The 45,642-nt window shown below is 68.3% G+C and carries 42 protein-coding genes, 1 pseudogene and 1 riboswitch (1 of these 44 only partly in view); of the genes and pseudogenes, 31 read left to right on the forward strand and 12 right to left on the reverse strand.

Annotation, left to right across the window (positions count from 1 at the left end; genetic code table 11):
• A protein-coding gene (locus ACFXKA_RS25810; RefSeq protein ID WP_379429225.1) for an ABC transporter permease crosses the window boundary here: on the reverse strand, positions 1–633 show its 5' portion. Its footprint begins 183 nt before the window's first position; only the first 633 of its 816 coding nucleotides appear in the window; the start codon lies at positions 631–633; its stop codon lies beyond the left edge, outside the window.
• Positions 626–1,429 carry an ABC-2 family transporter protein gene (locus ACFXKA_RS25815; protein ID WP_354834465.1) on the reverse strand — a complete coding sequence of 268 codons (804 nt, stop codon included), beginning with the start codon at positions 1,427–1,429 and terminating at the stop codon, positions 626–628. Before ACFXKA_RS25815 ends, ACFXKA_RS25810 begins: the two co-directional genes overlap by 8 nt.
• Before the next feature lie 209 nt (positions 1,430–1,638).
• Here ACFXKA_RS25815 and ectB point away from each other — a divergent pair, with 209 nt between their 5' ends.
• The 9 genes and pseudogenes from ectB to ACFXKA_RS25860 all read left to right on the forward strand — a co-directional run bounded on the left by ectB (position 1,639) and on the right by ACFXKA_RS25860 (position 12,432).
• Positions 1,639–2,901, forward strand: coding sequence for a diaminobutyrate--2-oxoglutarate transaminase (ectB, locus tag ACFXKA_RS25820; protein ID WP_354834468.1), 1,263 nt, complete (start codon positions 1,639–1,641; stop codon positions 2,899–2,901).
• A 627-nt stretch (positions 2,902–3,528) separates the two neighbouring features.
• A complete protein-coding gene (locus tag ACFXKA_RS25825) occupies positions 3,529–4,332 on the forward strand; it encodes an ABC transporter permease (protein WP_379429255.1) in 804 nt (267 codons plus the stop codon).
• Complete coding sequence (locus tag ACFXKA_RS25830; RefSeq protein WP_354834476.1) at positions 4,305–5,108, forward strand: ABC transporter ATP-binding protein; 804 nt, start codon at positions 4,305–4,307, stop codon at positions 5,106–5,108. The genes ACFXKA_RS25825 and ACFXKA_RS25830 overlap by 28 nt, the downstream gene beginning before the upstream one ends.
• On the forward strand, positions 5,105–6,100 hold the full coding sequence (locus tag ACFXKA_RS25835) for an ABC transporter substrate-binding protein (protein WP_379429226.1): 996 nt from the start codon (positions 5,105–5,107) through the stop codon (positions 6,098–6,100). The genes ACFXKA_RS25830 and ACFXKA_RS25835 overlap by 4 nt, the downstream gene beginning before the upstream one ends.
• A gap of 10 nt (positions 6,101–6,110) precedes the next feature.
• Positions 6,111–7,256, forward strand: a complete 1,146-nt coding sequence (locus ACFXKA_RS25840) for an LLM class flavin-dependent oxidoreductase (protein ID WP_379429227.1) — start codon at positions 6,111–6,113, stop codon at positions 7,254–7,256.
• A 150-nt stretch (positions 7,257–7,406) separates the two neighbouring features.
• The gene (locus ACFXKA_RS25845) at positions 7,407–7,688 is read left to right on the forward strand and encodes a hypothetical protein (protein WP_354834485.1); all 282 of its coding nucleotides are present in this window, start codon (positions 7,407–7,409) and stop codon (positions 7,686–7,688) included.
• Positions 7,689–7,755: 67 nt separating this feature from the next.
• Positions 7,756–8,145, forward strand: a pseudogene (locus ACFXKA_RS25850) (ATP-binding protein); the annotation flags it as partial.
• Positions 8,146–8,657: 512 nt separating this feature from the next.
• Positions 8,658–10,676: a LuxR C-terminal-related transcriptional regulator gene (locus ACFXKA_RS25855; protein ID WP_379429228.1), complete on the forward strand. Its 2,019-nt coding sequence runs from the start codon at positions 8,658–8,660 to the stop codon at positions 10,674–10,676.
• Positions 10,677–10,749: 73 nt separating this feature from the next.
• The gene (locus ACFXKA_RS25860) at positions 10,750–12,432 is read left to right on the forward strand and encodes a bifunctional metallophosphatase/5'-nucleotidase (RefSeq protein ID WP_379429229.1); all 1,683 of its coding nucleotides are present in this window, start codon (positions 10,750–10,752) and stop codon (positions 12,430–12,432) included.
• Between the two features lie 33 nt (positions 12,433–12,465).
• Here the strand turns inward: ACFXKA_RS25860 and ACFXKA_RS25865 are convergent, their stop codons facing one another.
• Positions 12,466–13,233, reverse strand: coding sequence for a glucose 1-dehydrogenase (locus ACFXKA_RS25865; RefSeq protein ID WP_354834494.1), 768 nt, complete (start codon positions 13,231–13,233; stop codon positions 12,466–12,468).
• 184 nt (positions 13,234–13,417) lie between these two features.
• Between ACFXKA_RS25865 and ACFXKA_RS25870 the strand changes: the two genes are divergently transcribed.
• The 3 genes from ACFXKA_RS25870 (at position 13,418) to ACFXKA_RS25880 (ending at position 15,452) form a co-directional block, all read left to right on the forward strand.
• Positions 13,418–13,972: an HD domain-containing protein gene (locus tag ACFXKA_RS25870; protein ID WP_379429230.1), complete on the forward strand. Its 555-nt coding sequence runs from the start codon at positions 13,418–13,420 to the stop codon at positions 13,970–13,972.
• Positions 13,973–14,018: 46 nt separating this feature from the next.
• On the forward strand, positions 14,019–14,927 hold the full coding sequence (locus tag ACFXKA_RS25875) for a LysR family transcriptional regulator (RefSeq protein WP_354834500.1): 909 nt from the start codon (positions 14,019–14,021) through the stop codon (positions 14,925–14,927).
• 249 nt (positions 14,928–15,176) lie between these two features.
• Positions 15,177–15,452 carry a hypothetical protein gene (locus ACFXKA_RS25880; protein ID WP_354834502.1) on the forward strand — a complete coding sequence of 92 codons (276 nt, stop codon included), beginning with the start codon at positions 15,177–15,179 and terminating at the stop codon, positions 15,450–15,452.
• A gap of 174 nt (positions 15,453–15,626) precedes the next feature.
• Here ACFXKA_RS25880 and ACFXKA_RS25885 read toward each other — a convergent pair whose 3' ends face one another.
• Positions 15,627–17,399, reverse strand: a complete 1,773-nt coding sequence (locus ACFXKA_RS25885; RefSeq protein WP_379429256.1) for an NRAMP family divalent metal transporter — start codon at positions 17,397–17,399, stop codon at positions 15,627–15,629.
• 342 nt (positions 17,400–17,741) lie between these two features.
• Positions 17,742–17,921, reverse strand: a riboswitch (M-box (ykoK) riboswitch).
• A 296-nt stretch (positions 17,922–18,217) separates the two neighbouring features.
• Between ACFXKA_RS25885 and ACFXKA_RS25890 the strand changes: the two genes are divergently transcribed.
• Positions 18,218–18,466: a hypothetical protein gene (locus tag ACFXKA_RS25890; RefSeq protein WP_379429231.1), complete on the forward strand. Its 249-nt coding sequence runs from the start codon at positions 18,218–18,220 to the stop codon at positions 18,464–18,466.
• 60 nt (positions 18,467–18,526) lie between these two features.
• Here ACFXKA_RS25890 and ACFXKA_RS25895 read toward each other — a convergent pair whose 3' ends face one another.
• A complete protein-coding gene (locus ACFXKA_RS25895; protein ID WP_354834511.1) occupies positions 18,527–18,880 on the reverse strand; it encodes a hypothetical protein in 354 nt (117 codons plus the stop codon).
• A gap of 130 nt (positions 18,881–19,010) precedes the next feature.
• Positions 19,011–20,432, reverse strand: coding sequence for an amidase (locus tag ACFXKA_RS25900; protein WP_379429232.1), 1,422 nt, complete (start codon positions 20,430–20,432; stop codon positions 19,011–19,013).
• An 81-nt stretch (positions 20,433–20,513) separates the two neighbouring features.
• Here ACFXKA_RS25900 and ACFXKA_RS25905 point away from each other — a divergent pair, with 81 nt between their 5' ends.
• Together ACFXKA_RS25905 and ACFXKA_RS25910 are read left to right on the forward strand one after the other, a co-directional pair.
• On the forward strand, positions 20,514–21,152 hold the full coding sequence (locus ACFXKA_RS25905; RefSeq protein WP_354834514.1) for a TetR family transcriptional regulator: 639 nt from the start codon (positions 20,514–20,516) through the stop codon (positions 21,150–21,152).
• 4 nt (positions 21,153–21,156) lie between these two features.
• On the forward strand, positions 21,157–22,209 hold the full coding sequence (locus ACFXKA_RS25910; RefSeq protein WP_379429233.1) for an AraC family transcriptional regulator: 1,053 nt from the start codon (positions 21,157–21,159) through the stop codon (positions 22,207–22,209).
• A 21-nt stretch (positions 22,210–22,230) separates the two neighbouring features.
• On the opposite strand, the gene ACFXKA_RS25915 is transcribed toward ACFXKA_RS25910, so the two are convergent.
• Complete coding sequence (locus ACFXKA_RS25915; RefSeq protein ID WP_379429234.1) at positions 22,231–23,601, reverse strand: flavin-containing monooxygenase; 1,371 nt, start codon at positions 23,599–23,601, stop codon at positions 22,231–22,233.
• Between the two features lie 416 nt (positions 23,602–24,017).
• On the opposite strand from ACFXKA_RS25915, the gene ACFXKA_RS25920 reads away from it, so the two are divergent.
• The 4 genes from ACFXKA_RS25920 to ACFXKA_RS25935 all read left to right on the forward strand — a co-directional run bounded on the left by ACFXKA_RS25920 (position 24,018) and on the right by ACFXKA_RS25935 (position 28,228).
• On the forward strand, positions 24,018–24,437 hold the full coding sequence (locus tag ACFXKA_RS25920; protein ID WP_354834523.1) for a YciI family protein: 420 nt from the start codon (positions 24,018–24,020) through the stop codon (positions 24,435–24,437).
• A gap of 11 nt (positions 24,438–24,448) precedes the next feature.
• Entirely contained in the window at positions 24,449–25,729 is a 1,281-nt protein-coding gene (locus tag ACFXKA_RS25925) for an RNA polymerase sigma factor (protein WP_379429235.1), read from the forward strand.
• A 95-nt stretch (positions 25,730–25,824) separates the two neighbouring features.
• Positions 25,825–26,997 (forward strand): serine hydrolase domain-containing protein, encoded by a 1,173-nt coding sequence (locus ACFXKA_RS25930; protein WP_379429236.1) that lies wholly within the window; start codon positions 25,825–25,827, stop codon positions 26,995–26,997.
• A gap of 127 nt (positions 26,998–27,124) precedes the next feature.
• Positions 27,125–28,228: a family 43 glycosylhydrolase gene (locus ACFXKA_RS25935; RefSeq protein ID WP_379429237.1), complete on the forward strand. Its 1,104-nt coding sequence runs from the start codon at positions 27,125–27,127 to the stop codon at positions 28,226–28,228.
• Positions 28,229–28,230: 2 nt separating this feature from the next.
• Here the strand turns inward: ACFXKA_RS25935 and ACFXKA_RS25940 are convergent, their stop codons facing one another.
• Complete coding sequence (locus ACFXKA_RS25940) at positions 28,231–29,244, reverse strand: AraC family transcriptional regulator (protein ID WP_379429238.1); 1,014 nt, start codon at positions 29,242–29,244, stop codon at positions 28,231–28,233.
• A 163-nt stretch (positions 29,245–29,407) separates the two neighbouring features.
• Between ACFXKA_RS25940 and ACFXKA_RS25945 the strand changes: the two genes are divergently transcribed.
• From ACFXKA_RS25945 to ACFXKA_RS25980, 8 genes are all read left to right on the forward strand, one after another.
• The gene (locus ACFXKA_RS25945) at positions 29,408–29,929 is read left to right on the forward strand and encodes a hypothetical protein (protein WP_354835306.1); all 522 of its coding nucleotides are present in this window, start codon (positions 29,408–29,410) and stop codon (positions 29,927–29,929) included.
• An 11-nt stretch (positions 29,930–29,940) separates the two neighbouring features.
• Positions 29,941–31,275: a Dyp-type peroxidase gene (locus ACFXKA_RS25950; protein ID WP_379429239.1), complete on the forward strand. Its 1,335-nt coding sequence runs from the start codon at positions 29,941–29,943 to the stop codon at positions 31,273–31,275.
• Positions 31,272–32,288 (forward strand): hypothetical protein, encoded by a 1,017-nt coding sequence (locus ACFXKA_RS25955; protein WP_354834540.1) that lies wholly within the window; start codon positions 31,272–31,274, stop codon positions 32,286–32,288. Before ACFXKA_RS25950 ends, ACFXKA_RS25955 begins: the two co-directional genes overlap by 4 nt.
• Positions 32,289–32,331: 43 nt before the next feature.
• Positions 32,332–32,982 (forward strand): GAP family protein, encoded by a 651-nt coding sequence (locus ACFXKA_RS25960; RefSeq protein ID WP_379429240.1) that lies wholly within the window; start codon positions 32,332–32,334, stop codon positions 32,980–32,982.
• A 243-nt stretch (positions 32,983–33,225) separates the two neighbouring features.
• A complete protein-coding gene (locus tag ACFXKA_RS25965; RefSeq protein ID WP_354835308.1) occupies positions 33,226–34,551 on the forward strand; it encodes a saccharopine dehydrogenase NADP-binding domain-containing protein in 1,326 nt (441 codons plus the stop codon).
• Positions 34,552–34,557: 6 nt separating this feature from the next.
• Positions 34,558–35,850: an NAD(P)/FAD-dependent oxidoreductase gene (locus ACFXKA_RS25970; protein WP_379429241.1), complete on the forward strand. Its 1,293-nt coding sequence runs from the start codon at positions 34,558–34,560 to the stop codon at positions 35,848–35,850.
• An 86-nt stretch (positions 35,851–35,936) separates the two neighbouring features.
• A complete protein-coding gene (locus ACFXKA_RS25975; RefSeq protein ID WP_354834546.1) occupies positions 35,937–36,632 on the forward strand; it encodes a transporter in 696 nt (231 codons plus the stop codon).
• Positions 36,633–36,712: 80 nt separating this feature from the next.
• The gene (locus tag ACFXKA_RS25980) at positions 36,713–37,363 is read left to right on the forward strand and encodes a TetR/AcrR family transcriptional regulator (RefSeq protein WP_354834549.1); all 651 of its coding nucleotides are present in this window, start codon (positions 36,713–36,715) and stop codon (positions 37,361–37,363) included.
• On the opposite strand, the gene ACFXKA_RS25985 is transcribed toward ACFXKA_RS25980, so the two are convergent.
• Complete coding sequence (locus tag ACFXKA_RS25985; RefSeq protein ID WP_379429242.1) at positions 37,327–38,508, reverse strand: PucR family transcriptional regulator; 1,182 nt, start codon at positions 38,506–38,508, stop codon at positions 37,327–37,329. The two genes, ACFXKA_RS25980 and ACFXKA_RS25985, sit on opposite strands and share 37 nt — an antisense overlap.
• A gap of 151 nt (positions 38,509–38,659) precedes the next feature.
• Between ACFXKA_RS25985 and ACFXKA_RS25990 the strand changes: the two genes are divergently transcribed.
• Positions 38,660–39,409, forward strand: coding sequence for a GMC family oxidoreductase (locus tag ACFXKA_RS25990; protein ID WP_379429243.1), 750 nt, complete (start codon positions 38,660–38,662; stop codon positions 39,407–39,409).
• A 152-nt stretch (positions 39,410–39,561) separates the two neighbouring features.
• Here the strand turns inward: ACFXKA_RS25990 and ACFXKA_RS25995 are convergent, their stop codons facing one another.
• Together ACFXKA_RS25995 and ACFXKA_RS26000 are read right to left on the reverse strand one after the other, a co-directional pair.
• Positions 39,562–39,798: a hypothetical protein gene (locus ACFXKA_RS25995; RefSeq protein ID WP_354834558.1), complete on the reverse strand. Its 237-nt coding sequence runs from the start codon at positions 39,796–39,798 to the stop codon at positions 39,562–39,564.
• Between the two features lie 451 nt (positions 39,799–40,249).
• Entirely contained in the window at positions 40,250–41,503 is a 1,254-nt protein-coding gene (locus ACFXKA_RS26000) for a PucR family transcriptional regulator (RefSeq protein WP_379429244.1), read from the reverse strand.
• 38 nt (positions 41,504–41,541) lie between these two features.
• Between ACFXKA_RS26000 and ACFXKA_RS26005 the strand changes: the two genes are divergently transcribed.
• Together ACFXKA_RS26005 and ACFXKA_RS26010 are read left to right on the forward strand one after the other, a co-directional pair.
• Complete coding sequence (locus ACFXKA_RS26005) at positions 41,542–43,140, forward strand: flavin-containing monooxygenase (RefSeq protein ID WP_379429245.1); 1,599 nt, start codon at positions 41,542–41,544, stop codon at positions 43,138–43,140.
• 5 nt (positions 43,141–43,145) lie between these two features.
• A complete protein-coding gene (locus tag ACFXKA_RS26010) occupies positions 43,146–44,033 on the forward strand; it encodes an alpha/beta hydrolase (RefSeq protein WP_379429246.1) in 888 nt (295 codons plus the stop codon).
• 38 nt (positions 44,034–44,071) lie between these two features.
• Here ACFXKA_RS26010 and ACFXKA_RS26015 read toward each other — a convergent pair whose 3' ends face one another.
• Positions 44,072–44,995, reverse strand: a complete 924-nt coding sequence (locus tag ACFXKA_RS26015) for an esterase/lipase family protein (RefSeq protein ID WP_379429247.1) — start codon at positions 44,993–44,995, stop codon at positions 44,072–44,074.
• Between the two features lie 232 nt (positions 44,996–45,227).
• On the opposite strand from ACFXKA_RS26015, the gene ACFXKA_RS26020 reads away from it, so the two are divergent.
• Entirely contained in the window at positions 45,228–45,503 is a 276-nt protein-coding gene (locus tag ACFXKA_RS26020; RefSeq protein WP_379429248.1) for a hypothetical protein, read from the forward strand.
• Positions 45,504–45,642: the final 139 nt, after the last annotated feature.

The raw sequence follows: 45,642 nt of genomic DNA on the forward strand, positions 1-45,642 counted from the left end.
TCCGAACACGAGTTTCATCGGTGCCGGGAACACCGAGGTGGGTTGCATGGACGCGTACGACCCGCCGTAGGTGAAGGCATTGGTCAGCTCGGCGCCGTCGATGAGGAAGAACTGCGCCCCGGCCGCGCACACGAAGAGCCCGGCGAAGATGGCGATTCCGGACAGCACCGTGACGGTGAACAGCACCAGGTGTGCCGCGGTCCACTGGATGTCGTTGCGTGCCAGGCCGAATGACAGCACGGTGGCGGCCACCGCGATGCGCGCCACCCGGCGCAGCTGGATATCGCTGGTCATGAGCTGCAGCAGCAGGGGTTGTGGCCGCAGGTAGAAGGCGTCCAGCTTGCCCATCCGGACGTAGGTGGGGAGCGTGTCGGCGTGCCCGACGACCATGTCGGCGATGGCGAAACAGGTGTTGCTCATGCCGAACAGCAGCAGCATGGCGTTCAGGTCCAGCCCGCCCAGCCGGGGCACGTTGTGGAAGATCACCCACATTTCGGCGAACTCCACCAACCCGATCAGGAAGGCGCTCACCACATCCGCGGCGAAGGACAGCGGATAGGCGCGTTGCGCGCGCACCCGTGAGCCCAGCACCGCGCGGTAGGGCGTCAGCCGGGAGGGACGTGCCTCACCCACCCTGCACCTCCAGTTTGCGGCGCCCCGCCCGCAGTAGCAGCTGCCCGGCGCCCACCAGAACGACCAACCAGAAGCATTGCACGACAATGATTTCCACCGCATCCCTGCCCGCTGTGCGACCGGACAGCACATCGATGGGCCACTGCAGCATGGACGGGAAGGGCGTGGCGTAGGCAATGTCGCGCAACCAGTCGGGAAACAGGTGCACCGGCGCGAACAGCCCGGCCAGGAAGGTGCCCAGGATCATGTGCAGGGCGCGCAGCCCGCGGGTCTCGATGAGCCAGAACCCGGCCAGGCTGACCGCGAACATGGACAGGAACGACAGCGTCATCGCCAGCAGCAGGCTGAGGGCGCCCAGCGCGTACGGTCCCGGCGTGCCCGGGAACGCGAGCCCGAAGGTGAGCACGCCGACGAGAATGCTGGGTATGCCGCGCGGTAGCAGAGAGAACGCCGCCCGCCCCAGATATTCGGCCAGGTGCGCGAATTGGATGTCGATCGGCCGCAGGAAGTCGATGGCGACGTCCCCGGTGCGGATGCGCTCCACGATGTCGGGCAGCGTCCAGAAGGCGATGGCGCCCAGCAGTCCCTGCGACAGCCAGATGTAGGCGCCGATGGTCCCGCGGTCGTAGCCGCCGAATCCGCTGTTCACGCGCACGGCCGTCATGAGCACGGCCGCCCGCACGAAGCCGAACACGAGATTGGTGAGCAGGCCCGCCAGCATGGCGAGCCGGTAGTGCGATTGCCTGCGAAACCCTGCCTTGACCAGCTGCCAGTAGACCCCCACGTCGCTGCGCACAAGAGGTTGACACTACGGGTGCGGTCGTTGTCCTGCAATGGAGTTGCGTGGCCCCCTCGCGTGGGACCGAGTTATGCTCGATGCCGGTTTGTTGCGGTGTGCGTCACGCGCGGAGCATTCACGTCCGATTCGCCGGAAAGCGGGTGCACGGCTCGGTTCCTGTGATAGAAACATCAGCGTTTCACTTAGTTGCGACGCTAGGACCGACGATGACCATGGCCGACACGAACGTTTTCGAGGCGCTCGAATCCAATGTGCGTGGTTACTGCCGTTCCTGGCCGACGGTGTTCGACACCGCAAGCGGCGCCTGGCTCACCGACGAGAACGGCAAGGAGTACCTCGACTTCTTCGCCGGCGCGGGCGCGCTCAACTACGGCCACAACAACCCGCTGCTCAAGCAGGCGCTGATCGACTACCTGCTCGGCGACGGCATCACCCACGCCCTGGACATGTCCACCGTCGCCAAGCGCCGGCTGCTCGAGGCCATGCGCGATCTGGTGCTGGTCCCACGCGGGCTGGACTACAAGGTCCAGTTCCCCGGCCCGACCGGAGCCAATGCCGTCGAGGCCGCACTCAAGCTGGCGCGCAAGGTCACCGGCCGCACCACGGTCCTGAACTTCACCAACGCCTTCCACGGCATGACGCTGGGCGCGCTGTCGGTCACCGGCAATGCCGCCAAGCGCGCCGGCGCGGGCGTCCCGCTGGTGCACGCCGCCCCGATGCCCTACGACGGTTATCTGGATGAGCCCGAGGACTTCTCGTGGATGCGCCGCGCCCTCGACGACAGCTCGTCCGGCCTGGACAAGCCCGCCGCGGTCATCGTCGAGACCGTGCAGGGCGAGGGCGGGATCAATGTGGCCCGCGCCGAATGGCTGCGGCAGCTGTCCGAATTGTGCTCGGCCCGTGGCATTCTGCTCATCGTCGACGACGTGCAGATGGGCTGCGGCCGCACCGGCCCGTTCTTCTCCTTCGAGGTCGCGGGCATCACCCCCGATATCGTCGCGCTCTCGAAGTCGATCGGCGGCTACGGCCTGCCCATGGCGCTGGTGCTCATGCGCCGGGACCTGGACCAGTGGTCGCCCGGTGAGCACAACGGCACCTTCCGCGGCAACAACGCAGCCTTCGTCACCGCCGAGGTCGCGCTGCGTCACTACTGGTCCGACGACCGCCTGCAGCTCGCCACCCTGGCCAAGGGCGCGCGCGTGCACGAGCACCTGGCCGCGCTGGCCGAATCCTTCACCGGCATCTCCACCCGCGGCCGCGGCCTGGTGCACGGCCTGGTCTTCGAGGACGCCTCGCAGGCCGAGAAGGTCTGCCAGGTCGCCTTCGAGCACGGCCTGCTGGTCGAAACCTCCGGCGCCAATGACGAAGTCGTGAAGCTGCTCCCACCCCTGACCGTCAGCGATGACGAGATCACCCACGGCCTGGGCATTCTCACCCGCGCCGTGGAGATCGTCCGCGACGGCCACTAGACGTCGGCAACCGCCCACACCGGTGCCGACCCGGTGCCGGGTTCCCAGCTGCGGAGGGAACCCGGCACCACCTATCTCTCTGTCGTGAAATGCTGCTGGTACCAGGCGAGCAGGGCCGCGTCGTTCTTGGGTGGTTGCCGGGATATCGGCCGTCGATCCGGTGACCATCACGAACAGGTGCAGGTCCTCGTACACCGCGACCAGGACGTCGCGGGGCGGGTCCTCGGTCTTGTCGGTGTAGCAGAAGAACCGGCCGATGGGGATGCTCTGTTTTCGCCAGACATCATCGGCGCCACCGCCGCCGCAGGCATGGCCGGGAAACTGACCCAGGTCGGCCTGATACACGGTCTCGGCGGTACCGCTGTTCGGGAATCCGACGCAGGAGACCCCCGGGTCGTCGATCTTGGTATCGCCGTCGAGGATTGCGGTGGCCGGGCCGACGGGCGGGTTGCCGTGCCGGCACTCGGTGTGGATGTACGGGGCGTTGAGGGGGGCAAGCCCAGAATCACGCGGATTACAACCGGTGACCGGGCGCGGCCGGACCGGCAGGGTCGGGGTGTGGCGGACGAATGCCCGCGGCCGCCACCGTCCCCGTCCCCGTTCGCCCGAGGTGCTGTCGTGTCCGCAATTGCCGTGCAGGCCAGGCCCATTATCGGCCGGCCACGCCTGCCGAGCGTCTCCGTGCTGGCCCGCTTCGTCGCGCCGGTGCTGCTGGTGGTGGTCTGGCAGCTCGCCAGCTCGACCGGTGTGCTGCCCGAGCGGCTGCTCGCCTCCCCGGTGACCGTCGTGCGGACGGCCGTCGACCTGATCGAGGACGGCACGCTCACCAAGGCCGTGTCGGTGTCGCTGCAGCGCGCCGCGCTGGGCTTCGTCATCGGCGCGGTGGCCGGCATCGGGCTGGCCCTGGCGGCCGGGCTGAGCCGGGCCGGGGAGTACCTGGTCGACCCGCTGATGCAGATGCTGCGGACGCTGCCGTTCTACGGCCTGATCCCGCTGTTCATCCTGTGGTTCGGGATCGGGGAGCTGCCCAAGATCGTGCTGGTCGCCTTCGGGGTGGCGATTCCCTTGTACCTCAACACCTTCGCTGGTATCCGCGGCGTGGACGGCAAGCTGGCCGAGCTGGCCCGGGTGCAGCGGCTGAGCAGGGCGGGCCTGATCCGGCACATCGTGCTGCCGGGCGCGCTGCCGCAGACACTGGTCGGGCTGCGTCAGTCGCTGGGCGTGGCCTGGCTGGCGCTCATCGTCGCCGAGCAGGTCAATGCCGACGCGGGTCTGGGCTTCATGATCAACGACGCCCGCGAGTTCCTGCGCACCGACGTGATCGTGGTCGGCCTGCTCGTCTACAGCGTGCTCGGGCTGCTCACCGACGCGCTCGTTCGTTCCATCGAGAGGAGAGCGCTGTCATGGCGACGCGGCTTCCTGGCACCCTGACCGATTCGGTGATCGCGGCGACACTGGCCGAACTGGAGGAGACTGCGGCGGGCCCGGCCGCGGCCGATTCCCCGGTGGTGCGAATTCGGGGTCTGGTCAAGGACTTCGGCGCACGCCGGGTCCTGCACGGACTGGATCTCGACATCCGACCCGGTGAGTTCGTGGCCCTGCTCGGGCGCAGCGGCTCCGGCAAATCCACCCTGCTGCGGGCGCTGGCGGGCCTGGACGACGAGACCGGCGGCGAGCTCACCGTGTCCGGCGAGGTCGCGGTCGCCTTCCAGGAACCGCGTCTGGTGCCGTGGAAACGCGTGCGCGACAACGTGACTCTCGGCCTTCGCCACGAAAATCCCAGGGCCGCCGCCACAGCCGCGCTGGCCGAGGTGGGCCTGGCGGCGCGCGGCGCGGCCTGGCCGCTGACCCTCTCCGGCGGTGAGGCGCAGCGCGCCTCACTGGCCCGCGCCCTGGTCCGGGAGCCGGATCTGCTGCTGCTCGACGAACCCTTCAGCGCCCTGGATGCCCTGACCCGCATCACGATTCACGGCCTGGTGCTGGACCTGTGGGCGCGGCATCGGCCCGGCGTGCTGCTGGTCACCCACGACGTGGACGAGGCGGTGCTGCTGGCCGATCGTGCCCTGGTGCTCGACGGCGGTCGCATCGCCCGCGAGATCCCCATCGACCTGCCGCGCCCGCGCCGGCGCGACCATCCCGAATTCCTGGCCCTGCGTACGGCATTGCTCGCCGAGCTGGGTGTCACCCCGGAAGGAACCACCGAATGAGATCCAAGCGCCTGTTCGCCGCCTTGGCGGTCGCCACGGCCCTCGTCAGCGCGGCGTGCTCGTCCGGCAATGACGACACCAAGGGCGTGAACGCGGACGGATCGGTGGACCTGTCACAGGTGACCCTGCACATCGGCGATCAGAAAGGTCTTGCGCTGCAAGCCCTGCTGGAGGTCTCCGGTGAGGGCAAGGGGCTCCCGTACAAGGTCGAATGGTCCACCTTCACCGCCGGACCGCCCCTGCTCGAGGCCATCAATGCCGGATCCATCGACTTCGGCGGCGTCGGCGACGCCCCGCCGGTGTTCGCGGCGGCGGCCAAATCCCAGATCAAGATCATCGGGTCCTACGACTCCGGGGCGGCCGGGAACGGTCTGGTGGTGCCCAAGGACTCGTCGATCAAGGATCCGAAGGACCTGCGCGGCAAGAAGATCGCGGTCACCAAGGGCAGCTCCGCGCACTACCACCTGCTGTCGGTACTGACCAAGGCCGGGCTCACCTTCTCCGATATCGAGCCGCAGTACCTGCAACCCGCCGACGCGCTCGCCGCGCTGTCCACCGGGCGGGTGGACGCCTGGACGGTCTGGGACCCGTATGTGGCCCAGGCCGAACTGAGCGGCAATCGGGTGCTGGTGGACGGCACCGGCTACGTGAAGCCGGACAGCTTCTTCGTCACGGGTTCGAAGACGTTGCAGAACAAGGCGAACGCGGCCGCGGTCCGGGACCTGCTGGCGCGCATCCAGCGTGCGCACGGGTGGATCACCGGCCACCGCGAGGACTGGGCCAAACAGTCGGCCGCCATCACCGGGGTGCCCTACGACGTCACGCTCCTGGCCGTGAACCGCGCCAACTACCAGGATCACCCGCTCGATGACGCGACGATCGCCGCGGAACAGCAAGTGGCCGACGGTTTCTCCGACGCCAAGCTGATTCCGGGCAAGGTCCGGATCGCCGATTTCATCGACACCCGCTACAACGACCGATTCACCTCCTAGGAGTCCGCGCATGAGCTTGTCGTTCCACTGGTTCCTGCCCACCTCCGGCGACTCCCGCGGCCTGGTGGCCGGCGGGCACGGCACCCCGATGTCGGGTGACCGCCCGGCCTCGCTGCACTACCTGAACCAGATCGCCGCAGCCGCCGAGACCAACGGCTTCGAGGCCGTGCTCACCCCCACCGGCTCCTGGTGCGAGGACGCCTGGCTCACCACCGCCATGCTGGTCGAGACCACCGAGACGCTGAAATTCCTGGTGGCCCTGCGCCCGGGCCTGATGAGCCCCACCCTCGCCGCGCAGATGGCGGGCACCTTCCAGCGGCATTCCGCGGGACGGCTCTACCTCAATGTGGTGACCGGCGGCGAACCGCTCGAGCAGGCGGCCTACGGCGACTTCGCCGACAAGGAGGCCCGGTACGCCCGGACGGGAGAGTTCCTGGATGTGGTGCGGTCGCTGTGGAACTCGCACGAGCCGGTCACGTTCCGCGGCGAGCACATTCACGTCGAGAACGCGCTGTTGAGCAATCGGCCCGATCCGGTGCCGCCGGTGTTCTTCGGCGGCTCCTCGGCCCCGGCGGGACCCGTCGCGGCCCGGTACGCCGACACCTATCTCACCTGGGGTGAACCGGTGCTGGCGGTCAGTCGCAAGCTCGACTGGATCCGCGGATTGGCCGTGGACCACGGCCGCAAGCTGGACTACGGCCTGCGCATCCACGTCATCACCCGCGACACCTCCGAGGAGGCGTGGGCGGTGGCCGACAAGCTACTGGCCGGGATCGACCCGGCCGATATCGAGCGCGTCCAGAACGCCCTGGCCAAGAGCGAATCCGAGGGGCAGCGCCGGATGTCGGAGCTGCACAACGGCAGTACCGACCGGCTCGAGATCGCCCCGAACCTGTGGGCGGGCGTGGGCCTGGTGCGCGGTGGCGCGGGCACCGCGCTGGTCGGCTCGCACGCGGAGGTGGCCGAACGCCTCATCGAATACTCGAAGGCCGGCATCTCCCACTTCGTGCTCTCCGGCTACCCGCACCTGGAGGAGGCCTACTGGTTCGGCGAGGGCGTGCTGCCGATCCTGGAGCGAAAGGGACTGTGGCAGCACCCGATCCGCCGCCCCTCCCTTCCCGTCTCGACCCCGTTCGCCAGCGCGTCCAGCAGTTAGACCCGAAGCAGCCGGGCCCGGTCGCCGCACCCCGAGGGCGCGGCGGCCGGTGAGTACATGCCGTGAGTAATTCGGCGGAAGCGGCAGCGGGACAGGTCTTCCTACGCTTCGGGCAGCACCCACCGCGGGTGACTCCGAGAGGAGGAGACCATGTCCTATATCCACATCAGCCACACGCCCGGCGTCGGCTTGCGGCGGTACCGCGAGGTGCACGAGGCGCTCGGGCCCGAGCCCCTGGCGGGCAACCTGCTGCACATCGTCGGCGAACTGGACGGCACCCTGCACATCGTGGACGTCTGGGAATCCGCCGCCGCGGCCGACAGATTCGCCGCCGAACGGCTCTTTCCGGCCTTCGAGCGCACCGGCATCGCACCCGGCCCGGACGCCACCTTCGAGGCCTTCGAGGGCGAGATCACCGACCGGCGCGGGTAGCGGTCGGTGATCCGCATTCCGGGCGGAGGGGCGTGGCGTGCGAGTAACGTGCGGTCCGGAGGTATCCGTGTCGACCGAGTTCATCGGGCGCGAGCGCGAGCTCGCCGACCTGCGCAGGCGATGGGAGCAAGCGGCGCACGGCACGCCGCGGCTGATCATCTGCCGCGGTGAGGCGGGCATCGGCAAGACCCGCCTGGCCAGTGAACTCACGACCTGGGTCCGAACGCGGGGTGGCCGCACGCTCTGGGCACGGGCGCTCGAAGCCCGGGATGCGCCGCCGTTCGGGCTGTGGCGGCAGGTCTTCGACGCATCCGAGCCCGATATCGAGGATCCCGGGACCGGCCGGACGCGGCTCTTCGACGGATTCGCCGACCGGCTCACCGGGGACGAGCCCGTTCTGCTGGTGCTCGACGACATCCACTGGGCCGATGAGCCCTCGCTGCTGGCGCTGCGGCACATCGTGCGCGGCTGGCGCGAGCAGCGAATCCTGGTGTGCGCCAACACCCGTGACAGCTCCGCCGACGCCGAGGCGGGCTGGCGGGCCGTGGCGCCGGAACTGCTGCGGGAGCCGGTGACCGACGTCCTGGACCTGACCGGGCTGTCCCACGGCAGCTCCGGCGCCTGCCTGAGCGCGGCGGCCGAACGTGCCGTGCCCGAACGCATTACCGCCGCGGCCTACCGGATGAGCGGTGGAAACCCCTTCTATCTGCGGGAACTCGGGCGGGGCCTGCGCGGCGCCGCCGGCGACCAGCTGCGCCTGCCCGCCACACTGCGGGAAGTGGTGCGCGGCCGCCTCGCCACCGTGCCACCCCGCGCCCAGGAACTGTTGCGGGCGGCCGCCATCCTCGATGACGCCTTCCCCGTCGCGATCGCCGCGCGGCTGATCGGCCGCCCGGTGCTGGAATGCCTCCCCGCGCTGGACGCCGCCGTCGCCTCCGGCCTGCTCGTCTCGAATCACCGGGCGGGACAGTGCGATTCACGCACGCCCTGGTGCGCGCGGCGCTGCACGACGGACTGCCCCTGCAACAGCGGGTGCTGCTGCATGCGCGCGCCGCCCGCGCCATCGAGGAGCTGTATCCCGATGCCCTCGATCAGCACGCCGCCGCCCTGGCCCGTCACTACGCCGAATCCGCGCTGGCCGGTGACCGCGCGCCCGCCCTGCGGTGGGCCCGCCGCGCGGGCGACAATGCCCTGCGCGACCTGGCCTTCGAGGAAGCCGCCCGGCTGTACACCGTTGCCCTCGACCACACGACCGGCGGCCCGCCCGCCGACCGCGGCCGCCTCCTGCTGACCCGCGCCACCGCCCACTTCCGTGCCGGGAACCTCGAACCCGCCCGCGCCGACTGCCTGGCCGCAGGTGAACTGGCCCGCCGCACCGGCGACGCGAACCTCCTCGCCGAACGCGCCCTCATCCTGGAGCCGGTAGGAAATCATCTGTGGGACAGAGATATTCACGAGTGGTGCATTGAAGCGCTGACGGCGGAAGCGTCGCTTGCAGACGGCGACCAGGCGGACGGGACCACGGTCGAGCAGGGCGGCGGCGATCCGGCACTGGCCGATGGTGTGGGGAGTCTGTTCGGCGCTGTGGATTTCGACGCGCGATCCGCAGTGAACTGCGCTTCCGGAGGGTTGCCCGAATCGCTGCGGGCACGGCTGCTCGCCCGCGCGACCGAGGCTGCGTCGTATCTGGGCCGATGGGACGAGATCGGCGAGACCAGCTCGCGGGCACTGGCATTGGCCGATCGCTGCGGCGATGCCGAGGCGCTGGTGGCGGCGTTGCGGGCGCGGCAGCTGGCCTGCACCGGGCCGGAGGATCTGGCCGAACGGGTGCGGCTGGCGGCGCGGATGATCGACATCGGCATGCGGTCGCGGCGGCCCGGCACCGAGCTGTGGGGCCGGCTCTGGGCCATCGACAATCAGTGGGAGAGCGGCGATCTGACCGCGGTCGAGACGGAGCTGTCGCGGCTGCGGTGGTGTGCGCGGCACACCGGGGGACCCATGGCCACCTGGCACGTGCTGCTCACCGAGGCCGCGCTGGCTCAGGCCAGGGGCAGGTTCGACGATGCGCTGCGGGTGGCGGGGCAGGCGCGGGAACTGGCCGAATCCCTGGGCCATCCGGCCGGATTCGGCGCCTACCGATCGCTGCTCGGCACCATCGGCCACCACCGCGGCTATCCGGACGAGGCGTTCGACATTCCGCCCGCCGCCCAGCGCGGCGAGGTCCGCAACCAGCTGTTCGCCGTGCTGGGTCCCGCGTTCCCCCTGGCGGAGAGCGGACGCCTCGACGACGCGGCGGGGCTGTACCGCGGCCTCGGACCGCCACCGGAGTGGGACATTCCGCCGTTCTTCCGGCTGATCGTCATGACCGTCGGCGGATCCATCGCGCTGGCGCTGGGATACACCACCCATATCGCGTGGTTCGCCGACCAGCTGCGGCCCTACCGCGACCGGCATGTCGTCAGCGGTGCGGGCAATGCGCACTACTTCGGCCCGGTGCCGCTCTGGCTCGGTAAATTCGCCGCCGCACTGGGTGATTCGGCAGCCGCGGAACGCGAGCTGCGGACCGCGCTGGAGATCTGCCGGGACACCGGCGCCCAGGGTTTCGTGGTCGAGGCGAGCACTGATCTGGCCGCGGTGCTGCTGGCGCGCGGGGCGACCGAGGAAGCGCTGGCACTGGCGAAAGCCGAGCTGCCGCAGGCCGAGACGATCGGCATGCCGCCGTGGACGGACCGACTGCGGAGCATTGCCGCCGAGGCGTCCGCGCGGGCGGTGCTGTCCCCACGTGAGCGGGAGGTGGCCCAGCTGGTCGCCGCGGGGCTGAGCAATCGCGAGATCGCCACCGCCCTGGTGCTGTCCGAGCGCACCGCGCAGAACCATGTGCAGCACATCCTCACCAAACTCGGCCTCACCAATCGCGCGCAGATCGTGGCCTGGGTGACTCACGCCGCCCGCGGACCGGGCGCACAGGCTGGACCGTGGCATCGATGAACAGGGCTCGGAGACGCCGGAATTCACCCTGTCGTAGTGCGACCGTCGACCACGTCTGACACAGTCGACAGGTATGAACGGTCGGCGGCGTGTTCTGGGACTGTGCGCGGCGGTACTGAGTCTGGCCCTGGTGGCGGGCTGCGGCGGTGCGGACAACCCGGCCCCCGCCACCTCGACGGCGGTGCCGCTGGTGTCGACCGGCGACCTGCCCAGGGCGCAACCGGGTGAAGTACACCTGTTCGGGATCAACGACCTGCACGGGAATCTGCAACCGCCGGACGGCGCCAACGGCAAAGTGGGGACGTACATCGCCGGGGGAGCGACGTACCTGGCCGCGCATCTGGCGCGGCTGAAGGCGGCCTATCCGGACAGCGCCATCCTGTCGGCCGGGGACAACATCGGGGCCAGCCCGCTCGTCTCCTCGCTGTTCCACGACGAGCCGACCATCGACTTCCTGAACTCGGTGGGAGTCGCGGCCTCGGCGGTCGGCAATCACGAATTCGACCACGGCGTCGCCGAACTGCGCCGACTCCAGGAGGGCGGATGCGCCGCCGACGGCTGCACGCCGGGCCAGCCGTTCACCGGGGCGAAGTTCCCGTACCTCGCCGCCAATGTCACCGACGGCAACGGCCAGCTGCCGCCCGGGCTGAAGGCGTGGACCATGCTCGAACTGGGCGGCCACAAGATCGGCGTCATCGGCGTCGTCACCACCGACACCGAGCACATCGTCACGCCCGAGGGCATTCGCGGCTACCGCTTCGGCGACGAGGCCGACGCCATCGGCAAGTACGTGCCCGAGATGGAATCCGCGGGTGCGGAAACCGTGGTGGCGCTGCTGCACGACGGCGGCGCCCAGCAAACCCACGGCGGCCCGGTCGATTACAACGGCTGCGCCGGCATCTCACGCGACGTTCAAGCACTGGCCCACCGCACCGATGCCGCGGTGTCGGTGCTGCTCACCGCGCACAGCCATCAGGCCTACAACTGCACACTGGACGGCAAGGTGGTCACCCAGGCCGCCTCCTTCGGCCGCCTCGTCACCGACGTCACTCTGCGCTTCCACGACGGCAAGGTCGAGGCGAAGGCCGTCAACCGGGTCGTCACCCGTGATGTCACGCCCGCGCCCGCCGCCGTCCAGCTGGTGGATTACTTTGCCGGACAAGCGAAACCGCTGGCCGATCGAGTGATCGGCCAGGCCACCGCGCCGGTGCCCGCCGAGCCCGCTCCGGCCGGGGATTCCCCGCTCGGCGACATCATCGCCGACGCGATGCTCGACGCCATGACCACCGTGCAGGCCGTGGCGGCCTTCATGAATCCGGGCGGGGTGCGTGCGGGGCTGACCGGCGGCAACATCACCTACGAGCAGGCATACACCGTGCAGCCCTTCGGCAATCAGGTGGTGGCGGTGGCGCTGACCGGACAGCAGATCCTGAATCTGCTGGAGCAGCAATGGGACAATGTCAGCAAGCCCGGCGTGCTGTCGGTCGCGGGCATCACCTACACCTACTCCGACAGCGCGCCCAAGGGGCACAAGGTGGTCGACGGCAGCGTCCGGGTGGCCGGGCAGCCGCTGAATCCCGTGGCGGTCTACCGGGTTTCGACCAACAACTTCCTGGCCGCCGGGGGCGACGGCTTCACCGTGTTCCAGCAGAGCCGCGAAACCCTGGTCGGCCCCATCGATCTCGACGCCCTGGAGACCTACCTGCGCGGCCGCGGGGCGGTCACCCCGCCCGCGAGTCGCATCGAGAAGCACTAGCGCCGGAACTCCTCGACCGGGAGCCGTGGAGTGCTATTGGCCCATCACGTATTTCACCGTCGGCCCGGCGGTCCAGCCGCCGTCCACCGCGAGTTCCGCGCCGGTGACGTAGGAGGACGCGTCCGAGAGCAGGAAGACGATGGCCGAGGCGATCTCATCGGCCTCGCCGACCCGGCCCATCGGGGTATTGGGATAGCCGCCCTCACCCTGCTGGATGCCGACCTGTGCGGTCATCGGGGTGTAGGTCATGCCCGGGTGCACGGAGTTCACTCGAATCCGGTCGACGCCGTTCTCGATGGCGGCCACCTTGGACATGCCGCGCACCGCCCACTTGGACGCGCCGTAACTGCCGGTCAGAGCCAGGCCCATGAGCCCGGCGGCGGAGGAGATATTGACGATCGAGCCGCCGCCCGCCTGCTTGAGCGCGGGCATGAAGGTCCGCATGCCCAGGAAGACGCCGACCAGATTGATGTCGATGACCTTGCGGAAGTGCTCTACCGATTCATCGGCCAGCAGCTCCCCGGTCGAGATGCCCGCATTGTTCACCAGGCCGTGCACGCTGCCGTCGAAGGCGTCGCAGGCCGCGGCCAGTGCGGTGGTCCAGTCGAGTTCGGAGGTGACGTCGAGGTGCTGATAGGCGGCCCGCGAGCCCAATTCGGCCGCCAGCGCCTTGCCCTCCTCGTCGAGCACGTCGGCGATCACGACATTCGCCCCGGCCCCGACCGCCTGCCGGGCGGCCGCGGCGCCGATGCCCCGGGCCGCGCCGGTGATGAGAATCGTCTTGCCGCTCAGATCGTGCATGGGAGGCTCCTTCCAGAGGAACCGGCGCACAGGCGTGGTGACCCGTTCGCCGGCCACACAGTTGGTTTGCTGAATAGTGTCCGATGCGTTCGGAATCGGCTCGGCGGCGCACCTGAATCCATATAGTTGATATATCAACTATTTCAACCGGGTGGCGGCGCGGGTATTCCCGTAGGGTGCGGGCGTGAACCGCGCGCCCATCGGCACCGTCGACGAACTCATGACCCTGCTGGCCGGCTGCGCCGACGCCTGGGACATGCCCGACCGCAGTGGCGATCCGGTCGACATCCTCGACCACGACCGGCAGTGCGCCGAGCTGCTGCGCCGCGACCTTCCCAGTGATGAGGAACTCCAGGTGGCCGGCCTGGTGCACGACATCGGGCACGTGCTGGTGCCCGGTGACGACGCGGGACACGGAGTCCACGGCGGCGAGGCGGTCCGGGCCCTGCTCGGCGCACGGGTCGCGCGGCTGGTCGAACTGCACGTCGTGGCCAAGCGGTATCTGGCGGCCACGGATTCGGTACACGCCGAGGCGCTTTCGCCGTCGAGCCGGCGCACCCTGATCGCGCAGGGCGGTCCCATGACGCCGGCGGAGATCACGGCCTTCGAGCGTGATCCCGATTTCGCCGCGGCCCTCGCGCTGCGGCGCGCCGACGACGCGGGCAAGGTGGTCGGCTTGACCGTCCCTCCCCTCGAGACCTGGCGGCCGGTGGTCGAGCGGGTAGCCGCCGCTCGCTGACCGCGGGTCGCCGGGCCCGGCCGCGCGGCCTGCATAGACTCGCTCTGTGCCGTTGTCCCCGCGCGTCCCCGATCTGGCCGCCCTCGATCTGCTGTTGTCGGTGATCGAGTTGGGCAGTCTCGGGCGGGCGGCCAAGGCGCACGGCATCAGTCAGCCCTCCGCCAGCTCGCGCATCCGCTACCTCGAGCAGCTGGTGGGTGTGCCGGTGCTGGAGCGGACGACGCTCGGCTCGCGGCCGACGGCAGCGGGCTCGCTCATCGCCGAATGGGCGCGCACTGTCGTGGACGCGGCCGCGCGGCTGGACGCCGGGATCGACAGCCTGCGCGCGCAGCGGGATTCGCGGCTGCGGGTGGCGGCCAGCCAGACCGTCGCGGAGTACCTGTTCCCGAAATGGCTGGTGGGCCTGCGAGCCCGGATGCCGGACACCTCCATCGCCCTGGAGTCGGGCAATTCGGCCGAGGTCGCCAAGGCGGTGCTCGAGGGCCGGGCCGGAATCGGGTTCGTGGAGAGCCCGCGCCTGCCGACCGAACTGGAAAGCCATGTGGTGGGCCGGGATCGGCTGGTCGTGGTGGTCGCGCCCGGTCACCCCTGGGCCCGCCGGGCCGAGATCGACGCGGCCGAACTGGCGCGCAGCCCACTCATCTATCGCGAACCCGGATCGGGCACCCGGAACTCCTTCGAGCGCGCCATGACCGCTGGAATGCCGGGCTGGGAGCCGAATGTCGCGCTGGAGCTGTCCTCGACCACTGCCATCAAGACCGCCGTCGCCGACGGCATCGCGCCGGCCGTGCTGAGTTCCCTGGCCGTGGCCACCGAACTGGCCGAGGGAATCCTGATGTCGCCCACGGTGACCGGTCTGGATCTGGAAAGACAGCTGCGTGCGGTATGGCCGATCGGACAGAAGCCGACCGGTCCGGCGCGTGATTTGTATGCCATTGCGCGCCGCCCACTCTGAATCATCCGCGGGAGTTTTCGGAGGAACCCAGGGTGTGTTTCCGCGCCATTCCGGGGGTTTTGTCCGAAGTGTTGACAGAGTGACGCCCATCACCATAGTGTTCCGGCGCAGGCCCACTGAATTTCCGAAGGGCCGACGCTGCCTGCATATTTCTCTCGCCGATACAATGGCTTCGCTGAATTCGCAGCCCGAAGACACAAGTGCGCCAACGCCTCCCCGTGGGCGTTATCAAAGGGTTATGGTCACGGCATGGTGCGAACCGCCGCCGCTGCCGCAGACCCGGATGAGCCAGACATTCCGGCCACTGCTTCGCGGCCGAAGCTAGAGGTTGTTCCCGAATCGCCTGACCCCGAAGCGCCACAGTCCCACTCCTTCGGCGCGCACGTCCTGAGCCCGGCCGATATCGAGCGACTGCCGTCCTCGGCGCGGCACCGCATCGCGGCCTTCATCCACCTGCAGGTGGCAACCCTGGAGGAGTGGCCAGAGCCGGTGCTGCCCCCCATTCCCGATCTCGACGATCTCTGACGGTCGTGCACCCCCGGTATTCCCCGAACCGGATTCGTCCAAACCTGTGTGGTGCCGTCCGATTTCATCCCGCACACTGCTGAGCTTCATCGAAAACGTGAGCTTCATCGAAAACGGACGCAGCCCAAGCGCATCGGTGATGATGTGCAGGAACTGCGGCCGCGCCGTGGTTGGTCAGCCGCCGATGGACTGGAAGATCTTGACGCCCACCAGGATCACCGCGAGCAGCAGGTAGCCGCGCAGGGCGAACATGCCCACCGTGCGCGCCGTGGAGAACGCCGGTCGCGCCAGGGTGTCGAGCGCGGGGGTGCGCCAGGTGTCGCGGTCCGCCTCCAGAATGGCCTTGCGCTCGGCCTTGGTGAGGCGAGTGGAGTCCAGCTCCTCCACCTGATCCGGATCCAGTCCGCCGAGCTCGGCCGCGGTCCGCTCGGCCCGGCGCCGCCGGCCGCGCTGCCAGGCGATGAGCATGCCCGCCCCGCCCAGGACGCCGACCAGCGCGCCCGCGCCGAAGCCGATTTCGAGGGTCGTGGTGGTCAGGTCCGGGAAGAAGGTGGCCGCGGTGAGCGCGAGCGACAGCAGCACCAGCGACCAGACGATGACCCCGGCGACAATGTTCTGCCTGACCGTGTTCACCCACGGGCCGAGCACGGCCTTGTCATTGCAGAGCAGGACCAGGAACACCGTCGCCGACGGCAGCAGCACCCCGGCCAGCGCCTGCACCCCCTGGGTCAGCAGGCCCAGCACGTGATCGGGACTGAACGAGACCGCGGCGGCGACGCCGAGCAGCGCCGCGTATCCGAGATAGAAGGCCGGCGCCTCGGAGACCTTCCAGTGCAGCGAGTGCCGCCGGCCCAGGGTGTCGCCGAGGGCGTAGGTGGTGGCCAGACCGACGGCATTGGCGCCGATGAGCGAGGCGTCCAGCAGCAGGATGGCGAAGAGCGCGCCGGCGGCGGTGCCCACGTGGTCGTGCAGCGCGTGGGCGACGGCCCCGGCATCGGTGAAGCTGCCGGCCGCGGCCGTGCCCGCGAGGCCGAAGGTGGTCGCCGCCATGATGGCGACCGCGCCGACCATGACCACGACGATGCCGACCCACAGGTCGATGCGCTCGTAGCGGATCCAGCGGGGGGTGATGCGCTTGTCGACGATATTGGACTGCTGGAAGAACAGCTGCCACGGCGCGACCGTGGTGCCCACGATGGACACGATGAGCAGCAGCAGCGTCGAGTTCAGCCCGCCCGGGAAGGACGGCAGGAATCCGTGCGCGACCTGGGATGCCTTGGGGTGCACCAGGAATGCCAGCGGGAACATGACGATGTTCAGCGCGATCAGCCCGAACAGGAACCGCTCCCAGCGCCGGAACGAACCGCCGGCCACCATGGCGAACAGCGCGACCGCGGCCAGCGGCACGGCGACGCCCTTGGGCAGCCCGAAGTAGTTGAGCGCCATGGAGACACCGATGAACTCGGTGACGATGGTGAGCGCGTTCACGATGAACAGATCGCCGACGCTGAACGCGCCCCAGAACTTGCCGAAGCGGTCGAAGATCAAGCGCGCGTGGCCGACTCCGGCGACCGCGCCGAGACGGACCACCATCTCCTGGTTCACGTAGAGCACCGGGATCAGCAGCACCAGGGTCCAGACCAGCGCCATGCCGTAGTTCTGTCCGGCCTGCGCGTAGGTGGCCACGCCACCGGCATCGTTGTCGCCGACCATGACGATCAGGCCGGGCCCGATGATGGCCAGCAGCATGCGGAAACGCTGGAGGCGGGAACGGCCTTCGAGGGTGTCGTGCCGGCCGATGGAGCCGAGCGCGCCGACGATATCGCCGACATGCGCGCTGTCCATGACGGCGCCGGTGGGGTGGGCGTCGGCGGCGGGCCGGCCGGCTGCGGCGGGCACGGCGACGGTGGAGGTGCGGCGGCTGGAGCCGTTCGCGAAGAAGGCCATGGCCTGTCCCTCGCTTTCGATCATCAGGGTGTGCGGGCGTGCGGAATACGCCCGGCCGCCGAGCGAGTTCGGGCACGGATCGACCGGCCCGGGGCACGCGCGGGCTACCGACCGGCGGTGGAACGCCGGGCACGCCTGTGCGGGAAACGGGTCAGCCGGTGACCGGAATGCGGCAAGCCGGGGACGTCAGGAGAGTGAAATCCGTACTCGGATACGGACTATCGCCGGAACTCATTGTTCGTCCCTCACCTCCTTGCCGCCGGGACGTACGTGGACGTCACTACATCGGGTGTCGCATCGCGCACAGCAGGAGGGATCTGGGCCCCACAGAACGGCGTGGACCCTGCACCCCTCTCGTCAGAGCTTCGGCACTGCACGACGTATCCGGGGGGCTCGCGGCCCGGGAAGCCACTTCGGATCACCCCTTAATCCGGGGTGATCTGTCCTAACCCTGGGCGTCTCTCGACGTCGTCGGATCAGTGGCCTGTGTTCGTACAGGAGCCTCGCCTAGCGAGGTGCTGACTGGGCAATGGTGAGCCCGGCTGTTCCCCTTGTCAAATCCGGGCCGGTCGGTTCCTCGTAATCCCTTGTGCCCCAACCCGGTCCGGCCAAGGCCACTCCGTGGCCAACATTCATGGCCACCCGGTCCGTTATCGCATCCGGCGGTGGCGACGCTCGTCGAGGCGGACATTCTCGAACAGTCGGTCCACTACCGGATCGAACGGATCGAACGCGCCTGACCGGGCGCGACCTGTCCCGCCTCGACGATCGCATCGATCTGCGGGCCGCCCAGAGGGCGGCCGGTGCATGATCGGTCGGTGTCCGAACTCAACAAGCACAATGTCGTCTACTTCGAAAGTGCCACCATGCGAGGGCTCTACGCCGCTCTCGACGAGTGGCAGCAGGCCAATAATCACCGGTTCCTGTCGCTCGGCATTCAGCAGGATGACGGGCTCTTCTGCTGCATTGCCCTGACCAATCCCGCCGAGGTGGTCATCACGAGCGCCGACGGCCACAATCACGCCGCCGTCAACCGATTCGGCCTGCTTTCCGTCACCTCCGACTAGCCGATCGTTGCCGGTTCAGTAGTTCAGTAGTTCAGTTCCGGGTCGTGGCCGGGTGACCGGTCACGACTCGATTCCACGTCGCGCCTGCCACGAACTGACCTGACGCGGACGCCATGCCCCGCGGACCAGAGGGTTGTGCCCGTGCCGCCCGGCACGCTGTTCCCGCTTGAATTCGCGGAAATATTCGAAGCGGATCATCAGCAAACCCGAGACGATGAGCACCGCGGTCGCGATCGCGCCCAGTATCGCCCAGCCGTGGTAGCCGGACGCGGCGGCAGTGAGTGTCATGCCGAGGCATGCGATGCCGAGCAGGCACAGCACCAGAGCTGGGCCTTCGCCCGGGTCCTCGATGGCGTCACCGGGATGCGGATGCCAGTGCTCTCCGTTCGGCTTGACCGCCGTCACCCTGACCATGTCCCTACCTCCCTCGAACCGAGAAAACTCCTTGCCTGTAGTCCAGAATGCACCCGGGGTTGCGGCTACGTGCGAGTAATGTCCTGAAATTTCGGAGAGAATGCCGGATTCTCAGACGTCATTTCAGGAATCATCCCAGAAATTGGCCCTCCGTCGGGAGGTGGATACGCGGGAAAGGCTGTTCGGATTCGAGGAGATACGCCAGTTCGATAAGGGTCCGTTCGTCGCCGTGCGCACCGGAGAGCTGCACGCCGACCGGAAGTCCCGCGCCGGTGCGGCCCATGGGCAGCGATATGGCGGGGGTCCCGGCGATATTGTTCAGCGGTGTATAGCCCACGTAACCGGTGAGCCGTTCGATCAATTCGGAGAACGGAACCGTCGGTGAGACGAATCCGAGTTCCGGTGTGGTGTGCGAGAGCACCGGCGAGACGACCACTTCGTGCCGCGCGAACATCCGGGCGTAGGCGGCCGGCACCCGGCGTAGTCGCCGCAGCGCACCCGGGGTGCGGTGCCAGGTGCGGCGATGATGGTCCCGCAGGCCGCGGGTGAGGCCGTCGGCCTTGGCGGCGTCGAAGGACCGGTCCAGGATGATCTTCCCGGTGCTGACCGCGAGATCGGCGAGCAATGCCCAGTACTGCACGAAGTCGGCGGCGAACTGCGCGGTGACCGGCAGCGTGATCGGCTCCACGACGTGACCGGCCCGCTCCAGCAGGCTCGCGGTGTGCTCGACCGCCGCCCGGGTGGGCACGTCGACGTCGGCGCCGGTCACACTGTGCATGATCAGCCCCACCCGCAGCCGGCGCCGGGCCGGGCCGTGCACCGCCCCGACCGGTGCCAGTCTCGGATTGCGCCACACATCCTCGGCGGCGGCCACGTACGCTGCGGTATCGCGGACCGTGCGGGTGACCACGCCCTCGGAAATCATGTGAACGGGAAGGTGTTTCACCTGTTCACCGTCCACGTGCCGGCCGCGGCTCGGCTTGAGCCCGACCAGTCCGCCGCACGCGGCCGGAATGCGAATGGATCCGCCGCCATCGTTCGCGTGCGCGATCGGGACGACGCCCGCGGCGACGAGCGCGGCCGACCCGCCGGACGACGCGCCGATCGAATGGGCCAGGCTCCACGGGTTCCGCGCGGCCGGCTCGGTCATGTACTCGGTGGAGGCGTTGAAGCCGAACTCCGGCAGTCGCGACTTGCCGATCAGGGTCAGTCCGGTGCCGAGGAACTGGCGAGTGTAGGCCCCGTCCTTCGCGGCGGGCCGGGCCCGGAAGGCTTCGCTGCCATGGTTCGTCGGCAGGCCCGCGACATCGGTGTTGTCCTTCACGAACGTCGGGACTCCGTACAGCGCGCTGCCGGGCCGGGTGGCGTAGCGCGGGGAGTCGTAGAGCGGGCAGGCGACCGCGTGCAGCTCGGGGTCGACCGCGCGGGCCCGGTCGACGGCGGCGGCGGCGAGCTCCCGCGGGCTCACCTCGCCGGCGCGGACCAGGTCGGCGAGGGCAACCGCATCGTGTTCGCCGAGGGCATCGTCGCGAAAGGCGTGGAGGGGCGTCATGCCGAGCAAGCCTAGAAGAATTTACAGACTTTGCCCAGATAAATCTGTAAGGAATTACAGAGAGCGACTAGGGTGGGTGACGTGACCGAACGCCGCCATCGCCCGAGCGCCCTGGCTCGGCGAGCAGCCCTGCTCAAAGCCGCAGTCGAGGTGGCGGCCGAGGTCGGCGTGGCCGGGGTGACCCATCGCGCGGTCACCGAGAAGGCCGGGCTGCCGCTGACCACCGTCGGCTACTTCTTCGACTCGATCGACGCATTGACCGAGGAGGCGCTGCGCGTCTACACCGAAGAGGATGCCGACACCCAGATCGCGATCGCGGAGTCGCTCGCCGAAGCGCACGGTTCGCCCGACGAGATCGCGGCCGCCTTCACCGCCGCCGCAACGCCGCGCACACCGGAAACACTCGCGCTGTTCGAGGCCTACCTGCACGCGGCGCGCCGGCCGGAATCCCGTGACGCGGTCACCCGCGCGCTGACCGCCGCGCGCCGGGCCGCCGCCGCGGGCGCGCGAGCGGCCGGGGCCCCGGATCCGGATGCCATGGCGCCCGCCTTCACCGCGCTGGCGCACGGGCTCGCGCTGCACGAGATGGCCTCGCCGGGTGCGCTGCCGCCCGACACCGTGCACGCGGCCTTCCGTGCGATGTTCCTCGGATTCCTGCTCGACAGCGGGCATATCGAGCCGGCCCTGCAACTCAGACGGCAGTCGGCACCGCAGGAGTAGCGCCGTGACCGACCCCGCCGTGCGGCACCGGGACCGGGTGGACGCCCGGCTGGACCTGCCGATCATTCCGCCCGCCGTGCTGATCGGGGTCGCCGAGATCGGGCGGCGTGACGGTTGTGACGTCGAATCATGGTTCGCGGGAACAGGTTTGGATCCGGACGGCCTGGTCACGGTGGAATCGGTGAAGGTGTCGTTCCAGGAAGCCGTCACCGTCCTGCGCCGCGCGGTGGAGGCGCTGCCCGGCCGGCCGCTCGGCATGCGGGTGGGCATGCGCGACACCCTGCTGTCGATGGGGATGCTGGGGGTGGCCATGCGCTCGTGCGCCACCGTCGGCGAGGCGCTCTCGGTCGGGATCGATCTGCATCAGGCCTCGGGGACCCTGATGGATGTGGAGGTCGAGCGCTCGGGCCAGGAGGTCGCGCTGCGGCTGTACGAGCGCCGGCCCGAACCCCGGCTGCTCGCCTTCCTGTGCGAGGAAGTGCTGTGCAGCGTATTGATTCTGATGCGCTCGGTGCTCGGCCCGGGCTGGTCGCCGACCCGGGTGGAACTCGGCTATCCGCCCCCGCCGTACGCCGCCGAGTACCGTCGCTTCCTACGCTGCCCGGTGGACTTCTCCGCCGGAGCCAACCGCGCGGTCATTCCGGTTGCCGCACTGGAGCTTCCGCTGCCCACCCGCAGTGCGCCGACCCGGACCATCGCCATCGAGGCCTGCCGGCGGCTGCTGGATGCCGGCCGTCCGGCCCCGGACATCGTCGTGGCCGTCGAGGCGGTACTCGAGCGCGACCTCCGCCATCCGCCGACCATGGCCGAGGTCGCCGCCCACCTGCATGTCACCGAGCGCACCCTGCGCCGCCGGCTCGCCGCCGCCGGTGCGAGTTTCAGCACGGTCCGGGACCGGGTCCGGGAGCGGCGCGCGATCTTCCTGCTCCGCCGATCCGGTCTGTCCATCGGTGCGGTCGCCCGTGCAGTCGGGTACAGCGATATCCGGGAATTCCGACGCGCGTACATCCGCTGGACCGGGCATCCGCCGAGTTCGGTACGGCGAGAACCGGAGTGAGCCCGGTGCCGTGCCGGGCGCTCAGGCCCGCACCTGCCGGACATCGCGGGCGGACCCGACCGCGTCGAACATGCCCGGGGTGAGGGTCTGCCAGCCCAGGCGCTTGCGCAGCGCGCCCAGGTAGCGGTGATACGCGCGGGCGTCGACGTAGGCGCGGTGGCGTGCGGTGGGCAGGAAGTTGATGCCGCCGTTGAGCTTCGGATGATCGGTGGCGATCAAGCGGTCGAACGCCGCCGCCCGCGCCGGGGCATGGTCCTGATCGTGCAGGTACTGCGCCAGCACATTGCTGATGTGATCGAACAGGGTGTAGGCGCTCGAATTGACCTCGAGATAGCCCAGCCCGAACAGATTTCGATGCTGCCGGTTGAACGCGGAGAGATACAGATCCGGTCGTCCTTCGTTCCAGGTGAAATGCCGCTCGGCATAAGGGATCGCCCAGTCGTAGCCCGTGGCGTAGAGAACCAGGTCGACCTCTTCGCTGCTGCCGTCGGCGAACCGGACCCGAGTGCCGTCCAGGCTCGCGATATCCGGCCGGATCGCCACATCGCCGTGCTGGAGGTGGTGGACGAGCTGACTGTTGAGCAGCGGATGCGATTCGAACAGTTTGTGATCCGGCTCGGGCAGACCGTATTTGGTGAGATCGCCCTGAACGAGTCGGAGTAACGCGCGGAAGAACGGCCGCTCCAGCCAGAGCGGCAGCTGCGGCCCGGCATCGGCGAGCTCATCGCTCGGGATCCCGAGGACATGTTTGGGAATCACGTGATAGCCGCGCCGAATGCTGACGAATGCGGCGGCCGCATTGGCCGCGGCATCACACGCGATGTCGGCCCCCGAGTTGCCCAGGCCGACGATGAGTACCCGCTTGCCGCGGAACTCCAGCGGGCTCCGGTACTCCGACGAGTGCCGGATCTCGCCGGCGAATTCGCCCGGATGCCGGGGTCGGCGGGGTGCCCAGGTGACGCCGGTGGCGCAGATGACGGCCCAGTAGCGACGTTGCGTGCCGTCCGCGAGGGTCACCAGCCAGTCGTTGCCGTCCTTCTCGACATCGGTGACCTCGGTGTTGAACCGGACGGTCTCACGCAATCCGTAGGCATCCGCGAAAGCCCTTGCGTAGTCGAGGATCTGCCGATTGCCCGGGTAGTCCGGATAGGTGTCGGGCATCGGGAAGTCGAAGAATCCCGAGGTCTTCCGCGACGAAATGAAGTGTGCGGACTCGTACATCGGTGAACCAGGATTGTCGAGATCCCAGATACCGCCTACATCGGAATGCCGTTCGAACTGGTCATAGGCGATGCCCAGGCGCTTCAGGGCCCGCGCCGCGGACAGCCCGGCCGGTCCGGCGCCGACGATGCACACTCGCCGCTGTGCCGGTTGAGTTTCCTTGTCTGCCATGGACTCTCCATTCGCGTGCCGAAGAATGAGGGGATTCAACCCCCCGGGGCCGCGAATCCAGGAGGGCCGATCCGGCCAGAAGAGTGGGGAAACCGGACAACCGGTGACCGGATCGGAACACTCGACGCCCCGGTGGTCGCGGCGCCGTTAGCGTGCCCGCATGGTCATCTCCTCCCGTGCGCGTGGCAGGCAAAGCCGTCCCATGCAATTCGAAGGTCACAGTGGCTGTGATTGCCCTGATCGGTGTGCAGAGCGTCCCTCTACCGCGCGGTGCTCCAACAGCTCGGCGGCTGCCGCTGACCACTCGTGATCGGGCCCTGTCGAACTTTTTCCGCGGCCGTGTCGATCTGTCGGGTGATCGTTCGACCTTGGTGTGAGAGGGTCGGACAGCGACCCGCGACAAGGAGGACGATCCCGTGAAGTACATGCTGATCTGGCGCGCTGGCGACGAGGGCAATGCGGCCATGGCCGAGGCCGACTTCGAGAAGGTGCTCGAATCCGTCGGGCGCTTCAACGACGAGCTGATCCGCGCCGGGGTCCTGCTGGCCGCCGAGGGGCTCGACAGTGCGGAAGAGGGTGTCGTGGTGGACTTCTCGTCGGAGCCGCCGCTGGTCACCGACGGACCCTACGGCGAGACCAAGGAGCTGTTCGGCGGCTTCTACATCCTGAACGTGGCCTCCAAGGAGGAGGCCGTCGAATGGGCCAGGCGGGCGCCCTCGTTCGGTCCCGGATTCAAGACCGAGATCCGGCGCGTCACCACCATCGACGAATTCCCGCAGGACAATGAGTGGATCCAGAAGGAACGCGCCTGGCGCGAGGCCACCGGGCAGCTGTGAGCCGCTGAGCCATGGCCGACCCCACCGGTCGTGACGCCGTCGCCGCGGTGTGGCGCATCGAATCCGCGCGCATCGTCGGCGCCCTGGCCCGCTACACCGGCGACTTCACCCTGGCCGAAGACCTCGCCCAGGAAGCGCTGGCCGAGGCGCTGGTGACCTGGCCGCGCGACGGCGTGCCACGCAATCCCGCGGGCTGGCTGCTCACCGTCGGCCGGCGTCGCGCCATCGACGCCTTCCGCCGCCGCGCCACCCGCGACGAGCGGTACCGCGCCCTCGCCCGCGACCTGGGCGAGGGCGGGGTCGCCACCGGCGGGACACCCGCGGAAACGTCAGGGGCGGAACCGCTCTGGGATCCCGATCAGATCGACGACGACGTGCTCGCGCTCATGTTCGTGGCGTGCCATCCGGTGCTGTCCCGCGAGGCGCAGGTGGCGCTGACCCTGCGCGTGGTCGGCGGTCTGACCAGCGACGAGATCGCCAAGGCCTTCCTGGTGCCCACCGCGACGGTGCAGGCCCGCATCACCCGCGCCAAGAAAACCCTTGCGGCGGCACAGGTTCCGTTCGCCATCCCCCCGGCGGACGAACGCGCCGCCCGGCTCGGCTCGGTGCTGAACGTCGTCTACGTGATCTTCACCGAAGGCTCCTCGGCGACCTCCGGCGCACACCTGATCCGCCTCGACCTCGCCGCCGAAGCCCAGCGCCTCGCCCGGGTGCTGGCCCGCCTCGTCCCCGAGGAACCCGAGGTCCACGGCTTGCTGGCCCTGCTGGAACTGACCGCCGCCCGCTTCCCCGCCCGCACCGACGCCACCGGCCGGCCGATCCTGCTCGAACACCAGAACCGAAGGCGCTGGGACCGGGCGGCCATCCGCCGCGGCCGCGCCGCCCTCGACCAGGCGGCCCGCCTCGGCCGCGGCCTCGGCGCCTACGGTCTGCAGGCCGCGATAGCCGAATGTCACGCCGTCGCCGACTCCGTCGAGGCGACCGACTGGTCCCGCGTCGTCCTGCTCTACGAAGCACTGGCCCGGCTCTCGCCGTCCCCGATCATCGACCTCAACCGGGCCGTCGCCGTCTCCATGGCCGAGGGGCCCGCCCCTGCCCTCGGCATTGTCGACGACCTCAGATCGGCCGCGGCCCTTCCGAGTTCCCATCTGCTCCCGAGCGTCCGTGGGGAACTGCTCGCCAGACTGGGCCGGACAGCCGAAGCCCGAACCGAATTCGACCTCGCCATCACCCTGTGCGACAACGACCAGGAACGCGCCGTGCTCGAAGCCAAACTCGCCGAACTGGATTGACCAGCTCCTCGGGTCGGGCTCCGGGATTTCCCCCATTCCGATTCTGGGGATGTGCCGGATTACGCCGGGGCGGCGGCGAAACTAGCGTTTCAGCCATGACTTCGACTCTGCGCGGGCGGCTTTCGGTTGTCCTCGGCGCCGCCGCGTTGCTCGTAGCCGAGATGGCCACCGCGGTCGCCCAGCCCGCCGGGCCCTCGCTCGCGGAGCAGTTGCGTCAGGACACCGCAGCGATCCACGCTCTCGGCATCAGCGGCGTGCAGGCCCGCGTCATCACGCCCGACGGTGGACAATCGGTAACCACCAGCGGCACCGCCGACCTGAACACCGGCCTCCCGGTCTCCTCCGACGGCTACTTCCGCATGGCCAGCACCGCCAAGACCCTGGTCGCCACCGTGGTTCTCCAACTCGAGGCCGAGCACACGCTGACTCTCGACGACACGGTCGACCGCTGGCTGCCGGGAGTGGTGCAGGGCAACGGGAACGACGGCAGCCGGATCACCATTCGCCACCTGCTCCAGCACACCAGCGGTGTTCACGACGACCTGCCCGGATACACCACGCCGGAGGAGTACTACCAGCAGCGCTACGACCTCTACAGTCCCGAGGCGCTGGTCGCCCGTGCCATGGCCCAGGCGCCGGACTTCCCGCCCGGGCAGGGCTGGCAGTACTCCAATACCGGATATGTCCTGCTCGGCATGATCATTCAGCAGGCCACCGGCCGACCCGCCCACCAGGAGATCGAAGCCCGCATCGTCGGCCCGCTCGGGCTCGATCAGACCCGGTGGACCGGCGCCTCGCCCACGCTGCCCGAGCCGCGCGCCCGGGCCTACCAATTCTTCGGTCCCGGCGCCGAGGTGGACGTCACCGATCAGATACCCGTTGAGCACGAGACCCTTTCGTGGGCCACCACCACCCGGGACGAGAACAGCTTCTTCCGCGCGCTGCTCGGCGGCCGGCTGCTCCCGGCCCGGCAGCTCACGGAGATGAAGCAGACCGTCCCGGTGAGTGCGGAACTCCAACAGCTGTGGCCCAGTGGCCGATACGGCCTCGGCCTGGCCGAACGCCCCCTCAGCTGCGGCGGAACCTACTGGAGTCACGAGGGCGGGGACGGCGGCTACATCACGCTCAACGGCGTCACCGAGGACGGCATGCGAAGTGCTGTGGTGTCCATGTCCGAGGCGCGCGGCGACACCCCGGAACACGTTCTCGAGCAGGAGAACGTGGGCAGCGCCTTGATCGACCACGCGCTGTGCGCCGGGAGCCGGTGAGCGGCGCGGCCGATCGTTGCGGAGTCCCAGCGAATCGCTGTGCAGTCCTGCGGCTTTCCGTTTGTGATTGAACTCGCCGACGACGGCGTCGAGACTGAATTCCCGACGTTCGCTGGAGGTGGTGCTGGTGAGTTGGCGAAGAGCCGCCGGGCTGGTCGGTGTTCTGACGGTGGGCGTCGGAACGATGGTCGCGGGGGGCAGTACACCGAAGGCCTCGGCAACCGGGGCGCATAGCGAGGAATTCACCAATCCGGTGCTGGCCGCCGGGGCCGACCCGAGCATGACCTACTACCAGGGCCGATTTCACCTGGTGCAGGGGGACTTCTACAACGACGACAACATCGTGATCCGCAGTTCGGACACGCTCGGCGGACTGGAGGAGAGCGAGCCGGAGGTGGTGTGGGAGCACCCCGACTGCCCCGCCCCCGCCTGCACCAAGATCTGGGCTCCGGAACTCGTGCACATCGGCGACCGGTGGTGGATCTACTTCGCGGGGCAGGAGGACGACCGTAACGAGACCCATCGGATGTACGCGCTGCGTTCCACTGGAAACGACCCGACCGGCCCCTACGAATACCTGGGGCCGCTGCACCTGCCCGGCGGCTGGGCCATCGACGGCACCTATCAGCGGTACGCGGGCGCCGGCTACTTCTTCTGGTCCTGCCTGCGCGACCCCGATGACACACGCGTACAAGACATTTGCGTGGTCCGCATGGCGGATCCCATGACGCCGATCGGCGACCGCGTCAGCATCGCAACACCCACCGCCGCCTGGGAAACCGTCCCCAACGACGCGGACCTCCTGATCAACGAGGCCCCGCAACCCCTGATCGCACCCGACGGCCGCCTCTTCGCAACCTTCTCCGCCAATGCCAGTTTCGACGACACCTACTGCCTGGGCCTCCTCGAACTGGCGCGCGGCGGCGACCCCATGGACCCCGACGCCTGGACCAAATCCGCCGGTCCCGTGTTCCCCGGCGGCCCCGGCGCCATCGCCCCCGGCCACAACGGATTCCTCACCATCGACGGCCGCCCCTGGATCACCTACCACGCCCGCCTCGAACCCGGCACCGGCTGGCCCGGCCGCAGCATCCGCGTCCAGCCCATGTACTTCGGCAAGGACGGCCGCCCGCAATTCGGCACGGCCTTCGGCCCCGGCGACCCCATCGTCATCGACGGCAAAGACCACAACGCTCCGGGAACCCCGGTGACGCCCGAGCCGTGGCGCTGAGGTCAGGTCGCCTCGGCCGATGCCCGGGTGCGGCGCCACTGTGCCGGGCTACAGCCGTGCTGTTTGCGGAACCATCGGGAGAAGTTCCCGGGGGCGGAGAAGCCGAGGAGTTCGGCGGTCTCGGTCAGGGAGCGGCGCGGGTTGGCGACCATGTGGCGGGCCAGTTCGGCGCGGGTCGAATCCAGCAGTGAGCTGAAGGTCTCACCTTCGGCGGCGAGGCGGCGGTGGACGGTGCGGCGGTCGACGCCCAGGCTGCGGGCCACCTGCTCCACCGAACAGCGGCCGGTGGGGAGGAGCAGTTCGATGAGCTCGCGGACGCGTTCGGCGGTGGTCGCGGGACGGACCGGGTGGACGGGGTCCAGCAGCCGCTGGGTGTAGGCGCGCAGCTGTGGATCCGCCATCGCATTGGGTGCATCGAGATCGCTTGTGTAGGTGAGGATTCCATTGAAGTCCTGCTCGAAGGTCACCTGCGGTCCGAAGACCCGGTGATGGGCGCGCAGATCGGGCGGGGCGGGGTGGGTGAAGCGGACCTCCACCGGCTGCCATGGGGCGCCGATGAATCCGGCGAGTAGGCCGTGCAGCACGCCGACCGCGAGTTCGACCGATTGGCGGGTGTCGCCGGGCTGCCCGATATCGAGGGTCAGCCGGATGGTGGCGAGGCCGTTCTGTTCGGTGAGGCGGGTGTGCAGCGCCTCGTTGTACGTGTCCTCGTGCCGCGACATCACGGTCAGAGCGCTGCGTACGTCGGGCTCCTCGCGGACCACCAGACTCAGCGGACCCAGATTGGCGAAGCGGCGGCGCTCGGCCAGGCGCAGCCCGAAATCTGCGCAGTTCGTCGCGACGGACGAGTGCTCGAGCAACTCGGCGATCGCGGCGGCGGGCACCCAGCGGTCCTGCAGGCTCAGACCGGCCGGGTCCAGGCCGGACGTGCGCAACAGCCCCACCGGGTCGATGCCGAGCGATCGGCACAGCTCCACGTATTCGTTCAGCGCCGCGTAGCGGGCCAGTGGTTTCACCGATTCTCCGACGTCCCGAAATGATCAGCATCCTGTCCCGTAATGATAAGCGGGTGGTCCCTGCGCTGCCTACTGTGGGTTTCGTTCCAGCTACCGAAGCCAGATCGAAGGAAGGGGCGACGACGTGGCCACAAGCAACGTGGATTGGTCCAAGCCAGCAGCGATGGCCATCCCCGAGACGGGGTACTTCGAGTACGAACAGGGGCGGTACGGGCCGGTCTATCCTCGTACTCCAGCTAACTATGGGTTTTCCATCGTCGCCAAGGTCAAGCCGGGTCATGAGGCGGCGATCCGGGAGCACGGCAAGGTCATCCAGGCCGCGGTCGAACAGGATCCGACTGTGCTTGCGCCGCTGCGGCTGCACTATCTGCGGTGGGTGCTGTTCGATATCGGCGACGGCCTGACCTTCCAGTACCAAGGCATCTTCGATACCGACTTCGACAAGTACCTCGAGGACGCGCTCGACCTGTTCCTGTCCACGGGCATCACCACCGCCTTCGTGAATCTCGAAGGCTTTCCCGAGGATTGGCGCACCAATCGGGCCGCCGCCATCGAATTCTTCCGCAAGCACCAGTTCCCGAGCTTTCTCGAATACGGCGAATACCCGTATGTGACCTCCGACGAGGTCAAGAAGGCCCTGCGGCTCAAAGCGGCGTTCTCCGACATGCTCGACGAGATGCAGTAGCGGGGGTCGCGATGCTCGAATTCGACGATATCCAGCACATCCTGCTGACCCGGGTGCCGGCGCTGACCGGACGCTACGAGTTCCTGTCCTTCACCGACGCCGCCGATGCGCGCGCATGGCTCGCCGCCATGGCCGACCGCGTGCCCTCGGTCGCCGACCTGCAGGACTCGGTGGACACCGACAAGCAGTGGGTGTCCGTGGCTTTCACCTGGAGCGGACTGCGGGCCCTGGGCGTCCCGGACGACGCGCTGGCGAGTTTCCCGGAGGAATTCCGCCAGGGCATGGCCGCCCGGGCCGAAGTCCTGGGCGATACCGGGGCCAACCATCCCGACCATTGGATCGACGGCACCGCCGGTGACGATCTGCACGCGATCGTCATCCTCTTCGCCCGTGACGCCGCCGAACGCGACCGACGGGTGTCCGAACACGATGCACTCCTCGCCGCCTGCCCGGGTGTCAGGGTGCTGTCGTCGCTGGATCTGGAGGCCGTACCGCCGTTCGGCTACGCGCACGACCACTTCGGTTATCGGGATCGCTTGTCGCAGCCGGTGATCGAAGGTACGGGGGAGGAGCCCACGCCGGGCAGCGGCGCACCGCTGAAGGCCGGGGAGTTCATCCTGGGTTACGACGACGAGAGTGGGCCGCCGCTGGATCTGCCGCAGCCCGAGGTGCTTTCGCGCAACGGCACCTTCATGGCCTATCGCCGCCTGCGCGAACATGTGGGTCGATTCCGTGACTTCATGGCCGAGCACGGTGACACCGCCGAGGAACAGGAGCTGGTGGCGGCAAAGCTGATGGGCCGCTGGCGCAGCGGCGCGCCGCTGGTCCTCGCCCCGGAGACCGACGATCCGGAACTCGGCGCGGATATGAGCCGCAACAACGATTTCAACTACAAACAGATGGACCCGCACGGCTACGCGGTGCCGCTCGGCTCGCACATCCGGCGCATGAATCCACGTGATACGGGCGTGAACATGCAGCGCCGCCGCATGATTCGCCGCGGCGCAACCTATGGACCGCACCTGCCGGAGGGAACCCCAGACGACGGCGCCGACCGCGGCATCGCGGCCTTCGTGCTGTGCGCGAGCCTGGTGCGCCAGTTCGAGTTCGCGCAGAACGTGTGGGTCAACGACACGTCGTTCCACGAACTGGGCAACGAGCGGGATCCGATCATCGGCAACCAGGACGGCACCCTGGAGTTCAAGATTCCGCAGCGTCCGATTCGCAAGACCATCACCGGAATTCCGGCGTTCACCAGTGTCCGAGGCGGCGCCTACTTCTTCCTGCCAGGGCTGCGCGCCCTGCGCTACCTGACCACTCTCACCGATATCGAGGCAGCAGCATGACATCGTTCACCCCGGCCCGCACCTACAACCAGGCCCACCTGGCCCGCCCCTACACCCCCGGCAAGCGGCGTATCAGCATCTACTGGTCGTGGAGCTATCCCTGGGAAGCGCAACGGGATACGGCCGAACTGGACAACCGCTTCTCCACCATGACCGAGGTGCGCCAGGCCACCTGGCCCGCCTACGAGACGCCCGAATACGATGCCGCGCACTTCCTGCAGGGCATCGCGGGCACCCTCGAACTGTTCCACCGCTCCACCCTCGACTTCCAGCGGGTGGCCGGGGAAGTGACGGGGCATCCGGTGGCGGTGTTCCAGCGCATCGACCAGGCCGGATTCAAACAGCCCATCGATGAACGCATCCTCGCCGACACCGACACCCTCATGGTGTTCGGCCTCGATCACCTTCTCGCGCAGGAGGAAGCGGCTCCCGAGGAGATCACCGCGATCCAGCAGTGGCTGCAGCGCGAGGGCACCTGCCTGCTCCTCGCCCCGCACCACGACGTCGGCTTCACCGATGATCTGAAGCAACGCCAGATCGAGTTCGAACACCATGGTGATCCGCTGGTGCCGCGCCAGCAGCGGTTCGGCGCCTACACCCGCTCGCTGATGACCGCCCTGAATGTCCCGGTGCACAACGTCTACGGCCTACGGCCCGCCGTCGTCGAAGGCACTCGCTCGATCGCGCCGCTCACCTCCTTCCGTGACCTCGACACCCCGCGCTTGCTCGACGACGTCACCACTTTCAATTTCCACCCGCACCTGCCCCACTACGAATTGACCGAGCCCGAAAGCGATTCGGTGCGCCTGCTCGCGCGTCAGCCCATCGAACTGTCCCGTCCCCACCCGTTCATCGAGGCCGGCAACACCGAATTCAATACGTTGTTGTGGCTGCCCCCCACCGTCGAACGTGCCGGCGACATCGTGATGGCCGACTCCACCAACTTCACCACCCTCTTCGGCGGCACCGACAGCCTCGCCAACTTCTGGCGCAACCTCGCGGCGATGAAATGACCCCGGCTGCGAACGGCGGCCCGATGCCGCAGAGGTGGGACCTGTGATCGGAGACCTGCTGCCACTGGCCATAGGCGTTGCGCTGTCACCCATTCCGGTGGTGGCGGCCATCCTCATGCTGCTCTCCACCAACGCCGGCCGGGCCAGCGGGGGCTTCGCGCTCGGCTGGGTAACGGGCATTCTGACGGTCACGGGGCTCGTGACAGCCGCGGCCGCATCCGGGTTGATGAGTTCGGCGGGCCGGCCCTCCGCCGCGGCCGCTGCGATCAAGATCGCCATGGGCCTCCTGCTGGTGTTCATCGCCTTCCGTCAATGGCGCAGCCGCAAGGACGATTCGATACCGGGCTGGATGAAAGCCATCGACGAACTCGGCGTCGCCAAGGCTGCCGGCTTCGGTCTGCTGCTGTCGGTACTGAATCCGAAAAACCTGCTCCTGTGCCTCACGGCGGGCGTCACAATCGGCACCTCGGGGCTGAACCCGGCCGGCACTGCTGCGGCAATCGCCGTCTTCGTCTTTCTGGGCGCGGCATCGGTGGTCGTCCCCGTGGGCGGCTACGCCGTCGCGGCGAATCAGCTGCGCGGCGCACTCGCCCGCTTGAAGAACTGGCTACAGGCGAACAACCACACGGTGATCGCCGTGGTGTTCATGGTGATGGGCACCACCGCCTTCGCCAAGGGCGTGAGCGGATTCTGACCAGAGACTGATCGCACTGTGTCACACAGTGTTTCACCACCGTCCCGGGTCGTCGGCGGAAGTTCGACGGCCCGAGACGGTCTCATGCCGTCGTTACACGGTTCGCCGCACTCTGCGGTCGAAACTCCGGCCCACTTCCACACCCCACCGGTGTCGACCAGGTGAAATGTCGATCATGTATCGGCCAAATTAAACTTACAGAGCGTCATTGACACTGCGTAAGTGTGGCTCTAGCCTGTGACCATGACCACAGCAAAGAGAATTGTCTTCATCGGCGCGGCAGGTGACATGTGCCGCGTGGCGATCGATCGCTTCGCCAAAACGGCCGGGGGCGGCGGCTGGAAGTTGGAGTTGTACGACCTCCGGCCGGAGGCGCTCGAGGCGTTCGTCGCGACATTGCCGGCCAAGGAAGTGACGGTCGGCTCGTTCGATCTGTTCGACGGGGTCGCGCTTCGCAACGCGATCGAGGGCGCCGCACTCGTCGTGCTCGGCGCGGGGCCGTACAACCGGACCGCGGAGCCGGTGATGGAGGCGTGCCTCGAGAAGCGAGTGCCCTATCTCGACCTCGACGACGATGAGGAAAGCACTCTCGCCGCAATGGAGCTCGATGCCCGGGCGCGGCAGGCCGGCGTGCCGATCTTCGTCGGATGTGGCGCGTCACCCGGACTGACCAATGTGATGGCGTCCGACGCGGCCCGCGATATGGACACGGTCGAGCGCATCGATGTGTGCTGGGTGACCGGCGACGAAGGGCCGGTGCCGTACGGGCGCGCGGTGCTCGATCACGCGATTCGCGGCTATGCCGGCCCCTGTCACACCTGGGAGCACGGACGCTCGGTGACTCATCAGACCTTCCTCGAAACCGATGTGTTCGCGCTGGGCAACAGCTTCGGCGATGGCTACCGGTTCTACGAATGCGCGCATCCCGAGGCGGTGACGATGCCGCGGCGCTGGCCGGGCGCCGACCGGATTCGGGTGCTCGGTGCGCTCGATCCGCCGCCGGTCAACGGCATCATGCGCGGGATCGCCGTGGCGGTGCAGGAGAACAAGATCTCGATGGACCAGGCGATCGATTTCGTCAACGACGTGATGACCGACAAGACCGGCTCGCTCCGGGTGTGGAAGCACGCGTTGTCGGGGCTGTGGGGCACGGTTCGCCGCGGCGAGATCGGCGCGCGCGAGGTGCTGAAGTACCTGGCGACGGCAGCAGCCGGCAAACATCCCGCGTTCCGCGGGACGAACTATGTACGCGTGATCGGCAAACGTGATGGGGAACCTGTGGTTTCGGTGCGTCGAGTGCCGGTCAGCGGGCCTGGCACCGCCTGGACCGACATGGCCTCCGCCACCGGTTCGGCGACCGCGGCATTCATGGTGCTGGCCATCCAGGAACTGGGCGATCTGTCCGGCGTCCTGGCGCCCGAGGACTGGGCCGAGCCGGAGCTCTTCTACCGGACGTTCGCCAAGACCGGCGGGGCGCAAGCCCATGAGGTCGTCGAGGCGCTGGTCGCACCGAGCTCGGCGGTGACATCGCGCAAGGTGAGTGCCTCGGCCGATCAGGGCGGGCGGTGACGGCACATGGATCTCTTGACTGAAACCGGTTGGGCCGCACCGCGCATCACCGGCGAGCCCGCACTAGCCGGCGACATCACGTGCGACGTCGCCGTCATCGGGGGTGGCGTCGGCGGCATGACCGCGGCGCTGCGGCTCGCCGAGTCCGGTGCCGACGTCGTGCTTCTCGAAGCCGAAACCTGCGGGTGGGGTCCCAGCTCACGCAACGCCGGCTACCTGACCAACTCGATCGCGGCCGACCCGGCATTGCTGGCACTGCTGTTCAGTCGCAGCAAGGTCCGGGCGCTGTTCCAGTTCGCCGAAGCCGCAGTGGAATTCGCCCAGGAAACCATCGAGCATCGTGCCATCGACTGCGATTTCGAGAAGGTGGGAATCGTGCAGGCCGCGGTGTCGAAGGGACAGCTTCGCAAGGCCCGGCGGAACGCGAAGATCATGGCCGAGGCGGGGTCGTCGGCCGAGTTCGTCGACGGGCGAGCGGCGGGCCTCCCGGACGGCTTTCTCGGAGGTATGCGGGAAGGCGTCGGCGGAACCTTGAATCCGGCCAAGTTCGTCCTCGGATTGCGCGGCGCCGTCCTCGCTTCGGGGGCAAGGGTTTTCGAGCACTCTCGGGTGCAGGACGTCACCGACAGCGACAGTGCGGTGATCATCGCGACGGCCAATGGCCGGGTGCGTGCCAGGCAGGCGCTGCTCACCACCAACGCCTACACCAAGAACCTCTCGATCGCGCCGCGCCGGTTGGTCTCCCCGGTATGGACGTCCCTGGTGGAAACCGAGCCGATCGCCCCGGAACGCCTGGACGAAATCGGCTGGACCAGTAGGGCGCCCATGGTGACCGCGCACATGATCCTGGAGAGCTATCGCGTCACCCCGCGAAACTCGATCGTCTTCGGTACCCGGCGCCTGGAGACGACCAGCGGTCCGCTGCTCGCCCGGACCCCGTCGACGCGTGTCGTCGACGACCTCGTGCGTGGCTTCCGTGACCGCTTCCCCGGGTTGCACGACGTCGCGCCGCAACGGGCGTGGGGCGGCTGGATCGGCATGAGCTCCTCCTGGCTGCCCGTGGCGGGGGAGGCCTCGCCCAACGTGCTGTATTCGCTGGCGTGCAACGGGCACGGCTTCGCGCAAGCCCAGTATGTCGGCCACATGCTGGCCGGTCGGCTCTCCGGCGAACCCATGGCCGAGGACCTGGAAACCATCTGGCACGGCCGCGGGCGCTTCTGGCCCAGCTTCGTCAGCGGACCGGCACTGGAACTCGGCTGGTTCGGTGACCGTCTGTCCGACCGGTTGGCACGCCTCTGATCAACGACGGGCCCGGCAGCAAGCGGGGCCCGTCGAATACGGCCGCCAGGCCTTCCGGACCAGGCCTTCGAACACAAGAGATGAACATGGACATCAAGAACTTACTGCTGTTACTCGCCGATCTCTGGATGATATTCGCCGGGTTCACCTATGGCTCGAAATTCATCAGGAATTTCCGCAATTACCTACTCGGCCTCGAATGGATCATCGTTGCGACCTCCGGAACCAATTTCTTCTTCTTCGCATTGCTGGGCGCTCATCGGACCAGTCCGATGTACCACATCGCGCTCTTCTTCGACGCGTTCTCCAGGGCGGCCGGAATCACGTTGATTCTCATCCTGGGTTTGATGAAGGTGACCCACCGCTACAAGCCTTCGCTGCCAACCGATATCGCCGTCTTCGCGCTCGCCACCGTCGCGGGTCTGTACTTGTCGATATTCGCCGACCGGATAGGCGTCGCCGGGGCGACCTTCTATGTCGTCGTGAACGTCATCACGTCCGTGTTCCTGCTCTACTTCGTGCGACGGCTCTGGAATATCGATGAGCGAGGGCAGGCGATCGGGGTGGTCCTTGCCACCGCGGCGGCATTCGTCATCGCCGCGACGTACGACTTCTATCACATTCCCGGCGATGACGAGAACCACACGTTCTTCTATATCGGTGCACTCGCGACCTGGGGATTCCAGATGATGATGTACTACTACGCCTACCGCGCGCTGCACCGCCACAATGAGCGAACGGAATCCGATCAGCCCGTGGTCAGCCGGGGACTGTCCCGATGACGGTGGATCCTGGCCGGTAGGCGGACACGCCCGGCGGCGGCTGCGCGGGGTCACCTCTATCGTGAAGTAGTGAGGACACGATGAGCAGACGCCCGAAGCATGATCCCAAAGAGTCGGAACGCGAGATCATCGACGCCGCAAAGGAGTTCCTGCGCGAGCGGCCGTTTCGTGAGATGACCGTCGACGCGGTGATGAGCCTTACCGGGCTCAAGCGTCCGGCGTTCTATGTCCACTTCCGCGACCGTCACGATCTCGCGTTGCGGGTTGCCGACGAACTCGGGCAGGACGTGTCCGAGATGCTCGACCGTTGGCTGGTGGGGACCGACCTGCTCAATGACGCACGGGCGGCGTTCGAGGGACTTGCCGAGGTCTACCTGAAGCATGGCGCGGTATTGAGCGCGCTGGCGGATGCGGCCGCCAGCGATGAGAAGGTCGACGCCGCATACAGCGGGTTGATGGAACGATTCGCCGACGCCACCGCCAGACGGATCATCGACGATCAGGCCGCCGGCCGCATCAGCGCGGATCTGGATGCGGTCGAAACCGCCCGTGCCCTGGTCTGGATGGATGAACGCTATCTGAACCGGGTATTGGCTCGTGCCCCGCAAGTGGATCCGAAGCGGGTCGTCGATGTGCTCTACAACATTTGGATGTCGGTGCTGTACGGAATGCAGCAGCTACCGGACACGGTTTCTCAGGAGCCGAGCCGAACCGCGCGGAGCGCGACGTAGAGTTCGGCGGCGGATCTGGGATCCGAGCAGCGACGCCCGGTGAGGGTCTCGATTCTGCGGAGACGATAGTGAATGGTGTTGCGGTGGTAGTTCAGCCGCTGCGCGACCTCGGTGTTCGATCCGCCGCAGTCGAACCATAGATCGAGGGTGTCGAGCAGGGTGTCGCGGTCCTCGTCGTCGAGTTCGAGGATCGGGCCGAGGATTTCGCCGGCGAGGCTGCGGGCGGCCTCGGGCGCGCTGACCAGCACCAGCGGGAGCGGGGTGTGCCCGTAGACGGTGACGCTGTTCGAGCCGGGGTGGATGCAGCGGGCGGCGAGTTCGGCCTCGCGCACAGCCGTGCCGGTCATCGACAGTGTGGAGAAGATGCGGCTGACGCCGACCCGGCCGCTCACGATCTGCCGGAGCCGGGTCAGCGAATGATCCAGTGCACGTTGATTTCCGAGGCTGAGCAGCCCGATGCGAGCATCCGATTCGGTCAGCCACACCGAGTGCACGTAGGCCGCGCGCAGCCCGCCCTCCGCGCCCGGCACCGGATTGGCGGACGGCACACCGGACTCGGCGTGCACGACGACGAACACACCGGCCCGCGGCAGGTGCAGCATGCGGCCGATATCGGCCAGCGACGCGGCGTCGGTGTCGCTGTAGAACAAGGTGCGCAGCATGGCCTGCCGTTCGGCATCTGCCCTGGTGACACGCTCGGTCAGGAAGCCGGAGTAGGCGTCGGCCGCCGCGCTCGAGTAGTCGTCGATGAGCCGCCAGACCTCCGAACCCAGTGCGGGCAGGATGTTTTCGCCCGACCGGTCCGCGGTGGCCAGCGACCGCTCCCAGATCAGCCGACCCGCCAGCCGGTAGGCGTGCAGCAGCGCGGCGAGCGGGATACCCAGTTCGGCCTTGGCCCTGCCGACCTCGGTGGCCGCCTGCAGCCGTCGCCCGCTGATGCCCGCGAGCTGGCCGAGCATGGCCTCCAGATTGTCGTGGACGGCGGTGCGCAGCACGGTTTCCGGCAGGGCGGCGGTTTCCGCGTAGGCATGGTCTACGGCGCGGATACGCCCGACCAGTTCACTCGCGAGGTCGTCGATGTCCGCGAGCAGGGTGCGGGCAACCGCCTCGGACCCGTTGGCGGGCGGTCCGATCAGGGCTGTCATGCGTTCGATGGTACGAAAATGACGAGATCGTGTTGTGTGCTGGAACACAGTCGGCAACCCGGATCCGCCGACTCGGGCACATGGTGTGGACGGGGGCTTCGCTTGCAGTATCGAGATCGATAGTGATCTGGGCCATATCGGCCCGAGTTCGATGCGAAAGCGAAGAGAGGTGCACGAACTCCCGGTCGGGCAGCACCTGCAGGACCATCTCGCGGTCTTCCTGAACTATCGCACCGACCGGGAATCGCTGATGACCGCGTTGACGCCGGACCACCTCGCGCTGTTGCAGACCGAGGCGCGCGGACCGCTGACCTCGAATGTCGGTGAGGCGGGCGGATTCTTCGCGACCCGGCCCGGATTGGCCGGCCCCGATGTGCAGTTCCATCAGGCGCCCGCCCTGTTCTACGACGAGGGCATGGGCCCGCTGCTCGAGCACGGCTTCGGATTCGGTCCCTGTCTGGTCAATCCCACCAGCCGCGGTGAGCTCACCCTGCGGTCGGCCGCACCGGGCACCGCACCCCGTATCCGGCACAACTACCTGGCCACCGAGGACGACCAGCAGACCATGATCGCCGGGCTGCGCATCGCGCTCGACATCGCCGGGCAGACCGCCCTGCGCGAGGTCACGACCGGCGAATTCTCGGTTCCGGCTTCGGATTCGGACGCGGACCTGCTCGACTTCGCCCGCCGCACTGCGCAGACGCTCTACCACCCGACCTCCACCTGCGCCATCGGTGCCGTCGTGGACCCGCAGTTGCGCGTACTGGGCCTGGAAGGCCTGCGCGTGGCCGACGCCTCGGTCATGCCGACGGTCGTGCGCGGCAACACCAACGCCCCCACCATCATGATCGCCGAGAAGGCCGCCGACCTGATCGCCGCCGACGCCGGGATTTCGGGATAAAGCGAGACTCTCGCCTCCGCCGCGCAGACCGAGTGACTCGCGGCGGACTCCCCACTACGGGGATGGGTGAGCAGGCCCTACGCGCTGCTCATGAGGTCGACATCGGAAACGACGACGTGCAGGCGGATCGCCTGCACACCGTACCGGGTCCGCTACCGGGCGGGACTATCCACGGCAGGGTGACGCAATCGCTCCATGCACTGCTTGCGAAGCGTGGACGCGGTCGCCCCGGTGAGCACCTGCGACGCCGAGGACGCCAGCAGCCGCATGAGACGGGCGTGAAACTCCTTCGGGCTCAAGCCGAAACGTACGAACGCCTCGGCGTCATTCCCGCCGTACGGCGCCCAGGCGGTCGCGAATTCCAGCATCTCGTTCTCGATGGGAGTCATCGGCGCCGCCTTTCGCTGCGGGTCACTCGGGGCCGGAACCGGCCGGGATCCCGGCGGTTTCGGCGATCTCATGGGCCTTGTGGACCGGAGTGTCGATTCGTGCGACGGTCGGGGTGCCCGCGGCGGCTCTGTGCCGAGGTCCGTCCAACGCCCGCCGCGGCTCCCACTATCGTGCCCACCGGTCGAGCCGGCGGTGCACGAAGGATGTGCGCTGGTCATTCGGCCGACCTCGCGCGTTGGTTCTCGGGCATGGGCCCACTCCGCTCCTGTTTTTCATGTGATGTCGCCACCAACGGGCGCTGAAACCGCAATCGGCCGACGGGCCGGGCAGCAGTCCGATCTCGAATTGGATTCGACTTTAGGGGGGTGGTGTGACGCTGTCAACAGCCATGTAAGGGCATGAATGGCGAGCTCGCGGTCGAAAAGCCCTCGAGCGAGCCACCCGGTCCGGCTACATGTCGGTGCGAGTCAGGACGCGGGCTCCGATTCGATGGGCGAGTTCGAGCGCTAGCTCGACGGCCAACCGGCGTTCGCCCGGCCGATGTCCGAGCAGCTCGGTGGCGCGAGAAACACGTTGCAGCACCGTGTTTCGATGCGTGTGCAGGCGGGACGCGGTGCGCGGGGCGTTCTCGGCTTCCTCCAGGAATACGCGCAGGGTCTCACGCAACCGGGCGGCAGCGGGAGTGTCCGCCGCCAGCGGACCCAGCGTGTCGGCGACGAATTCGGCTGCGCGGGAGGGATTTTCCGCCGTCAGCGCGGCGACCTCCAGGTCATGGAAGAGCGTGACCCGCGCGGCGTCCGGCTGCCCGGCGAGCAGGTTGTGCATCCCCAGCGCCGCCTCGTGGGAGCGGCGGAAGCCGGCGATGCCGGAGCGAGCCGGGCCGACCGCGACCCGGACGCCCGGGTGGGCCGCGCCCAGCGCGCCCCTCAGGCCGTCGACCGTGAAGACGGAAGGGCTGCCCACCCACGCCCACAGTGTGGAGCTGCCCGCGGACAGCGTGAGCGGGGGCCGCGCCCCACCGGCCCGCGCCAGCATCGCCGCCGCGGACTCGAGCGCGCCCTGGACCTCGCCGGCCGGCGAAGACCACAGCACGAGCGCCGTGTGCGTGCCGGCGAGGTCGTATCCGAGCCGCTCGCTCGCCCGGCGGTTGTCGATCGGCGCACCGTCGAGAATCAGCCGGATCGTCTCGGCGCGCCGGGCCAGCGCGCCACCGAGAATCTCCTCGCGTTCGCGCTGTGCGACCGAGATGACCCGGCCGACAACCTGGTCGACGTACTCGAACATGCGCTGAGCGGAGATCTCGAGCAGTGGCACGAGCAGTGGACCCGACCCCGCGATCCGCGTGGCATGCGCCAGGTAGTGCCGCCACGCGGTGTTCTGCCCGCGCCGATAGGACTGGAAGATCACATCCAGATCCATGCCGCGCCGCGCGACCGTGCGGGCCACGTCGAGCGCTTCGGGTGGCACATCGATCGGGGACAGGCGGGCCTCCCGGCGGGCGAGAACGGTCAGCAGCCGTGCGGCATTCGCGCGATTGCTGGCCGTCATGTCCGCGATCAGTGCCGCGTCGGCGCCCACCATGGGTGACAGCTCGATTTCGGCGGCATCCATCTCGGCGACCAACTGGTCGAGATCGGCCAGCATCACCTCCGCCACTCGGCCCATGAGGTCGACGAGTTCGGGTGCCGGATCGGGACCATTCATGCATCCAGTGTGCGGCCGCACATTTTCGGGGGCAAATGATGGCCCAGCGGACATACCCCGGCGGCGATCTCGCTCCTAACGTGAACCGAATCACAGCCCCGCCCTCTCTGCGGCCCAGGAGACCTTTCGTGACGATCCCGTCCAGCCACCACGACACCACCGATTTCGATGTTCTGGTCATCGGCGCCGGAATATCCGGTATCGATGCCGCCTACCACCTCGCGACCCGCCGCCCCGGCACGTCCTTCGCGGTGCTCGAAGCCCGCGACTCGATCGGCGGTACCTGGAGCCTGTTCCGATATCCGGGTCTGCGCTCGGACTCGGACATGCCCACTTACGGCTACGGCTTCAAGCCGTGGACGCATCGCAAGTCGATCGCCGACGGGCATCTCATCCTGGATTACCTGCGTGACACCATCACGGAAAACGGTCTGTCCGAACACATTCGATTCGGTCACCGGGTGCTCGACGCCCAGTTCTCCTCCGCGACCGGGCGCTGGACGGTCCTCGTCGAGCACACCGGCAGCGCGGAGCAGGTGCGATTCACGGCGCGATTCCTGTTCCTGGGCACCGGAATGTACGACCATCGTGCCGGATACACCCCTGATTTCGCCGGCCTCGACGAATTCGAGGGCCGCGTCGTGCACCCGCAGCATTGGCCGGCGGATCTGGACCACACCGGGAAACGCGTGGTGGTCATCGGCAGCGGCGCGACGGCGGTGACGCTGATTCCCGCGATGGCGGGCAGCGCCGACCACGTCACCATGCTGCAACGGTCGCCGAGCTACGTCATGTCGCTGCCGGCCGTGGACGTGATCGCCGGCGCCCTCAACCGCGTGCTGGGCGCCGAACGCGCCGCCACGCTGATCCGGCGGAAGAACATCATGATCACCCGCGGAATCTACAAAGCCTGCAAGCGCGCCCCGCGCGCGGCGCGCCGGCTGCTGATCGCCATGGTGCGCCGGCAACTGCCCGCCCATTTCGATGTCGACACGCATTTCACGCCCCGCTACAACCCGTGGGAGCAGCGGGTGTGCGTGGTGCCGGACGGTGACCTGTTCAAGGCGCTCTCGAGCGGCCGCGCCTCGGTCGTCACCGACCGCATCGCGCGCTTCACGCAGACCGGCATCCTGCTGGAATCCGGTCAGCAGCTCAGCGCCGACATCATCGTGACGGCAACGGGTTTCAACCTGTCGCCTTTCGGCCGGATCCGGTTCGAGGTCGACGGGCGACCGGTGGACCTGCCGCGGACAACGGTCTACAAGTCGATGATGCTGTCCGAGGTGCCGAACCTGGCCTTCGTGGTCGGCTACACCAATATTTCCTGGACGCTCAAGGCCGATCTGGTCTGCGAGCACTTCTGCCGTCTACTCGATCATATGGACGCCAACGGTTTTCACACCGTCACGCCGGCGGCGGCCGACCCGGCCATGGAACGGGTGCCGCTCGTGGACGACCTGCACTCCGGCTATGTCCAGCGGGGGATCGCGGGGTTCCCGCGGGCGGGAACTCGTGGCCCGTGGACAGTGGAGATGGCCTACGAGAAGGACGCCGAGCGCCTGCGCGAGAGTCCGGTGCACGACACCGCATTGCGGTTCACCTTCGCCGCCCCGGCGACCGTGGTCGCAGCCAGGTGAGCGCGATGCGGAACATCACCTTCACCAGCCATGGAACCCGTTGCGCCGCATGGCATTTTACCGGAGTGGGCGCCGAGCCCGGGCGTCCGTGCGTGGTCATGGCGCACGGTTTCGGCGGCACCCGCGACACCGGACTGCTCGGGTATGCCGAACCATTCGTCGCGGCCGGGTACGACGTCCTGGTGTTCGACTACCGTGGCTTCGGAGACTCCGAAGGCACTCCACGCCAGCGTGTTTCGTACCGTCGCCAGCGCGAGGACTATCACGCGGCCATCGCCGTCGCTCGGCAGTTGCCCGGCGTCGACCCCGACCGCATTGTGCTCTGGGGGACCTCCTACTCCGGCGGCCATGCCGTCGCGGTCGCCGCCCAGGACCGGCGAATCACAGCGATCATGGCGATCACCCCCGCGATGGACGGACTCGCCACGCTGGCGCACGTCCTGCGCCGCGCCGGTGTCGGCTACCTCGCACGCGCGGCCGGGCACGGGTTGCGTGACCTTGCCCGGAGCATCGCCAAGCGGCCGCCGCACTACGTGCCGATCGTCGGCCCGCCCGGATCGGCGGCCATCATGACCAGCCCGGGCGCGGTGGAGGCCGTCGTTCCGGTCGCGGGACCGACCTGGCGTAACGAGGTGTGCGCTCGGGCCGCCCTGGAAGTCGGCCTGAACCGGCCCACCACCTTCGCCGGGCGCGTGCCCTGTCCGATCCTGGTGCAGGTCGGCACGAACGACAGTGTCGCGCCACCGAGCGCGGCCCTGCGCGTCGCTGCGAAAGCTGGTCCGCGGGCGCGTATTCGCGAGTATCCCGTCGACCATTTCGACATCTATCAGGGCCCGTGGCAGCAGCAGGCGGTGACCGACCAGCTCGAGTTCCTCACCGCTGTATTGCGGTGACCTCCAGGTCCGTGCTCGGCACGCCGGCAGAGCATCGGTCAGAACTGCGGCCCGCTCCCGCACCGCACCGGCACCGGCCGCCCCGGATCCAGCGCGTTCAGAACCATCGCGTCCACGCTCGGGTCGTACGCCAAGCCGCTGTGCCCGACCGGGTCGTCCGGGCACTGGTCCTGGACGACGAGGTCGGTGACGCCATCCTCGGCGATGGCCGCGGCGGCGGGCGGGGACACCATGGCGTCGTGCGCCGACACGATGGTGGTGTAGCGAATGCCGGTCCGGGCGATCGGGCCGTCGTGCAACCGGGTCATCGCCACCGAGCCGGGGGAGACGTCCTCACAGATCCCGCACACGCCCGCGACCAGCCCGCGTAGCCCGAGTTGTGTTGCGCCGCCGATAAGTCCGCTGGTGATGCCGTTCGTGGGTGGTGCCAGGACGACGATCGCGCCGATCCGGTCGGCCGCTGCCGGGTCGGTCTTCGCGAGGTAGAGCGACACGAACGCGCCACCGGAATGCCCGAGGAGGTCGACCTTGGCGGCGCCGGTCTCGGCCCGCACGCGGTCGATGAAGGCGGATACCTGCGGCACGGACACCGACACCCCGTCTATCCCGCCGTCGAAGGCGTTGGTCCCGCCGTAATTCAGGGAGTACACGCAGTACCCGGCATTCGCCAGCTTCGGCCCGAGATGCGCGAACCCGTTGTACTGATTGGCGGGAAAGCCGTGCACGAGCACCACCGGCCGCGGATGCGCCTTCGACGGTGTGCACGGCACATTCACGCCGGGCGCCGATTGTGCGGGATCCTGCCCGGACACCACGAACCAGACTTCCCGGGCGACCATCTCCTCGAAAGTCGCCTCCGGTAGCGGATCGGCGGCTGTGACCGTGCCGGGCGCAACGATGTTCGGTACCAAGGCAATCGCGGTGGTGGCCAGAACCGAGCCAACGCATTCGCGTATGCCCATGTCGAGCTCCAAGAAACGAACGAACTTTTCTCTCAGTCTAGTCCTATAAATTCCCCGCAGGTGGAGGAGTATTTCTGGAATCTCCACGTGTGGTTCGTCTGAACCCCCGTAGGAATCTCCAACCCGACGCGGCAAACCCGGACGCTCTGTTGGACTCCTCCCCGATTGATCGCACCGGTGCCGGAGGAGGACAGTCGACAGCACCGTCCACCCCCACCCCGGATCGCGATACATGTCAGCAACACCCGCACATCGCACACAACGGACCCGCTACACCTCCGTCGGCGGAAAACAGGCCGCGTGGCGCATGATCGGCAGCAGCATCGAAATCCTGGCCCTCACCGTCACACATGCCGCCAGACCCCCCGACACCGCCGCCTTCGACGACAACACCTGCCACGACCTGTGCTGGGCCCGTGAACGTTTCACCAAATTCACCGACCTATGGGACGCGATCCGCAGCGAATACTGGCAACTCCTCTTCCACGCCGACGCCCACTGCACCTAGGCAGTGTCTCGAAGTGTGTGGTGGGGGGGGGGGGGGGGGGGGGGCCGCCCCCCCCCCCCCCCCCCGGGTACTGTATTGGTAGGGGTTGGAGGGTTGTTGGTATTTGGGTGATTGTTTTTGTTTGAGACAAGAAAATATA

Source organism: Nocardia sp. NPDC059228 (assembly GCF_042754245.1).
Classification (GTDB): Bacteria; Actinomycetota; Actinomycetes; order Mycobacteriales; family Mycobacteriaceae; genus Nocardia.

Coding starts and splice junctions, on each gene's coding strand:
- ACFXKA_RS25930 (WP_379429236.1), top strand. CDS start 25,825: ATGACTTCGACTCTGCGCGGGCGGCTTTCGGTTGTCCTCGGCGCCGCC.
- ACFXKA_RS26000 (WP_379429244.1), bottom strand. CDS start 41,503: ATGAATGGTCCCGATCCGGCACCCGAACTCGTCGACCTCATGGGCCGA.
- ACFXKA_RS25925 (WP_379429235.1), top strand. CDS start 24,449: ATGGCCGACCCCACCGGTCGTGACGCCGTCGCCGCGGTGTGGCGCATC.
- ACFXKA_RS26020 (WP_379429248.1), top strand. CDS start 45,228: ATGTCAGCAACACCCGCACATCGCACACAACGGACCCGCTACACCTCC.
- ACFXKA_RS25965 (WP_354835308.1), top strand. CDS start 33,226: ATGACCACAGCAAAGAGAATTGTCTTCATCGGCGCGGCAGGTGACATG.
- ACFXKA_RS25970 (WP_379429241.1), top strand. CDS start 34,558: ATGGATCTCTTGACTGAAACCGGTTGGGCCGCACCGCGCATCACCGGC.
- ACFXKA_RS25860 (WP_379429229.1), top strand. CDS start 10,750: ATGAACGGTCGGCGGCGTGTTCTGGGACTGTGCGCGGCGGTACTGAGT.
- ACFXKA_RS25955 (WP_354834540.1), top strand. CDS start 31,272: ATGACATCGTTCACCCCGGCCCGCACCTACAACCAGGCCCACCTGGCC.
- ACFXKA_RS25915 (WP_379429234.1), bottom strand. CDS start 23,601: ATGGCAGACAAGGAAACTCAACCGGCACAGCGGCGAGTGTGCATCGTC.
- ACFXKA_RS25865 (WP_354834494.1), bottom strand. CDS start 13,233: ATGCACGATCTGAGCGGCAAGACGATTCTCATCACCGGCGCGGCCCGG.
- ACFXKA_RS26005 (WP_379429245.1), top strand. CDS start 41,542: ATGGCCCAGCGGACATACCCCGGCGGCGATCTCGCTCCTAACGTGAAC.
- ACFXKA_RS25950 (WP_379429239.1), top strand. CDS start 29,941: ATGCTCGAATTCGACGATATCCAGCACATCCTGCTGACCCGGGTGCCG.
- ACFXKA_RS25945 (WP_354835306.1), top strand. CDS start 29,408: ATGGCCATCCCCGAGACGGGGTACTTCGAGTACGAACAGGGGCGGTAC.
- ACFXKA_RS26015 (WP_379429247.1), bottom strand. CDS start 44,995: ATGGGCATACGCGAATGCGTTGGCTCGGTTCTGGCCACCACCGCGATT.
- ACFXKA_RS25835 (WP_379429226.1), top strand. CDS start 5,105: ATGAGATCCAAGCGCCTGTTCGCCGCCTTGGCGGTCGCCACGGCCCTC.
- ACFXKA_RS25880 (WP_354834502.1), top strand. CDS start 15,177: ATGGTGCGAACCGCCGCCGCTGCCGCAGACCCGGATGAGCCAGACATT.
- ACFXKA_RS25845 (WP_354834485.1), top strand. CDS start 7,407: ATGTCCTATATCCACATCAGCCACACGCCCGGCGTCGGCTTGCGGCGG.
- ACFXKA_RS25975 (WP_354834546.1), top strand. CDS start 35,937: ATGGACATCAAGAACTTACTGCTGTTACTCGCCGATCTCTGGATGATA.
- ACFXKA_RS25885 (WP_379429256.1), bottom strand. CDS start 17,399: ATGGCCTTCTTCGCGAACGGCTCCAGCCGCCGCACCTCCACCGTCGCC.
- ACFXKA_RS25830 (WP_354834476.1), top strand. CDS start 4,305: ATGGCGACGCGGCTTCCTGGCACCCTGACCGATTCGGTGATCGCGGCG.
- ACFXKA_RS25985 (WP_379429242.1), bottom strand. CDS start 38,508: ATGACAGCCCTGATCGGACCGCCCGCCAACGGGTCCGAGGCGGTTGCC.
- ectB (WP_354834468.1), top strand. CDS start 1,639: ATGACCATGGCCGACACGAACGTTTTCGAGGCGCTCGAATCCAATGTG.
- ACFXKA_RS25840 (WP_379429227.1), top strand. CDS start 6,111: ATGAGCTTGTCGTTCCACTGGTTCCTGCCCACCTCCGGCGACTCCCGC.
- ACFXKA_RS26010 (WP_379429246.1), top strand. CDS start 43,146: ATGCGGAACATCACCTTCACCAGCCATGGAACCCGTTGCGCCGCATGG.
- ACFXKA_RS25895 (WP_354834511.1), bottom strand. CDS start 18,880: ATGGTCAGGGTGACGGCGGTCAAGCCGAACGGAGAGCACTGGCATCCG.
- ACFXKA_RS25995 (WP_354834558.1), bottom strand. CDS start 39,798: ATGACTCCCATCGAGAACGAGATGCTGGAATTCGCGACCGCCTGGGCG.
- ACFXKA_RS25900 (WP_379429232.1), bottom strand. CDS start 20,432: ATGACGCCCCTCCACGCCTTTCGCGACGATGCCCTCGGCGAACACGAT.
- ACFXKA_RS25990 (WP_379429243.1), top strand. CDS start 38,660: ATGCGAAAGCGAAGAGAGGTGCACGAACTCCCGGTCGGGCAGCACCTG.
- ACFXKA_RS25980 (WP_354834549.1), top strand. CDS start 36,713: ATGAGCAGACGCCCGAAGCATGATCCCAAAGAGTCGGAACGCGAGATC.